The organism is Faecalibacterium sp. OF03-6AC (assembly GCF_003478175.1).
GTDB lineage: Bacteria > Bacillota > Clostridia > Oscillospirales > Ruminococcaceae > Faecalibacterium > Faecalibacterium taiwanense.
Map to the genome: position 1 here is coordinate 178,787 of NZ_QUEN01000004.1, position 56,150 is coordinate 234,936.

Below are 56,150 nucleotides of genomic sequence, written 5' to 3' on the forward strand. Positions count from 1 at the left end.
TGCTTACCACGCTGGGCTGGTACCAGAAGCTGGCCGCAAAGGCCGGGGCCGGGTCGCTGGTGCCCATCACAGGCTTTGCCAATGCGGTGGTCAGCGCGGCCATCGAGTTCAAGGCCGAGGGCCGGGTGCTGGGTACCGGGGCCAAGATGTTCACCATTGCCGGGCCGGTGATCGTGTACGGCACGCTGGCGGCGGTGGTGTACGGCGCGGTGCTGTGGGTGCTGGGCATGGCGGGTGTGCCTGTGCTGTCATAAACACGGGCAAGTGTGCCGTAAGATTGCAGCATGATGTTATTATACAATATTTTATGGAACGGTTTCCATCTATTTTCCACGAAGGAGAAATTTTGCCTATGACGGTCCGGTGCGGGGATACCCTGCTGTTCCAGACACTGCCGGTGATCGCTGCGGGTGCAGCGGTGGGCGGCAAAAAAGAGAGCGAAGGCCCGCTGGCGGCAGAGTTCGACGAGCTGAGCGCAGACAACCGCTTTGGCCAGTCCAGCTGGGAAGCTGCGGAAAAATACCTGCAGCTGCGCGCCGCGCGGCTGTGCCTGCAAAAAGCGGCGCTTCCGCAGGAAAAGGTGCAGCTGGCCCTTGCCGGGGATCTGCAGGCCCAGTGCACGGCATCCAGCTATGCCATGCGGGAGCTGGGCGTGCCCTTTGCCGGGCTGTTCGGGGCCTGCAGCACCATGGCCGAGGGCCTTGCGCTGGGCGCTGCTCTGTGCGAGGGCGGTGCTGCGCGCAATCTGCTGGCCATGGCTTCCAGCCACTTCTGCGCGGCAGAGCGGCAGTTCCGCACGCCGCTGAGCTACGGCGCGGTGCGCACGCCCACGGCCCAGTGGACTGCCACCGCTGCCGGATGCTGCCTTTTGCAGCCGCAGGGCGAAGGCGTTGGCATTGCCGCTGCCACCTTTGGCCGTGTGCAGGATTATCAGGTAAAGGACATCAACAATATGGGGGCTGCCATGGCCCCGGCAGCGGCTTCCACCCTGCTGCACTATTTTAAGGATACTGGCACCGAACCGCAGGAGTTCGACTGCATCTATACCGGCGACCTTGGGCAGGTGGGCAGTCAGCTGCTGCGGGAGCTGCTGGCCGCAGAAGGTTTGCTGATCAAAAACCATGTGGACTGCGGGTGCATCCTGTTCGATGCAAACGAGCAGAGCGTAAAGAGCGGCGGCTCAGGCCCGGGCTGCTGCGCGGCGGTGCTGTGCGGGCACATCCTGCCGCGCCTGCGCCGGGGCAGCCAGAAGCGGGTGCTGTTCACAGCCACCGGGGCCCTGATGAGCCAGACTACCTTTTTGCAGAAGGAGACCATCCCGGCGGTGGCGCATCTGGTGGAGCTGCGTGCGCCGGAAAAGGAGAAGTAAGATGAACTATTTCTGGGCTTTCTGTGTGGGCGGGGCCATCTGCGTGGCGGGACAGCTGCTCATCGACCTGACCGGCCTGACCCCGGCCCGCATCCTGACCGGATATGTGGTGGCGGGCGTGGTGCTTTCGGCCATTGGGTGGTATGCCCCGCTGGCCGAGTTTGCCGGGTGCGGGGCCACGGTTCCCCTGCTGGGCTTCGGCCATCTGCTGGCAAAGGGCGTGCGCACTGCGCTGCAGGAAGAAGGTGCTGTGGGCATCCTCACCGGCGGGCTGACCGCCGCTGCGGCCGGTGTTACCACCAGCCTTGTGTGCGGCGTGGTGTGCAGCTGGGTGGGCAAAAGTCACGACCAGAACTGAAGAAGAAATACACAAGAACATTGCTGCTTTGTCCGCCACCCTTCGCCCTGTTTTTCCACCGCACTGCGGTAAACTGTGCAAAACAGGAGGTGATGCGGATGAAGCACCGCTGGACGACCCTTTTGTGGGAGCTTTGGGCTGCACAGGCCTTGTGCGCGGTGGCAGCCCTGCCGCCGGGCAGTGCGTTCCATACATGCCCGGCACTGGCGCTGCCGGGGCTGGCCCTTGCGGCGGCGGTGCCCACGGCATGGGCTGCGTGGGCGCTGCTGGCCGAGCCGCCCGACGGCCTGCCGCCGGAGCAGCTTCTGGAGCAGGCACCGGGGTTCGATTTTGCCACCCTGTGTGATTTTGAGCGGCCTGCTGCCGTGCCCTGAAAAGCGGGCAAAACAAAAACCCCTGTGCCGGGAACCCGGTACAGAGGTTTTGTTCGTCAATCAGAAAGCGATCAAGCGTTCTTGTTAGCACGCTTTGCCATACGGCTGATCTTGCGGCTGGCGGTGTTCTTTTTGATGACACCCTTAGCGCGAGCCTTGTCGATCGCGGAAACAGCAGCCAGGACGGTTGCGTCCTTGTCAGCGGCATTCGCATCGATGGCAGCGTCTGCCTTCTTGACGACTGTTTTCAGGTTGGTCTTAATGGCCTTGTTGTGAGCCTGCTCTGCAGCAGCCTGCACGACGCGGTCCTTCTGAGATTTGATGTTAGGCATTCGTTCCACCTCCTTGGCTACCTATAACAGCGCACCCTATGATACCATATTTCGCGTACCAGCGCAAGCGTTTTTTTGATTTTTGTTTAGAAAAGTTTTATTTTTGCCATACTTTCTGCGTGCAGAGGGGGCATTTGGCCCCAAAACAGGCAGGAGGAGCAGAAAAATGCGTTTTACCGATATGGCAGACGAGATGTTTGGTGCAGCACAGGGGGCGCTGCCTGCCGGGGTAAGGCTTGCCACAGCAAAGCGCGGCGGGGTCACAATAACGCGGGTGGAGATCGCGCGCGAAGGGCTGGCGAAGCCCCGCGGACGGTATGTCACGCTGGAAATGCCCAGCGTCAGCGTGCTGGACGAGCGGGACGCTGCGGTGATCGAGACCTGTGCGGCAGAACTGCGCGCCCTGCTGCCGCCGGAAGGGCCGGTGCTGGTGCTGGGCATCGGGAACCGGCGGGTCACGGCGGATGCTCTCGGCCCGCGCACGGCGCAGAAGATTTTAGTCACCATGGGGCCGCAGCACACGCTGCCGGTAAAAGGCATCCGGCCGGTGGCCGCCATTGCGCCGGGGGTGTCGGCCTCCACCGGGCTGACTCTGCGCCAGCTGGCCGGGGCCATGGTGGAAGCGGTGCGGCCGGCGGCCCTGATCTGCGTGGACAGCCTTTGCAGTGCCGAGGGCGCGCGGCTGGGCCGCAGCGTGCAATTCTCCGACACCGGGCTGTACCCGGCGCAGGCGGATCATGCAAAGCATCTGGACGCGGCAGCGCTGGGCGTGCCGGTGATCGCGGCGGGCATCCCCACCTTGATGGATTCGGACGAAGGAGCAGATCTTGTGGTCACGCCCCGGGCGCTGGACAGCGTGATCGCCCACGGCTCGGCTCTGCTGGCCGGTGCCATCAACCGGGCCTTGCAGCCAAGGCTCAGCGTGGCGCAGCTGTTCTGGCTGGCGGGGTAACACCGGTGGGCCGGAAGGGAGGTTATTTTATGCGCAGCAAAGCACTGCCGCCCGCCCGGGCGCAGGGGCATATCGTGCCGTTTCTGGAAGCGGCTGCTCTGTTTGCCGCACTGTGCATCTTTGCCCGCACGGCGGCACTGATGCTGGCTGCGGCCATTACTGCACCGCTGCCAATGGCCGAAACTCTTTTCTGGCTGGGGCGGCAGGCCGCACAGGAGCAGCCCGCATCATCTGTGCAGGTGGAAGCCGCACCGGACAGCACACCGGAAGCGGCATCCTCTCTGCCGCAGGCCGTGCAGGCGCTGACTGGGAACATTGAGGACTACCTTGTGCCGTTGCTGGGCGAGGAAGCCCGCCCGGCGGATGCGGGTACTGTCATTGAAAAAAATTATCCGCAGGGCAGCGGCGAAAAGTACATTCCCTGCGGGGCGGGCAGCATCAAAAACAATACCCGGCAGACGGCGGCAGACATTGCGGCGGAGATTGAGAATCCGCTGCCCTTTGCCATTGAGCCGAACAGTCCCGACCCGCAGGTGCTGGTGATGCACACTCACGCAACCGAGGACTACCGCCTTTCGGCCGGGCTGTGGTTTGCCCCCGGCGATGGTGCCCGCAGCACCGACTGCAGCGTGAATATGTGCGCGGTGGGCCGTGTGGTGGCCGATACCCTCAATGCGGCAGGCATCAACACCCTGCACGACGAGACCCTGAACGACTACCCTAGCTACACCGGCAGCTATGCCAACAGCCGGGCCGTGGTGCAGCAGTATCTGGCCCGGTATCCCAGCATCAAGGTGGTGCTGGATGTCCACCGGGATGCCATCGAGACGGAAAGTGGCAGCCGCTATGCCCCGGTGTGCACGGTGGACGGGCGGCAGGCCGCACAGGTCATGATCATCTGCGGGTGCGACAACGGCACCACCGTTCAGCTGCCGGGCTGGCGGCAGAATCTGCGCTTTGCCGCTGCGTGGGAGCGCAGCATGGAAGGAATGTACCCCGGTTTTACCCGGCCGGTGCTGTTCAGCTACCGGTTCTACAATCAGGATCTGACCACCGGCAGCCTGCTCATTGAGATCGGCGGGCACGGCAATAACCTGAACGAGGCTCTTTATGCCGGGCAGCTGGCGGCAAAGGGCCTTGCTGCCGCATTGCTGGGCGGTGCTTGACAAAACGCCGCCAAAGTGCTATTTTTTAAAGGTCAAATGCAAAGATCGGGAAAAGTAGCGCGGGCCGTCCGGCCCAGAGAGTGCGGCACAGCTGAGAGCCGCGCCCGCACGCCGCGTGAACGAACACCCGGGAGCAGCAAACTGAACATGGCAGCTGCCATTAGTAGGTGCGCCGCAGGCCCTGCGTTACGGGGGCAGCGCTTTTATTGAGCGCGTGAGCGACCGGACACTTCCGGTAATTCAGGTGGCACCGCGGACATTACAAGACAGCTTGTTCGCCCTGAACTTTCAGGGAGAACAAAGCTGTCTTTTTTATGTTATAAAGGAGAACTATCATGGAACGTACCGAGATCGTTTCGCTGTTCAAAAACACCCCCGCCGACGGCACCGAGATCACCGTCTGCGGCTGGGCAAAGAACATCCGCGACTCCAAGAACATCGGCTTCATCGCCCTGTCGGACGGCGGCTGCTTCAAGACCCTGCAGGTCGTGCTGGAAGCAGGCAAGCTGGCAAACTACGATGAGGTGATCCACACCGGTCTGTACAGCAGCCTGCGCGTCAAGGGCAAGCTGGTGCTCACCCCGCAGGCAAAGCAGCCCTTTGAGCTGAATGCCGACAGTGTGGAGATCCTGGGCGACTGCCCGGCGGACGAGTATCCGCTGCAGAAAAAGAAGATGAGCATGGAATATCTGCGCACCATGCCCACCCTGCGCCCCCGCACCAACACCTTCAACGCCGCTTTCCGCGTGCGCAGCGCCGCGGCCTACGCCATCCACAAGTTCTTCCAGGAGAACGGCTTCGTTTACTCTCACTCCCCGCTGCTCACCTCTTCCGACTGTGAGGGCGCAGGCGAGATGTTCCGCGTGACCACCCTCGACCTTGAGAATGTGCCCAAGAACGAGGACGGCACCGTGGATTACACGCAGGACTTCTTCGAGAAGCCGGTCAACCTGACCGTTTCCGGCCAGCTGGAAGCCGAAGCCATGGCCATGGCATTCGGCAAGGTGTACACCTTCGGCCCCACCTTCCGCGCCGAGAAGAGCTTTACCACCCGTCACGCCGCCGAGTTCTGGATGATCGAGCCGGAGATGGCATTCTGCGACCTGTCCGGCTACATGGACACCGCCGAGGCCATGACCAAGTACGTCATCCGCTACGTGCTGGACAACTGCCCGGATGAAATGGCCTTCTTCAACCAGTTCATCGACAAGGGCCTCATCGAGCGTCTGGAGCTGGTGGCAAACTGCGAGTTTGGCCGCATCAGCTACACCGAGGCCATCGAGATCCTGAAGAAGAACAACAAGAAGTTCCAGTTCCCTGTGGAGTGGGGCGTGGACATCCAGACCGAGCACGAGCGCTACCTGACCGAGGTGGTGTTCAAAAAGCCTGTGTTCGTCACCGACTACCCGAAGGAGATCAAGAGCTTCTACATGAAGCAGAACCCGGACGGCAAGACCGTGGCAGCCGCAGATATGCTGGTGCCCGGCATCGGCGAGCTGATCGGCGGCAGCCAGCGTGAAGAGAACTACGACAAGCTGGTGGCCCGCATGGACGAGCTGGGCATGGACAAGACCAACTACGACTGGTACCTGAACCTGCGCAAGTTCGGCGGCGTGGAGCACGCCGGCTACGGCTTGGGCTTCGAGCGCATGATCATGTACCTCACGGGCATCCAGAACATCCGTGACGTGCTGCCCTTCCCCCGCACCGCATACGGATTCTGAGTATGACGATTTGAATGCCCTCCGCTTGCGCTTTGGGCATATTCAGCGGAATGAATTTTTAATATTCGTGTTTGTCGCGGCCTGCGGGCCGCTCCAAACACATTTTCACGCAAGGGGCCGTATCCGGAAACTGCTGCTTTAAAATGATACAGCTGTTGACCGCGGCGGCCTTACCTGTGAAAGTGCGATCCCGGAAAGTCCGCAGACTTTCCGGGATCGCTTTCTATAAAAATTTTACCGCTATGATTGCCAGAGCAAAGCGGAGGCAATTCTAAATCGGCAAGATGTCTGACTTTTCAACAAGGAGCACAAAACAAGTGGAAAACATCTCTCCTGCCCTGCTGGACTGGTTTTACAAAAACCACCGCATCCTGCCCTTCCGCACCGACCCCAGCCCCTACCATGTGTGGCTCAGCGAGATCATGCTGCAGCAGACCCGGGTCTCGGCGGCACTGCCCTACTACGAACGCTTTCTCGCCGCCCTGCCGGACATTCGGGCCCTTGCCGCCTGCGAAGAGGAAAAGCTGCACAAGCTCTGGGAGGGTCTTGGCTACTACAGCCGGGTGCGCAACCTGCAAAAGGCTGCACGCATCGTCTGTGAGCAGTACGGCGGACAGCTGCCCGCCGACTATGATGCCCTGCGGGCCCTGCCCGGCATCGGGGACTACACGGCGGGAGCCGTTGCGTCCATCAGCTTCGGCATCCCGGTGCCCGCCGTGGACGGCAATGTGCTGCGGGTGTTCTCCCGTTTGTACAACGACCCCGCTGCCGTCACAGAACCGGCCGTGAAAAAAGCGTTCACCGCCCGCGTGATGGAGCACCAGCCGCCGGATGCGCCCGGCGACTACAATCAGGCCCTTATGGAGCTGGGAGCGCTGGTCTGCGTGCCGAACGGTGCGCCCCTGTGCGAAAAATGCCCGCTTGCCCACCTGTGCGCCGCCCGTGCTGCGGGCACTGCATTGGAGCTGCCCCGCAAAGCAGCGCCCAAGCCCCGCAGACTGCAGCCTGTGACGCTGGCGCTGGTGGAAAGCCCGGCAGGTTTCCTTTTGCAGCAGCGGCCCCAAAAGGGCCTGCTTGCCGGGCTGTGGCAGCCGGTACTGTGGGAGGGTGAAGCCCTTGCCGCCGGAGAGGTCCTTGCCCGCCTGCAGGCCATGGGGATGGATACCGGCACCGCCGCGCCGGAAGCGCTGCCCGCTGCAAAGCACATCTTCAGCCACATCGAGTGGCATATGAACGGCATCCTGCTGCATGTGCCCGCCCAAGATGCTCCGGCAGGCTGCGTGTGGGCAAGCCGGAAAGCCCTGCAGGCCGAGTATACGCTGCCCGGTGCATTCAAGGCATACAGGAAGCTTATAGTATGAAATTTTGGCCTTTTTGACCTGAATGGTTGTAATTTTTGACAGGAACGGGTATAATAAAAGCCAACAAGCACTGGAATGAAAGCTGAAACATCGTTTCAACGAAAAAAGGAGTGTATTGAACCTATGAAGAAATCTTGTCTGGTCGCTGTGATCACTGTTCTGGCCGCTGTTGCCGGTGCCCTTGCTGCTGTTGCTGTTTACCTGCACCGCCGTGAGAAGGAGCTGGACGAGTACGAGCGTCTGCTGTTCGGCGAGGACGATGCTGCAACGGTAGAGCCGGAGGCTGCTGCCGAAGAGGCTGCCCCTGCAGAGGATGCTGCAGAATAAAAAACACGAACCGTAAACCTTCGGGCGCACCGGCAGTCTGCAAAAGGCTGTGCCGGTGCGCCCTTTTTGCTACATAGAAGGAGTGTATCATGAAGCGTTTTCTGCTCTGGCTCGTGGGTGTGGTGCTGGGCGTAGGCATCTTTCTGGGCGCGGTGATGGGCGTGAGCTATGCCTTTACCACCGAGGGCGGCTGCCCGGACAGCACCGCGCAGTTTGGCACCGAAGCGCTGGAACCCAACGGCTGGTGCTGGCAGGTGCCGCTCATCGGCGGAAAGCTCGATAAGGTGTTTGCCAGCCCCGCCACCCTCACGGTGCAGAAGCTGGGCACGCTGTACACGGCCCACCCGGCCATCACCCTGCCGGACTGGGCCAGCTACACCACCCTCACCATCCAGAACGCCTATGGCAGCATTGTATTTGTGGGCAGTGTGAGCGATTATCAAAGCTTTTTGTTCCCGGCCAACGGCGAATATAAGGCAGAGCTATCGGTCTGGCGGGTGCCGGAGGGCGGCATGGCCACCCAATTTGAGGGCGGCAGCACCGGCGCAGTGCGCAAAAATCTGGGGCTGGAAAAGCCCGCAAAGCCCACCGGCTGGTATCGTTATGCCTTCCGGTTCACCCTGCAGGCCAGCGCGGAGGTGGAGCTTTCCGCCGAGCGGGTGGAGCAGGGCGGCATTGTGGGCCTGCGCATCTCCGGCATGACCGGCGATGCAGCACCCACTGTGGAGACCGACCTTGGCAATGTGCAGTGCGTGCGTGCAGCCGATGGCTGGCGGGCCTACATCCCGGCGGCATACAACGCTTCCTCCGGCGGGCATGAGGTGAACATTACCGTGAACGGCGAGACCATCACCCGCAGCATCATCGTGCTGCCCAAGGATTTTGGCACGGTGGACGTGGAGCCGGAACTGGATGCATCGGATGCGGCAAACACCCAGTTCCGCAATGCAGTCTGGGGCCTGTACGAAGCGCCCGCGCGGGAAAAAATGTGGCAGGGCGGCTTTGTGAACCCGGTGGAAAGCTACACCACCCTTGTGGATTACGGTCAGGTCAGGGTGGTCAACGGCCAGCAGGGCAGCCGTTCCAACTCCACAAAACTTTATACCATCCCCGGTGAACCCTGCCGTGCCCCTGCAAACGGCGTGGTGGTGCTGGCCGCAGAGCTGGCCCTTACCGGCAACACGGTGGTCATCGACCATGGCTGCGGGATGCGCAGCTACCTGTACGGGCTGCAGACTCTTTCCGTCTCCGCCGGGCAGAGCGTGGAAAAGGGGCAGGCTGTGGGTGTGCTGGGCGAAGAACTGACCATGGACTTCAAGCTTGGCAGCAAAAGCGTGAACCCGTGGATGCTGTTCCAGACCTCCGGCGGGCTGTTCTGGAAGGAGAACGGGTAAAGATAAAGCAGAATTTTGAAGTCGCACTGCTACGTTGATTCATCAAATAACCGTTGTTCATTTTTTGCATAGGAGGTTTACCATGCTAGAGCAATTCTTCAAGTCACGGGTGGCAACTGTTTCGGATTCAACTTATTGCCATCGTATTACAGATGCTTTGACAGCAGCTGGAATCAAATGCTATTGCAAAACCAAAGATGCTAATCAGCGAAGTGTTTTTGACGCGACACGGATGCGGGCTCAAATTGGGACTTTTGGAATAAAGCCCCGGTATATTACAGAGATTTTTGTAGATAAAGAAAACGCAGAGCTCGCTTCTCATATCATTCATACTCTGTAAAATTCCAGTTTGCAAACCTGCTATCAATATCAAAAGCCGGAGCCGTCAGCATTACCTGTCGGCTCCGGCCTTTTTCGGAGCTTTTAAAACCTCAGGAGATGGCATCCACATCCCACTTCATGCGGACGGCATCGGCACCGTCCAGTTTGATGTTCAGCGCACCAGCGTTGTCCATCACCTGCTGCGGGGTGCGGGCACCGCACAGCACATGCAGGCCGGGGATCATGCGGGCGGTCAGGGCGATCACCAGCTGTGCCAGAGAGCAGTCGTATTTCTCGGTCAGGTCGCCCCACTTTGCCAGCATGTCCAGCGCCTGTGCCCGGCGGGCGGGCTGGAAGCTGGGGTTCGAGTTGCGGGTGCTGCCCTCAGGATAGGTGGTGTCCATGGTCACCTTGCCGGTCAGCAGGCCCTGCTCCAGCGGAGAGTATGCCTGCACCGAAACGCCCAGCTCCCTGCAGGTGGGCAGCAGCTGCTTTTCCACACGGCGGGTGAGCAGACTGTACTTTTCCTGAATGACATCCAGCTGGCCGTACTTGCAGTAGCCGCGGATGATGTCCGCAGTGACGTTGGATGCACCGATGGCACGGATCTTGCCCTGCTCCTTCAGCTTCATCATGGCTTCCACCGTCTCTTCCAGCGGGTAGATGCCGAAATCGGGGGTCTGCCAGTGGGTGTACAGCACATCCAGATGATCGGTGTGCAGGCGGCGCAGGCTGTCCTCCACATCCTCGATGATGCTCTTTGCAGAAAGGTCGCGGTAAACGGTGGTGCCGTCCACGACCTTGTGCAGCACCGGTGTTTCATGCCGCCACTCCAGACCGCACTTGGTGGAAAGCACCACCTTGTCGCGGTCGATGTGCTTCATGGCTTCGCCCACCACGGTCTCGCTGTGGTACAGGCCGTAGATGGGCGCGGTGTCGATCCACTGGATGCCCTGCTCCACAGCAGTCTGGATGGCCTTGACTGAAAGGCTGTCGTCGTTATCGCCCCACCATGCACCGCCGCCGATGGCCCAGGTGCCCATGCCGAGAAATGGCACCTGAATGCCGCTTTTGCCAATATTGATGTTTTGCATATATTTTCCCTCCATGCCAGCAGTGTTCCCCGCAATGGGAAGCAATCATACAAGCGCTGGCATTCTTTGTTGTATGCTTCAGACTTTATGAAAAAAGAGCCGCAGCTGCGGGACATTCCCGCACCGCAGCTCTCTTTCAACTCAGATATTACCGAACTCGCTCAGTTTCAGCGTTTCGTTGTGGGTCTCAGCCCAGCGCACCGCCCAGTCGGAGGTGAACAGCAGCAGGCGGTTGCCCTTCATATCCTCCACAGCCTTGGTGTCGCTGGTCAGGTCCAGATCCCGCAGGTTGTAGGTGTCGGGGTCGTTCTGCACCCAGCGCAGCTGTTCAAAGGGCAGCTGCTGCATCCGGATCTCCACGTTGTACTCGGTGTTCAGGCGGTACTCCAGCACTTCCAGCTGCAGCACGCCGACCACGCCGACCACCACTTCTTCCATGCCGCCGCCCACTTCGCGGAAGATCTGGATGGCACCCTCCTGCGCGATCTGCTCCATGCCCTTCACGAACTGCTTGCGCTTCATGGTGTCCTTCTGCTCAATGCGGGCAAAGTGCTCCGGCGAGAAGGTGGGGATGCCTGCGAACTGGACCTTCTTTTTGCCGGTGCACAAGGTGTCGCCGATGGAGAAGATGCCCGGGTCGAACAGGCCGATGATATCGCCGGCGTAGGCTTCGTCCACGATGGCGCGGTCCTGCGCCATCAGCTGGGTGCCGGTGGCCAGCTTGATGTTCTTACCCTCCTGCACATGGTAGGCCTCCATGCCGCGCTCGAACTTGCCGGAGCAGATGCGCATAAAGGCGATGCGGTCGCGGTGGGCCTTGTTCATGTTGGCCTGAATTTTAAAGATGAAGGCAGAGAACTCGTCGCGGCAGGGGTCCACGGTCTCGCCGGTCAGGCTGTCCACGCGGGCCAGCGGGGTGGGGGTGAGCCGCAGGAAGTTCTCCAGAAAAGGCTCCACGCCAAAGTTGGTCAGGGCAGAACCAAAGAACACGGGGCTCAGCTCGCCGCGCAGCACTTTGTCGAGGTCAAATTCCTCGGCGGCACCGTCCAACAGCTCGATCTCATCCACCAGCTGCTGGTGCAGATACGGGGTGAGCAGCTCGTCCAGTGCGGGATCGCCCAGCTCGGCCTCGGTCTCATCCACCTTCTTCACGCCGTTGGCGCGGCCGTCGCTGGAAAATGCCAGCACCTTGCGGGTGTTGCGGTCGAACACGCCCTTGAACTCCTTGCCGCAGCCGATGGGCCAGTTCATGGGGTAGGTCTTGATGCCCAAAATCTCCTCGATGTTCTCCATCAGCTCAAAGGGGTCGCGGGCTTCGCGGTCCATCTTGTTGATGAAGGTGAAGATGGGGATGTGGCGCAGGGTGCACACCTTGAACAGCTTGATGGTCTGGGCCTCAACGCCCTTTGCAGCGTCGATGACCATGACGGCAGAGTCTGCCGCCATCAGGGTGCGGTAGGTGTCCTCCGAGAAGTCCTGATGGCCCGGGGTGTCCAGAATGTTCACGCACTTGCCCGCGTAGTTGAACTGCAGGACAGAAGAGGTGACGGAAATACCGCGCTGCTTCTCAATGTCCATCCAGTCGGACACGGCGTGCTTTGCGCTCTGCTTGCCCTTGACGGAGCCTGCCTGATTGATGGCTCCGCCGTACAGCAGCAGCTTTTCGGTCAGAGTGGTCTTACCGGCATCGGGATGGCTGATGATCGCAAACGTCCGGCGGCGCTCGATTTCTTCACGATTTGTCATAAGTTGTAGATCTCCTGATAAACCTGCCGTGGAGCAGGAAGTGGATTTTTGCATTCAGTATGTCCGGTTGGACTTTGCCGGGCTCGCCCTCTCAGGCGCTAACGCGCCAGCTCCCCCAAAGTGGGAGCCCTTGGCAGTCCACGCAAAGTGCATCTTTTCGCCAAGGCCTCTCCCTCTGGGAGAGGTGGATTTGCGAAGCAAAGACGGAGAGGGCGAGGCCGTCTTTTTACACATACGTACCCTATTTTATCCGAAAACGCTCCATAATGCAAGTGTTTTCGTTATTTTTTCAGGATGATGCAGGGCAGAGGGGCGGTTTCGGCCCAGTTGGCAAAATCACACACCAGAACGGTAAAACTTTTGAGCGGAAGTGCCCGGAGATATTCCAGCACCGTCTGCTTTTCATCCGTGCCGATGACCTGCCCGCTGTAGAGGATGGCGCTCACCACGCCGCCGGGGCGAACGGCTTCCAAAGCCGCCTGCAGGGCTGGGATGCTGCTCTGCGCGGTGGAGAACACTGCGTGGTCGGCCCCGGGCAGCCAGCCAAAGTTGAACATCACCGCATCTGCCGTGCCGGGCTGCACAACCTGTAAAAGGTCTGCGTGGCTTTGGCAGTGCAGCTCATACCGGGCGGCAGGCACGCCCAGCTGCTCCAGATGCTTCCGGGTGGATGCAATGGCAGCTTCCTGCACGTCAAAGCCGACTACCTTTCCTTCCGGCGCGATGATGCCGCACAGAAAGGCCGTGTCGCCGCCGTTGCCGCAGGTAGCATCGATGCAAAGACGCGGCTGTGCCAGCCGGGCGGCCAGAAAGTCCTGCACGAACTTGACGGCGGTCAGGTCCGGCGTGCGGCGGCGCACCAGCTGCCTGCCTTCTGCTGCAAAGCCGAACTTTGCCCAGAACGCAAGCTCTGCGGCATCGGCGGGCAGCGGGGTGGTAAATACGGTAGCCTTTTCGCGGTCGTATCCGGCGTAGGCGCGCAAGACTTCTTTTAATAGATAGGAGCCGTAGCCTTTGCGCCGCCACTGCGGTTCGATGCCAAACGCGGTGATGGCAGCCCCCTTCGGGGCGGGCGTGAGCGCGCAGAAGCCGATCTGTGTTTTTTCCTTATAGAGGGCAAAGCCCTCGTCTGTGCGGTGCAGTTCCATGGTGTGTTCCTCCTGAATTTACACTTTTACAATAGCAAGCGCAAAGGCCGCTGTCAAGGGCGGAAAGCGCGTCTTTATTTCACAGTTTCTTCACGGCGCGCGCGATTGATTTTCACAATTGATGGTTACAATAGGAGCAGTTCAACGGAACAGGGCTCCTGTGGACGTATCCCTTACGGAAAGGAAGTATCAGCATGGACAATGAGAACAAATGGGAATATGATTATTCCTCTCAGGATAAAAACGAAAGCGGAGATACCGGTTATCCCAATGTGGGCAGCAGCGGCATGAACACCGCCAACCAGTACAACGACCCGCAGCCGGAACCGGAGACCGCTTACACCGCTCCGCAGACAGACAACGGCGCAGGTGGTGCAACGCCGCCGGTACATCCGGTACAGCCGCAGGACGCGCAGCCCCCTAAAAAGAAGAAAAAGTTCAATGGCAAGCGCGTTGCACGCAGCGCTGTGGCGCTGGTGCTGGCCGCAGCCATGGGCTTTGCGGGCGGCTTTGTGGGGGCAAAGTTTGGCGGCAGCGGCAAGGTGGTCATTCAGCAGGTGGCACCTTCCTCTACGGCCGACAGTGCACCCGGCTCGGATAGTTCCATCACCGCAGCATCCAGCAGCGGCAGCAGCCTGACCACGGAACAGGTGGCTGATCTGGTCAGCCCCAGCGTGGTGGTCATCACTACGGAGCAGGTGGTCTACTCTCAGTGGTCGTGGTACGGCCAGAATCAGGTGGAGAGCGGTGCCGGCAGCGGCGTGATCATCAGCTCGGACGGCTACATCCTCACCTGTGCACATGTGGTGGACGGCGCTTCCACCATCACCGTTACCATTGGTGACAAGGACTACACCGCCACCCTTGTGGGCGAAGATACCACCAGCGATATCGCGGTCATCAAGATCGATGCTGACGGCCTGACCCCCGCCACCGTGGGCAACAGCGACAGCCTGAAGGTGGGCCAGAGCGTGATGGCTGTGGGCAACCCGCTGGGTGAGCTGGGCGGCACCGTGACCGGCGGCATGATCAGCGCTTTGAACCGCAGCGTCACCATTCAGGGCAGCAGCTCTGTGAACACCATGTCCCTGATCCAGATGGATGCTTCGGTCAGCCCCGGCAACTCCGGCGGCGGCCTGTTCAATATGAACGGTGAGCTGGTCGGCATTGTGAATGCAAAATCCTCTTCCAGCGATGCAGAGGGTCTGGGCTTTGCCATCCCCATCAACGATGCCATCAAGGTGGCACAGGAACTGCTGGAGAACGGCTATGTGACCGGACGGCCTTATTTGGGCATCACCTATCTGGCCGTGACCGACGCACAGACTGCTTCTCAACTGGGCGTGAATGCCTACGGCGTTTACGTTGTGGAGGTGGTCAAGGGCGGCCCTGCCGAAAAGGCAGGCCTGCAGGCCGGTGACCGCATCGTGAGCGTGGACGGCACCGAGATCGCCTCCAAGGACGACCTTGGCACTCTGATGCAGAAGCACGCAGCAGGCGATACGCTTTCCATCACCATTGCACGCGACGGCCAGATGCAGACGGTCAATGTGACACTGGGCGAAAAGACGGCTTCCAACAGCTGAGCAAAATAGAAAACAGGAGCGGATGAGAGTTTTCCATCCGCTCCTGTTTTTATATCTGTCCAAAGATGGCGGCACTGTAAGGCATCAGCACGGCCTCGTGCTCATACACTCTTGCCGGGCCGCGCCACAGGCTGGACGAGATGCCGTCGCTCAGCATCTGCCAGCGTCCAACCGGCAGCGGCACGGCCTTGCTGGTCTCGGTGGGGTTATAGAACACGCACAGCGCCTGCCATGCTGCGCCGTCGCCCCACTGGGCGGGCAGCTGCCAGCCCACCAGCGGCTGCTCCAGTGAGAAAAAGTACAGGGCATCCGGCGCGTGGGGGTCGGTGCTGGAAAGCCGCGGAAACCTTGCCCGCAGAGCCAGCAGGCCGCGGTAGTAGTCCACCAGTGCATGATATTTTTCGGCCCGCTCCCAGTCCAGCCGGTTCAGCGCAGGCGAAGAGCGGTAGCTGTTGCCCTTCCCTTTTTTGGTGCGGGCAAACTCCTCGCCCGCCTGCAGGAAAGGCAGGCCGAAGCTGGTCAGGTAAATGCCCGCCGCCAGCCGGTTCTGGGCAAGGGCTGTGCTGTCTGCCGCCGTGAACTCCGGCTTTTCGTACCGCACCAGCAGCAGCTTGTCCCACAGGGTGAAGTTGTCGTGGGCGGAAACATAGCTCACGATCTGGCTGGGCGCGTGGGGCGGCAGACGGTCGCTGCGGCACCATGCCGCCACCGCGCCGCCGATATCCCAGAAGCTGCTGGGCCTGCCCTCCACATAGCCCGGCTCCCGGGCGTTGAAGCAGCCGCCCTTGATGGTGTCGCGGGTGTCGTCGCAGAAGATGCCGATGCGCTCGTTCAGCATGGCAAGATTCGCCTTGTTGGCCTCGTACCGGTGCAGCTGGCTGCCGCCGCCCTGCCACGGCTCGCCGTACATCAGGATATCCCGCCCGCCGGGCAGCGTATCCAGCGCGGCGCGCACCGCGTTGATGGTCTCCACGTCGTACAGACCCATCAGGTCGAACCGGAAGCCGTCGATGTGGTATTCCTGCGCCCAGTAGAGGATGGAATCGATCATATACCGCCGGGCCATGGGCCGCTCGCTGGCAAATTCATTGCCGCAGCCGCTGCCGTTGGAAAAGCTGCCGTCCTCGTTCTGGCGAAAAAAGTAGCAGGGCACGGTGTCGTTCAGCGGGTTCGCATTGCGGTACATGTGGTTATACACCACATCCATCACCACGCCGATGCCCGCCGCGTGCAGGGCTGCGATCATTTCCCTGCACTCCCGGATGCGCACCTCGCCGCGGGTGGGGTCGGTGGAATAGCTGCCTTCGGGCACATTGTAGTTGGTGGGGTCATAGCCCCAGTTGTACTGCCGCAGCAGCGGCTTTGCCTCGTCCACGCTGCCAAAGTCGAAAATGGGCAGCAGCTGCACATACTTCACGCCCAGACGCCGGAGATAGTTCAGGCAGGTGGGGTGGATGCCGTCCCCGTGCAGGGTGGTGCCCTGCTGGGTAAAGGCCATGAACTTGCCCCGCCATGCCGGGCGCACGCCGCTGGCAGCGTCCTGCGAGAAGTCGCGCACGCTCACCTCCCACACCGCGCGCTGCTCCGGCGGGATGACCGGACGCACATCCCGCTCCCACCCGGAGGGGGCGGTGCGGGCAAGATCTACGATCATGCTGCGGGTGCCGTTCACACCGGCAGCGCGGGCGTAAGGGTCGCCGGTCTCGCGGCTCACGCCGTCCACCGTCACCGTAAAGGTGTAATAACGGCCGTGCTGGTCGCCGGGCAGATAGATGCTCCACACGCCCTGCGGCCCGCGTTCCAGCGGCAGGGTGCCCATGCACACGCCGCCATTGCCCTTGCGGTAAAGGTTCACACACACGCTCTGAGCTGTAGGTGTCCACAGACGCAGCCGCGTGCCGGAAAGGGTATACTCCGGCCCCAGCGGCCCGGTGCAGGTGGTGTCCCGGGCAAAGGTGTCGCTCTCGAACAGTTCTTTCAGTTCAGCAGGGGTTCTGGCACTCATGGTTTCCTTCATTCCTTCTTCTTATTTTCCATACAGTAAGTGTAAACAACCGGTGTGGATTTTTCAAGGGGGAATTGCAAAACCTGTCCGGGTACACTATACTGGAAGAAAACGACAAAAACGGAGGGCAAACCATGGCATATACCGACGATTGGGAAAACCTTATGAACGGTGTGTTCGGCGCAGGGGGAAAACCGCGCTTTGGCGGCACGGCTCAGCCGGAAAGCAAAACGCCAAAGGCCAAAGCGCCCGCAGTGCCGGACCTGAACGCTGCTCTGCTGGAAAACCAGAAGCAGTTGGATGCCCTGCTCAAAAAACAGAACGCCCAGCTGAAAACGCAGGACACTGCGGTGCAGTCTGCTCTGAAGGACAGCCGCCAGATGCTGCGGGATATGGAAGCGGACGGCCTGCTTGCCAAGGGCACTGCCGATGTGACCGCAGAGCACCTTGGCAGCTTTGAGGGCCTTGCCGCCGAGGTGAAAAAGACCGTTCTCGGGCAGGATGCCTTTGTGGACAGCGTGGTGCGCGCCATGCGCCGGCCCTTTGTGCTGGGCACTGAGCGCCCGGCGGCACGCAATGTGATCCTGATCTGCGGAGGTGCAGGCACCGGACGGCACTTTGCGCTGGAAGAGACCGCCCGCATCATGGCGGCGCGGGGCCTTTTGCAGAGCGACAAAACCGCGGTGGTGGACCTTGCCCTCTACCCCAATTCCGGTGCGGAAAAGCTGTTTTTGCAGGATCTGTACGCGGCCCTGCACGCACCCGGGGAGATCGTGATCTTTGAGCACTACGAAAGCTGCCATGCGGCTTTCCTCAAGACTCTTGCAGACCTTGCTGTGAAGGGCAGCGCACCGCTTTCCAGCCGGTATCTGGTGAACAAGGAGGGCATCCTTGTGGATGCAGGCACGGCGCTGGCACCGGGAGCGGTGAGCAGTATCACGCCCTGCGGCAAGTACCTCATCTTCTTTTCCCGCAAGGGCCGGGACGCGCTGGCAGATAAGTTCGGTGCGCCCTTTGTGGCGGCGGTGGGCGATGTGTGCGCCACCAGCGCCTTTGCCCGCGAGGACCTTGCAGCGCTGGCGGCGCAGCAGCTGAATGCGCTGGCCCAGAAGGTGAGCGCACGCCTTGGGCTGACCCTCTCTGCCGGGGCCGATGTGCGGGACTATGTTGCAGCCCGGTGCACCAAAGAAAAGGGTGCGGCGGGCCTTGCGGAATGCTGCGATAAAATGTTCCGCGCCCTGAGCGAATACTGCCTGCAGACGGATGCAAAGCTTACCGGCACTGTCACCCTGACCGCAAAGCCGGAGGGCGTATGGTTTTGCCTGAACGACCAGCCCGAGCAGGAGCTGTCTGCCCTGCTGCCTGCCGAGTACACGGGCGCTGTAGATGAAATCCGCGCAGAGCTTGACGGTCTTGTGGGCCTTGGGGCGGTCAAGGAGTATGTGTTCGGTCTGGCGGATAACCTGCAGGTGCAGCAGCGCCGCGCGGCGGCAGGCTTCAAGACCGCCAGCCTTTCCATGCACATGATCTTCACCGGCAACCCGGGCACCGGCAAGACCACCATTGCCCGGCTGGTGGCAAAGTACCTCAAGGCCATCGGCGCGCTGAAGGGCGGTCAGCTGGTGGAAGTGACCCGCGCCGACCTTGTGGGCCGCTACACCGGCCACACCGCCCCGCTGACAAACAGCGTCATCGAGAGTGCCCTCGGCGGTGTGCTGTTTATCGATGAAGCCTACAGCCTCTACCGCGGTGAGCAGGACAGCTTTGGTCTCGAAGCCATCGACACCCTTGTGAAGGGCATGGAGGATCACCGGGACGAGCTGGTGGTCGTTCTGGCGGGCTACACCCGGGAGATGGAGGTGTTCCTTACCGCCAACAGCGGTCTTGCCAGCCGCTTCCCCAACAAGATCGAGTTCCCGGACTACACGGCAGACGAGCTGCTGGACATCACCAACGTGCTGGCAAAGGGCAAGGGCTACCGCCTTGCCGAGGGCTGTACCTTCCCGCTTTTGGGCTACTACAAGCGCCGTCAGGCGCTGGACAGCCGCACCGCCGGCAACGGCCGTCTTGCCCGCAACACGCTGGAAAAGGCCATCTTCCACCAGAGCCGCCGCCTTGTGGCAGAACCTGCCGCGGAACTGGACCTGATCCTGCCCGGCGATCTGGAATTTGAGGAATAACTTCCATATATGAGAACGGCTCCTACCCAATGGGCAGGAGCCGTTCTTTTCGGTTATTGATGCATCTCCGCTAATTTTTTGGCTATTTCCCGCAGGCCCTGCCGCACCTCGGCGGGAGCCGTTACTTCCACCTTGCCGCCAAAGCCGCACACCCAGCCGTAGAACTGGGGGCTGACGCATACCGGCACATCAAAGTGAAAATATGCACCGTCTTCCTCCGGCACGAACAGCGGCGTTTTGCCAAAGCGGTCGCGCATGGCGCTTTCCAGGTCGGCGGTGCAGCGCAGGGTGACCCGGTACTCCGGCCCGCCGAACATGTTGAAGTGCTTGCGCAGATAGGCGGGCAGGTCGAACTGGCGGAACTCGGCTTTGCCCCGGCGGGCATCGCTCAGCACCGTCACGGCAGACATGCGGTCCACGCGGTAGTTGCGGATGTCCGCAGGCTCTTTCTCGTCCTGATAAGCGATAAGGTAGTAGCAGCCGTTTTCCCATGCCAGCTGCCATGGGCTGACGGTGCGGGTGCCGCCGTCCTTGTAGCGGAACCGCACCATTCTGCCTGCATTGATGGCGCTGTGCAGCGCATCGATGCTGTAAAGCAGGGTGTGGCTGTCGCTTTTGGGGCGGCCGTCCACATACACCTGACGCTGCAGCTGGGTGCCCTCGTAGTCGGAGCAGAGGGCTTCCAGTTTATGGATGAGTTTACTGCTGGTGCGTGCCGACACAACCTTGCTGGCCTGTACGGCATCCACCAGCAGCTTCAGCTCAGAAAGCTCAAAGGTGCGGCTGGCCAGCCAGTAGCCGCCGCCGCGCCCGCGCCGCAGCTGGATGTCGTACCCCAGACTGCGCAGGGTGTCGATATCGCTGTAGATGCTTTTGCGCTCGGCAAGAATGTCCTGCTGTTCCAGCAGCTCTACCAGCTGCGGTACATTGAGCAGGTGTTCTTCGTCGGTCTTTTGTTCCAGAATGCGCAAAAGGGTCAAAAGCTTGGATTTCTGGCCTTCCTGCTTGGGCATGGGAGCACCTCCGGTTTATTCGGGCAGTTTTTTGTCGAACGCCGCGCGGCGCTGGGTGGAAAGACGGAACATCTCTTCCAGCTTATCCCGGTCGTCGGCCACAAGGGCAGCGCGCATTTCCTGCAGAGCGGCATCGAACTGGTCGATCTCGCTGATGAGGTTTTCCTTATTCCACAAAAACAGCTCTGCCCACATTTTATCGTTGATGCGTGCAATGCGGGTCAGGTCACGGAAGGAGTCGCCGGTGTACTCGCACAGCGAAGAGTTATCGTTGGCGCACATCAGGCTCACGGCGATGGCGTGGCACAGCTGGCTCACATAGCCGATCATCTTGTCGTGTTCCTGCACCGTCAGGGTGCAGATGTGGTGGAAGCCCAGCACTTCGGCCAGCTCTCGCAGCCACTGGATGGCTTCGGGCGTGTTCTTTTCCGTGGGGGTGATGATGAAGTTGGCTGGGGCAAAGTTCACCTCGGCGGCGTGCTCCACGCTGGAAGTCTCACGGCCTGCCATCGGGTGGCTGGCAATGAACTCCACGCCCGCCGGGCACATGGCCTGCACCGGCTCCACAAGGCCGGTCTTTACGCCGGAAACATCGGTAAAGATGCAGCCGGGCTTGAGCAGATGGCCGTAGGTGCGGAACCACTCGATGAGGGCCGTGGGGTACAGACCAAAGATGATGTGGTCGGCGCTGCTCACAAGGTCCTCAAAATCGTGGGTCTTGCCGCTGGCGATATAGCCGTGCTCTAGCGCGTACTGCAAATGCCCTTCGCTGCGGTTGATGCCGTCCACATGGAAACCGGCTTTCGTCAGTTCCAGCGCGTATTTGCCGCCCAGCAGGCCAAGGCCCACCACGAGATAACGTTTTGTTTTATCAAGCATATTCCACCTCCGCGCCCAAGGGCTTGATGGCTTCAAAGAAATTCGGCCAGCTTTTTGTAATGGCTTCGGCATCGTCCACGGTCAGAGGGATGCCCGTACTCAGGGCCAGCACCGCAAGGCTCATGACCACACGGTGGTCATTGTGCCCATGCAGAACACCCGCCGGAGCGTGCAGCCTGTCCGCGCAGCCGTGCACCGTAATGGTGCCGCCCTCGCTTTCCAGCACGCCGCCGCAGGCACGCAGCTCGGCCTCCATGGCAGCGATGCGGTCACTCTCCTTCAGGTGTAAACGCTCTGCGTTGCGGATGACTGTAGTGCCCTCGCACAGCAGGCCCAGCACCATGAGCACAGGGCCAAGGTCCGGGCAGTCCGCAAGGTCGATGTCCACACCGTGCAGCGGTGACTTTGTAAAGGGGATGCCCGCTTCTGTTTGGGTGAACTTTGCGCCGCACCGGCGCAGGATATCCAGAATGGCGGCATCGCCCTGCAGCGTTTCCGGGGCAAGGCCGGTGATGGTCACGTCGCCGCACACTGCACCCAGCACCGCCGGGAACGCGGCCTGACTGTAATCGCCCTCCACGGTGTAATCGCAGGGGTGATAGTGCTGCCCGCCCGGGATGGCAAGAGTGTTTTCGTCCAGCCAATGGCTCTGCACACCGAAGGCTGCCTGCACAGAGCGGGTCATATCGATGTAGCTGCGGCTCTCCACCGGCGGGATGAGGTGCAGTGTGCTGTTGCCGGAAAGCAGCGGCAGAGCAAACAGCAGCCCACTGATGAACTGGCTGGATACATTGCCTGCAAGGCGGTATTCGCCGGGGGTCAGTGCCCCTTCCACGGTCAGCCCGGCAGCGTTCTGCTCAAACCGCAGGTCCTGCTCCCGGTACAGAGCGTCATACACCGACTGAGGCCGCTCCATCAGCCGCCCGCGGCCGGTGAAGGAAACTGCCTGTCCGGTCAGGCTGGCGATGGGGATGAGAAAGCGCAGGGTGCTGCCGCTCTCGCAGCAGTCCACCGGCGCAGCAAGAGGCACAAAATGCCCCAGCCCTTCCACCACAGCATCGTCTGCGCCGGTACGCACACGGGCGCACAGCTGTGCCGCTGCGCCCAGCGTGGCAGAGATGTCCTTGCTGAATTCGAGGTTCGTGATATGGCTGCGGCCCTCGGCCAGTGCCGCACAGAGCACAGCACGGTGAGCCATGCTCTTGCTGGGAGGTGCGGTGATGGTGCCGGAAATTTTACTGGGGGATCGTGTTATTGTTACAAGCATAGATAAACCCTTTAGGCGGCTCGCCCTCTCCGTCATCGCTTACGCGATGCCACACTCCCCCTTTTGCCACCTGCGGTGACATCTTCCCCCGGAGCGGGGGAAGTCTTTCCTCAAAGTGAGAGGCTTTGGCAGTACGGCAAAGTTTCCGGTTTTGCCAAGGGCTCCCCCTTTGGGGGAGCTGTCGAACGAATGTGAGACTGAGAGGGCGAGGACGCTTGCCTTTTACATATCCCGGCCAATGGCCCATGCCACCTGACGGCACTTTGCCATGGCCTGTGCGAAGGAATCCGGGGTCAGGCACTGTGCGCCGTCGCTCCATGCGTGCTGGGGGTCGTAGTGGACCTCCACTTCCAGACCGTCGGCACCAGCGGCCACGGCGGCGATCATCATGGGCTCCACAAGGTTTGCCTTGCCGGTGGCGTGGCTGGGGTCCACGATGATGGGCAGGTGGGTCTTTTCGTGGATGATGGGTACTGCAGAGAGATCGAGGGTGTTGCGGGTGTACTTCTCGAAGGTACGGATGCCGCGCTCGCACAGGATGACCTGCTCGTTGCCGCCGGCCATGATATACTCGGCGCTCATGATCCACTCCTCGATGGTGTTGCACAGGCCGCGCTTGAGCAGCACCGGCTTGTGCATCTTGCCAACGGCCTTGAGCAGCTGGAAGTTCTGCATGTTGCGGGCACCGATCTGCACCACGTCCACGTACTCCTCAAACTCGGGGATGCGGTCCTCGCTCATCAGCTCGGAGACGATGGGCATGCCGGTGGCCTCGCGGGCCTTTACCATGTCCAGAATGCCCTCGGTCTCAAGGCCCTGGAAGGAGTAGGGAGAGGTGCGGGGCTTGTAGGCACCGCCGCGGAACAGGGTGGCACCGCCAGCCTTCACGCCCTGTGCAATGCGCAGAGCCTGCTCTGCACCCTCGATGCTGCAGGGGCCTGCCATGACGGCGATCTTTTCCTTGCCGCCGATCTTCACGCCGCCGCAGTCGATCACGGAATCTGCCGGGTGGAACAGGCGGTTTGCACGCTTATAGGGCGCGGACACGCGGGTGACGTTGTCAATCCACGGGTTTGCCAGCACATCCCGCTCGTCGATCTTGGTGGTGTCGCCCACAAGGCCGAACACGTTGTAGTCCTTGCCGGTGATCAGGGTCACGTCCAGACCCTGCTTCTCGAATTTGTCAACGATCTTTTCCAGTTCGCCCTTCGGAGTCCCTTTTTTGGTGGAGATGATCATGGGAGTTTGTTCCTTTCCTGTTTGTTTTAAGATGGAAGCCTGTGCTGAATGGTGCTGTGAATCTGCGCACAGACGGCATCAAAATGATTGTCTACATCATTGTTTGCAAAACGGAGAACCAGCAGTCCATACTGTTCAAGGACCGTACTTCGTTCTGCATCGTAAGCCCTGCCCTGCTCGGTATAGTGCTGGGAACCGTCCAGCTCGATCACAAGCCGTGCCTGTGCACAGTAAAAGTCAACGACAAAGGATTCAATGATCCGCTGCTTGTAGATTTTTACAGGATAATCACGCAGAAACACATACCAGAGCTTGTGCTCCTGTGGGGTCAGATTACGGCGTAATGTGCGCGCTGTGCCAAGCATTTTATTGTTTTTATTTACAGTTGCATGTTTCATGGACAGCTTCCTCTACGGCAGCGGCCTCGCCCTCTCAGGCGCATTCGCGCCAGCTCCCCCAAAGGGGGAGCCCTTGGCAAAACCGGAAACTTTGCCGTACTGCCAAGGCCTCTCCCTTTGGGAGAGGTGGCATCGCGTAGCGATGACGGAGAGGGCTAGCCCGCTGCCCATGTTCATCCTTTTACATCACGATATGCGCCTTGCTGGAGCCGTCGGTGCGCAGCAACTGGGCCAGATAGATGCAGGCGTGCAGGTAGCCCTGCGGGCCTTCGCCGATGAAATGACCCTGACAGCCGAAGGATACCACATCCATCTTGCGGAAGGGCTCCCGCTCGTCCGGGGCGTGCAGTATCACTTCCACGGCGGGTACGCCGCACAGGCGCAGCGCATCCAGAATGGCCACGCTGTAGTGGGCGTAGGCACCAGGGTTCAGCACGATGCCGTCCACCCGGCCCGCTGCGGCCTGAATTTCGTCCACGAGGTCGCCCTCGTGGTTGGACTGGCAGCAGTCGGTCTCAATGCCCAGCTGTTCGCAGCCTGCCTGCACATAGTCCATGATGGCGTTATAATCCAGCTCACCGGGTACGCCCGGCTCCGACCAGCGCATGATGTTGAGGTTCGGGCCGTTAAGAATCAAAAATTTCATCCAATGCCTCCATAGCGGCACGCAGGGCTTCGTCCAGTGTGCCGTTGTTGGGGATCACGGCATCTGCCGCTGCCAGATACAGCGGATGGCGCTGTGCTTCCATCTGGCGCAGTGCGTCCATGCTGGAAGAAAGCGGCCTGCCGCCGCCCACGGCCAGCGCATCCACCGGCCGGTCGATGAACAGAATGATGCCGTTCTGGTGCAGCGCCCGCAGGTTTTCGGGCCGTTTCACGATACCGCCGCCGCAGGAGATGAGCTGCCGCCCCTCCCTGCCGAAACGGCGGGTCTCGGCGGTCTCCCGGGCGCGGAAGCCGTCCTCGCCCTCGGCTGCGAAGATATCCGGGATGCTGCGGCCGTCGGTCTTTACGATCTCCTCATCCAGATCCACAAAGGTACGGCCAAGGCTCTTTGCCAGCATCCTGCCGAGGGTGGTCTTGCCGGAAGAGGGCATCCCGATCAGGGCAATGTTCAGCATATCTCGGCGCAGTGCGGCGGTGATGCGCCGAATTTCAACCGGCGCATCCTCAAACTTGCGGTCCAGAAAATATTCTGCGGCATACACTGCCTGCGCCACCAGCATTTCAAGGCCGCCCACAGCCACCGGCACGCCCGCTTCCTCGGCGCGGAGGATGAGCTCGGTCTTGTCGGGGTTGTACACCACATCCACTACAGCCTCGAGGTCCGGCATGGCGGCAACGTCCAGATTGCACACGCCTACATTGGGGTACATGCCCGCCGGGGTGGTGTTTACCACGATCTGCGCCCCGCTGGAAACGGCCTCGGCATAGCTCAGCTCGCCCTTTTCCGGGTCCGGATGGCGGCTGACGGTGAGCACCTTTGCCGCGCCCTTGTCCCGGGCCACAGCGCTGGTGGTATTGTGGGTGCCGCCGGTGCCCAGAATGAGCACGGTTCTGCCTGCAAAGCTCACGCCGTGGGCATCGCACAGGTGGGCAAAGCCCATATAATCGGTGTTATAGCCGTAGAGCAGGCCGTTTTTGTTCACCACCGTGTTCACCGCCCCGATGGCCTTGGCCCGCGGGTCGATGTAGGAGCAGTATTCCATCACCAGCTTTTTATAGGGGATGGTCACATTGATGGCCTTGAACTGCCGCTTTGCCAGAAAGGCCCGGGCCTCTTCCTCGGTGGGCAGAGGGCACAGGTCGTAGTGGTAGCCGCAGAGCATCTCGTGGATGATCTTGGAGTAGGAGTGGCCGAGTTTTGCGCCGATGAGTCCGTATTCCATTTTACTCGTCCTCCTTCCGGAAGCTGGTGGGGTGGGTCATCCATGCCACGCCGTAGCGTGCCGTGAGCAGGTCGCCCACAGCCAGTGCGGCGGCGCAGGTCTGCACGATGGCGGCTCTGGGCACGATGCAGGGGTCGTGACGGCCCTGAATGGACAGCTGTGCGTCCTTTTTGGCAAGATAGTCTACTGTATCCTGCTGCTTGTAGATGCTGGGTGTGGGTTTGACCACGGTGCGGAACACCACCGGCATCCCGTTGGCTATGCCGCCGTTGATGCCCGCATTGTGGTTGGTGGCGGTCACCACCGCACCCTCCGGTGTCATGCGGAAAGCATCGTTTGCTTCGGAGCCGTGCATCCCGGCAAAGCCGAAGCCGGTGCCGAACTCGATGCCCTTGACGGCAGGGACGGAGAACGCCAGATGTGCGATCTCGCTTTCCACGCTGTCAAAATAGGGCTCACCGATGCCTGCCGGCAGGCCGAGGATGGCGGTTTCCAGCATCCCGCCCACGCTGTCGCCCTCGGCTCCGGCGGCACGGATGGCGGCTTTCATGGGTTCTTCTACGGGTTCATCCAGCACCGCAAAGCCCTCGGGCTTGCTGGCAAGGGCTTCCACCTGCGCGGCCAGCTGTGCGGCATCATCCTGTGCAAAGCGGGTGTCCGCAATGCCGGCGCACTCTGCGATATGGGTGGTGATGTCGATGCCCGCACGGTGCAGTGCGCTCAGCACAATGGCACCGCCCGCCACAAAGGCGGCCGTCACCCGGCCGGAGAAGTGCCCGCCGCCGCGCGCATCCTGAAAGCCGTGGTACTTGGCGTAGGCGGTGTAGTCTGCATGGCCGGGGCGCAGAAGGTCTGCGGTCTTGGCGTAATCGCCGCTGCGGGTGTTGGTATTTTCGATCATCAGGGCAATGGCGGTGCCGGTGGTGCGGCCGTTCACCACGCCGGACAGCAGCTGCACGGCATCTGCCTCCACCCGGGGAGTGGACAGGCCGTCGCCCCGGGCACGGCGCTTGTCCATGCAGGCGGCGAGAAAAGTCTCGTCCACCGGCAGGCCTGCGGCCATGCCGTCCAACACCGCGCCGATGGCGCGGCCATGGCTCTCGCCGAAAATGGTCAGCGAAAGGTCGCTGCCGAATGTATTTTTCATGGCTTACTCCTCAATGCCCAGCAGGGGACGCAGGCCCTCCACCGGGATGGTCTCGGCGCGCCAGCAGCCCAGACCCGGCACCTTGATAATGGTGATCTGGCCGCTCTGTGCCTTTTTGTCGTGCAGCATCTCTGCCAGCACCTTTTCCTTATCGTAAGTAGTGCGGGTGGGCAGGCCGAGGCGGCGGTACACCGCGCGCACCCGCTTCTGCAGTGCCTTGGATTCGATCATGGGCAGCATGCCCAGCGCCACGCACTCGCCGTGGTAAAGGCCCACGGTGCGGCGGCCCTTGATGCCCTTGACGGCCTCGATGCCGTGGCCGATGGTGTGGCCGAAGTTGAGGGCCTTGCGCATGCCCTGCTCCGTCTCGTCCTGCTCCACGATGTTCTTCTTGAACCGCAGGCTGCGGCAGATGATCTCGCCGATCTGGGCATCCACGTCGCCATTTTCAAAGATCGCGAACAGCTCGGGGTCTGCCAGCAGGCTTGCCTTGACGGCTTCTGCCAGACCGTTGATGAAGTGGCGGCGGGGCAGGGGGGCAAGGGTGTCCGGATCCACGATGACCAGCTTGGGCTGCCAGAAGGCACCCACGATGTTTTTGGTATCGCCCAGATCCACGGCGGTCTTGCCGCCGATGGAGGAATCGATCATGGAAAGGGTGGTGGTGGGGCAGTTGATGAAGTCGATGCCCCGCATGTAGATGGAAGCGGCAAAACCGGCCAGATCGCCCACCACGCCGCCGCCCACGGCGATTACCAGATCGCCGCGGCCCATGCCGAATTCCAGCATCTGCTTGAGGACGGATTCCAGAATTTTAAAGCTCTTGCTGGCTTCGCCCTGCGGCACCGTGATGATGTGGGCATCCTTGCACTGGTCGGCCACCATCTGGGCGTACTGTGCGGGCACACCACTGTCGGTCACAACGGCCACCCGGCGGTCCAGCCGGGCGAACTGGTACAGGTTTTCCAGCGAGCCGCTCTTGACGATGATGTCATAGCTGCGCTCGCCCAGATTCATGGTCAGCTTGGTTCCGATAAATTCACTCATTTGGTATACACTCCTAACAGCCGCACGGTACGGCAGGTGCGGTCAAGCTCACGCAGCAGCGCGGCGGTCTCGTCGGCGGTGGGGTCGCCCACCAGCTCCACGTAAAAATAATATTCAAACGGCACATGAGGCATGGGCCGGCTCTTGATGGACTCCATATTGAAGCCGCTGGCACCGATGATCTGGATCACCTCGCCCAGCTTGCCGGGTTTGTTGTCCACCGTGAACAGCAGCGAGAACCGGTTGCCGCCGGTAGGCTTTTCGCGGCTGAGCACGATAAAGCGGGTGGTGTTGTCGCCGTCGGTGTTGATGCTGGGCACCAGCACCTCCAGCCCGTACAGTGCCGCTGTCTCCACGCTTGCAATGGCCGCTTTGGAGGAGTCACCGCTTTCGGCCACGAACTTTGCGGCCATGGCGGTGTTGGCCATGGCGGTGGCGGGCAGGCCGAACTGCCTTAAAAAGGTCTCGCTCTGGGCGATGGCCTGCTGGTGGCTGTAGACGCTTTTGATTTGGTCGAGTTTTGTGCCCGGCAGCACCAGAAGATTCTGGGAGATGGGCAGATCGTACACATCCACCACCCACAGCGCCGGATGGTTATAGCACAGATCCAGCACGGCGGAAACATCGCCCGCATGGCTGTTCTCAAAGGGAACGACGCCCCGGGCAGCATTGCCGCGTTCCACCGCGTCAAACACCTCGTCCCAGGTGGGATAGCTCACAGCCTCGGCGTGGGGGAACAGCGCCCGGAGGGCAATGTGGGCAAAGGCACCCTCTACGCCCTGATAGGCAGCGCGGTTTTGGCTCAGCACCACGGCTTCGTACTGCTTTGCCACGTCCATCAGGTTCTGCACGTGGTCTTTATAGTAGGGCCGCAGGGCCGGGTCCTGAATGCGGGCCGCAGCCTTTTCCAGCACTGCCGTCTCGCGGGCGGCATCGTAAACGGGCAGGCCATGGGCTCTTTTGTATTCGGCCACCTGCAGCACGGCGGCCATCCGCCGCTCAAACAGCGCAGCCAGCTGGGCATCCACCGTGTCGATCTCGGCGCGCGCCTGTTCCAGTGCGTCCATGGGTTCACATCCTTTTGTATGTATGATAAATACCATCAAGATAATAGATACCCAGTAAGTATACCATAACTGGGACGGAGAAACAACAAAACCTCCGGCGTTTCAAAGGGGAGAATATTTCAAATCAGATATGTGTAAAAAGAACAAAATAGAAAACGAACTCCCTCAGTCAAACCCTTGCGGGTTTGCCAGCTCCCTCAAAGAGGGAGCCTTTGACAAAGCGGAAAAGTTTCCGGTTCTGCCAAGGGCCCCATCCCCGAGGGGGCTGTCGCCGAAGGCGACTGGGGGAGTTCTATTTGCATATTATCTGTTTTTCAGCAGTTCTTCCCTGCTGCGGGCTTTGCCGTAATATCTCCCATAGGGATTATCCAGCGCCTGTGCAAGGGAGACCGGCTTTTCCGGCTCTGGCCTTTGCACCGGCTTTGCTGTGCGGTCAAATGTGAACCCGGCGGCAGGCCCGCCGCGCTTTACCCGGAACCGCATGGCTCAGCCCTCTGCACTGGCGGTAGAAACAGCCCCGGCGGTCAGCTTGTTCCACAGTTCTTCGCCGCCCTCAAGCAGGCCGGCGGAGTCCTTGTTCCATGCACCGCGGATGCCGATGTAGTATTGGCTGAGCAGCTCCTGACTGGAGCCGCTTTCGCTCTGCACGGCATCGGAGGCGTAATCGCCCAGATCAAGGCCGGTCAGCACCGGGCAGTCGGTCCAGCGGTAGACCATGTTCCACCAGTCACTGTCTGCGTCGGACTGCGGCAGGCTGCCGTCGAGGTAGCGCAGGGTGCCGGTGGTCTGCTGGAACCCGGCTGGGTCGTACAGGATGAAGATGGAACTCAGCGCGCCCTGAATGTCGGTGGAAAGCTTGGTGGTGCCTGCCATGTCGAGGTAGGCATCCGAGTCCTCGTTGCCAAAGTCCATGGTGTAGAGGTTCAGCTTTACCACCACCTTGCCGTCACCGTTCCGATCCTCGCCGTAGGCGGCAAGCGCATCCTGCAGGGCGGTCTGGGTGGCTTCCGGCAGGTAGTGGGGTGCCACCACGGCCACGTTATAGTCTGCATGGACGGTAAAGAAATACTGCCCGATGAAGTTGTAGCCGAAGAACACCACGATGATGCCGATGATGATGACCCACTTGAGATTGTAGTCCCACCAGTTGGCCCAGCGTTCCTTGCGGGTGTACTGGCGCTGTTTGCGGGGCTGGAGGTCTTTGGGGTCGATATCGCGTTCGTAACGGTAGCTTGCCATGGGGCAGTTTCCTCCAAGTTCTGATTTACAGTTGTGCCAGAATGGCCTGACGCACAGCGTCGGGCAGCTGCTTCTGCTCGGCCTTGCTCATGCCTTCGGTCCGGATGGGCGGCAGCACCTTGATATGCACGCTGCCCGGATGGCACAGGTTGCCATTGTTCTCAAACAGGGCACGTGCACCGGTAATGGCCACCGGAACCACCGGTGCGCCGGTCTTGACGGCAATGCGGAATGCACCGGCCTTGAACTCACCGGCACCGCCCTCTTCTCCCTTGTAGCGAGTGCCCTCCGGGAAAATGACGAAGCTCTTGCCGCTCTCCACAATGGCAGTGGCATCGTTCAGGGCGCGCACGGATGCCCGCAGGTCGTCGCGCTGCACGAACACACAGCCCAGCAGCTTCATCCAGCGGTTCAGCAGCGGGATCTTTTCCAGCTCTTCCTTGGCAAGGATGCCGTGGGGCTTATCCAGACTGGCCAGCAAAAGCGGGATGTCGTAGTAGCTGCGGTGGTTGCCCACGAACACGCAGGCCGTATCTTTGGGGATATTCTCAAGGCCCTCCACGCTCAAGGAAACGCCGGTCACCTTTAAAATGCCCCGGCTCCAGTGCGGGATATGCTTGTTGACGAGCTCTTCCACCAGCTGCATGTCGCCTGCAGCCAGAGCGCGTTCCGCCCGGCGCAGCACGCCATAATGGACGATCATATAACCAAATAAGTAGATAAACATCGCAATCGTGCGAAAAATACTCATTGTGTTTTCCTCCCTTCGGCAAAATATGCCATTGTCATTGTATCACACTTTTTGTAAAAAGGGGAGAAATAACACTTTTTTTACAAATCGGAGGATCTGCGGTCTTGCAAAATTGACAAAATGCGGGTATATTTATAGTTGTAAAGCCAGCACAATGGCACTTTCTGCACGAAATGCTTTCTGCCGGCCCAATGGATGAAGAGAGAGGTACCATACGAACATGGGTTTATTTCCTTCCGCAAATGACTTCAAGGCCGGTAAGGGCGTTGAAAAGGATGCTCCCCGCAAGACCGGCATAGGCCGCTTTTTTGAGCTTGTGGGCCGTGATATGAACGGCATGTTCCTTGCAAACCTGCTGGCCTGCATCGGCTTTCTGCCGGTGATCTGTCTGGTGTACATCGGCTTTCTGGCAAACAGCCTGCCGGTCATGCTTATCAGCGCTGCGGTGGGCGGCATTCTGGCCGGGCCTGCGCTGGCCGGCATGTACGATACCGTGCTGCGTGCCCTGCGTGACGAAGCCGGTTACTGGTGGGTGACCTATCGCCGTGCCTTCAAGCGCAACTTCAAGGCCAGCATTGCGCCGGGCATCTTCTACTGTGTGGTGGTCACGGCGCAGATCTTCCTTGTGTATTTCTGCTTCAATATGCTGAGCAAGGGCACCAATGTGGGCGTGCCGCTGTGGGTGGCCACGGTGCTGAACCTGCTCATCTTCCAGATGCTGTTCGCCTACATGTGGCCGCAGGTGGTGCTGCTGGATCAGCCCTTCAGCCTGACCGTGAAAAACAGCATCAACTGCATGATCGCGTTCCTGCCCCACGCACTGGCGGCGGCCATCGTGCAGATCCTGTTCTGGGGCGTGGTGATCCTGTGCATGCCGCTGGGCCTGCTGCTCATGCTGATCTTCGGTTTCTGGTTCGTGACCGAAGTATCCTGCCAGATCATCTACGGCGATATTGAAAAGGTGTTCCACATTGAGGAGAGCATCCGCAAAATGAAGGATGCCGAGCTGGAAGCCGCCCTCAAAGAGGACTACGGCGAAAGCACCGACGACACCGAAGAGTAAATTTGAACTTCCGCAAAGGAGAGGTGCTCCATGGAACAACGGAATAATCTGGTTTTGCAGGGCACCGAGACCTTCTCCCGCGGGCAGCTGGACAATGTGGCGCTGGACGGCGGCGCGCTGGTGCTGGACAGCGTGGCGGGCCGCTGCCTGCAATACGGCAGCTACACCACGCCGGAATTTGCCATGCCGGCCTTCTGCAACCTGAATGTCAGCTGGAACGCCTTTGCGCCCCACAACACCATGGTGGAGGTGCGCTGCCGGGTATATGCCGGAGGAAACTGGACCGGCTGGATGAGCTTTGGCAAGTGGGCACCGGGCTACCCCCGCTGCAGCTGCAATTCCCAGAGTGACGACGGCATGATCTTCCTCATGGGCGATACCGTGACCGTGGCAACGCCCGGCGGCGGCACGGGCGTGCAGCTGCAGGTGAACCTTTCCACCAACGATGACAAGGTCTCGCCCGCAGTGCGCCTGCTGGCCGCGGCAGTGCGGCCGCTGGCGTGGGAGAAGCACAACGGCCACCCGCTGAACCGGCAGCTCTATCTGCCGGAATACTGCCTTGCGGCCCACGATCCCAGCTTTGGGCGCACCATGGATCTGCCGCTGGTCATGGCGGCACTGATGAACTGCTGGGGCGAGGATGTCCTGCCCGAAGAAGTGGCTTATGTGATGGAGGACATGGCCCACAGCACCACCGCCAATGCGGCCTTTGCGGCTGCTGCCGCCGGCTGCTGCGGCTACCCCTGCTGGCAGGCATGGATGGACCTTGCCGACCTGCGTGCCCAGATCCACGATGACTGCTGTGTGGCAGTGCAGGTGGAGCGGCGCATCCGCGGCCAGCGGGACCCGGTGCGGGTCTGGATGGGCCTGCGCGGCTTTGGCCACGACGATGCCGTAATGGCAGATTATGTGCTGCTGAACGACCCCACCGCAGATTCCAACGGCGCAGTGAACTGCACCATGGCATTGGTGGACTTTATGCGGTACTTTACCGGGCGCGCCATCGCACTGCGGGCAAAACCCCGCGATATTGCAGCCAACCGTCCGCTGCGGATGCGCTGCGAGCTGGTGCCCGGCGAGACGGCAGACGTTTACTATTTTGAGCAGCGCGGTGTGAAGGACCCGCTGCCGGAAGGCTTTTCCGGCTGGGTGGCCTGTGCGTGCCACGACGGTGTGGCCCACGCCACCACCGCCCACCGCAGCTTCTGCCGGATGGAGCGCACGCCGGAGGGCGGCATCCGCTTCCCGGAAAAGATCATGGCCGCAGGCTGCCGCTGCAGCGTGTATGCAGTGGACCAGACCGGTGCCATGCGCGTGGCGGAGGTGCGGCTGCCAAAGCCGCGCCCCATGCCGGAGCAACCTGTTTCCCAGGCACAGGAAAAGCCGGCGGAATGACCGGCCAGACCCAAAGCCTTTGGGCTATAGATCAAGACATAGGAGGAACACATTATGGCAAAGACGATCATCACTTTGGGACGTGAATACTGCACGGGCGGCCGCTACATCGCTGAAGATGTGGCAAATGCGCTGGGCATCAAGCTTTACGACAAAGAGCTGATCACCATGGCAGCAAAGCACTCCGGTCTTTCGGAAGAAGCTGTTGCCGCCAGTGAAAAACGGCATACTCACAGCCTGCTGTACAGTCTGTACACCATGGGCAATGAGCTGCCGCTGGGCGATCAGGTGTTCATTCTTCAGAGCCGCATCATCAAGCAGCTGGCCGAGGAAGGCCCCTGCGTGATCCTGGGCCGCTGCGGCGACTATGTGCTGCGTGAGCGCAAGGATGTGCTGCGCGTGTTCGTGTACGCCCCCAAGGAGTGGCGGCTGGAATACGCAAAGATCAATCCTCTGGTCAAGGCCAAGGACGAAAAGGGCATCAAGGACGAGGTGGAAAAGACCGACCGCAACCGTTCTGCCTACTACAACTACTACACCCAGAACCGCTGGGGTGATGCCCACAACTATGATCTGGCCATCAACGCTGCTCTGGGCCGCGAGACCTGCGTGAAGATGATCCTGGACGCAGCCGCCGCCAAGGAGAAGAACCTTGGCTGACCGCCCGGGCACTTCAAAATAAAACAGCGATGATTCGTGGGTAGGGTGCTCCGGCACCCTGCCCACGTTTCGGGCAACGGCGACTGTTTTACTCCTTCAGTCACGGCTCCCGCCGTGCCAGCTCCCTCGGAGAGGGAGCCTTTGGCAGTATAATGAAGTTTCTGATTTTGCCAATGCCTCCCTCATTGAGGGAGGTGGCATCGCGCAGCGCTGACGGAAGGAGTTATTCGGCAGCGGCCTTGCCATATCACCTGAATCCCAATGTCAAAAGGAGCAAACGTGGAAACAAAGCAACCCCAAACCTCTCCCGCCCAAACGCGGGAAAACATTATGGGCACCATGGAGATCAACCCTCTGCTGGTCAAGCTGAGCGTGCCCATGATGATCTCCATGCTGGTGCAGGCGCTTTACAACGTGGTGGACTCGGTGTTCGTGTCCCATGTGAGTGAAAGCGCCCTCACCGCTGTGTCCCTCGCCTTCTCGCTGCAGAATGTGATGATCGCTGTGGGCGTGGGCACCGGCGTAGGCGTGAACGCCATGCTGTCCAAAAGTCTGGGCGAAAAGAACCAGAGCCGCGCCAATGCCACGGCGAAAAACGGCATCTTTCTTTCGCTGTGCAGCTTCGTGGTGTTCCTCGTCATTGGCCTTACCTGCATGAAGCCCTATTTCTATGCACAGACCAGTGATGCGGCGATTGCGCAGCAGGGCATCCAGTATCTTTCGGTGTGCTGCATCTTCAGTCTGGGCCTTTTCACCCAGACCATGGGCGAAAAGCTGCTGGCCGCTACCGGCCGCACCTACCTGAGCATGATCAGCCAGCTGGTGGGTGCAGTGGTGAACATCATTCTGGACCCCATTTTCATCTTTGGCTACTGCGGTGAGGCCCTCAGTGGTACCACCGGCGCAGCTGTGGCAACGGTCATCGGCCAGTTCTGCGGCGCAGGCATGACCCTGTTCTTCAACCTGAACAGGAACCCAGATATCCAGATCAGCTTCAAGGGCTTCCGCCCCAGTGCCAAGGCCATTGGCCGCATCTACACGGTGGGCCTGCCCAGCATTGCCATGCAGTGCGTGGGCAGCCTGATGACCTTTGGCATGAACCTGATCCTCATGAGCTTCTCGGCCACGGCGGTGGCGGTGTTCGGTGTGTACTTCAAGCTGCAGAGCTTCGTGTTCATGCCCATCTTTGGCTTGAACAACGGCATGGTGCCCATCATCAGCTACAACTACGGTGCCCGCAGACCGAACCGCGTGAAAAAAACCATCAAGCTGGCAGTCTGCTATGCCGAGTGCATCATGCTCATTGGTTTCTGCATCTTCCAGTTCGCGCCGGATAAGGTGCTGGGCATCTTTGCGGCCAGTGATGCCATGCTGGCCATTGGCATCCCGGCCATGCGCATCATCTGCCTGCATTTCCTGCTGGCGGGTGCCAGCATCGTGCTCAGCTCGGTGTTTCAGGCACTGGGCAACGGTGTGTTCAGCCTGATCGTTTCGGTCTGCCGTCAGCTGTTCGTGCTGCTGCCGGCCGCATGGCTGCTGGCACAGACCGGCAATGTCAACAATGTCTGGTGGGCCTTCCTCATCGCTGAGATCATCAGTGTCCTGCTGAGCCTTGGCTTCTACGCCCGCATCAACAAAAACATCATTGCCCCCATGTATTCCCCTGCCGAATGAGGGCGTGAAAAACTGTCCCTGCAAAGGAAAGGAACGTGATCTCTATGGTAAAAAAGCTCAAATGGAATCTGGTGCTCATGAGTGCGCTGTATCTGGGTCTGGGCGTTTTTCTGCTCATGAAGCCCACCACGGCCCTGAACATCGTGTGCTATGCGCTGGGCGCTGTGGTGCTGGCCTGCGCGGCGGTGCAGCTCATCCGCTATTTTGTGGTGGAACGCGGTGTGTTCCAGAGCCAGCTCACCCTGATCTCCGGCATCATCTGTCTGGCATTGGGTGCGTTCCTGATCCTGCGCAGCGACATCGTGGTGAGTATCCTGCCCATCGTGTTCGGCCTGTTCGTGATCTTTGACAGCATCAGTCGTGTGCAGAACGCACTGGACCTGCGCCGCTGCGGCTATTCCAGCTGGAAGAGCTTTCTGCTGCTGCCGGTGCTCAGCGTGGTGCTGGGCGTTATCATGATCCTGAACCCCTTCGGCACCATGGAAACGCTGGTCATGGCCATTGGCATCATCCTGATCGTGGAGGGTTCCATCAACCTGCTCAGCGCCCTGTACACGGTGCTGGCCGTGCGCCGTTTTGCCAAACTGCACCCGGAGACCCAGTCCATGCTGGAGTCCCTGACCGGTGAAGACCTGAACGGTGACGGCGTAGTCGCCCCGGATGTGACCCGCACCGATGCCGAGGCCAGCGCCGTGGAACTGGATGAGGTGGACGAGAGCGCCACTGTGGAACAGGAGAACGAGAAAGATTAACGGGCTTGCCCTCTCAGTCTCGCTCTGCTCGCCAGCTCCCCCAAAGTGGGAGCCCTTGGCAGTCCACGCAAGGTTCATCTCTTTGCCAAGGCCTCTCCCTTTGAGGAAAGACTTCCCCCGCGCCGGGGGAAGATGTCGCGTAGCGACAAAAGGGGGAGTGTGGAACGGCGTAAGCCGTGACGGAGAGGGCGAGGCCGTCAGTCTTATCATGCAAGCTTGAGCCAAGCTTGAGCAAATAAAAATCATATAAAGGATAAAAGAGAAAATGGAAAAGTATGATCTGATCATTGTCGGTGCCGGTCCGGCTGGCATTTTTACCGCTGTAGAGCTGCTGCGCCACGGCAGCAAAAAGAAGATGCTGCTGGTGGAAAAGGGCAAGCCCGTGGAAAAGCGCCACTGCCCCAAAGCCGAAGTGGGCCACTGCGTCAACTGCCGCCCCACCTGCGCCATCACCACCGGCTTTTCCGGTGCAGGTGCCTTCTCGGATGGCAAGCTGAGCCTCTCCTATGAGGTGGGCGGCGACCTGCCCACCCTGATCGGAGAGGAGTTTGCACAGGAGCTTATCGACTACACCGACAAGATCTATCTTGAGTTCGGCGCAGACCCCCATGTGGAGGGCATCTACACCGGCGAGGAGATCAAGGAGATCCGAAAGAACGCCATCCATGCCGGCCTGAAGCTGGTGGACTGCCCGATCCGCCATCTAGGCACAGAGAAGGCGCAGCAGCTGTATCTGGCCATCCAGAACTATCTGGCCGACAACGGCGTGGAGATGCTGTTCAATACCGAGTGCGAGAACATCATTCTTGAGAACGAGGAGTGCAAGGGCGTGCTGCTGAAGGACGGCGATCAGGTCCGGCCTGTGTATGCGGATACCGTGGTCATTGGCACCGGCCGCCGCGGTGCAGACTGGCTGGAAAAGATCTGCGCCGAGCACCACATTGCCCACAAGCCCGGCACCGTGGACATCGGTGTGCGCGTGGAGTGCCGCAACGAGGTCATGGAAAAGGTGAACAAGGTGCTGTATGAGTCCAAGCTCATCGGCTACCCCAAGCCCTGGAAGAACAAGGTGCGCACCTTCTGCCAGAACCCCGGCGGCTTTGTGGCACAGGAGAACTACGACAACGACCTTGCCGTGGTCAACGGCCACAGCTTCAAGGAGAAAAAGAGCGAGAACACCAACCTTGCGATTCTGGTCTCCCATAACTTTACCGAGCCCTTCAACCAGCCCATCGCCTACGCCCAGAAGGTGGGCGAGCTGACCAACATGCTGGGCGCAGGCCACATCATGGTGCAGCGCTACGGCGACATCCTGGACGGCAAGCGCACCTGGCAGAAGGAGCTGGCCCAGTCCAACGTGAAGCCCACCCTGAAGGATGCCGTGGCAGGCGACATTACCGCTGCCATGCCCTACCGCGCCATGACCAACATCATTGAGTTCATCAAGATGCTGGATATGGTGGTGCCCGGCTTTGCCGCCAACGAGACCCTGCTGTACAGCCCGGAGCTGAAGTTCTACTCCAACAAGGTGAAGATGGACGAGAACCTTGACACCAACATCAAGGGCCTGCACTGTCTGGGCGACTCCTCCGGCTGGACCCGCGGCCTGATGATGGCTTCGGTCATGGGCGTGCTCATGGGCCGCAAGCTGGCCGAAAAAGAAGGCTGCTAAAAAACGGCAGCATCGTAAATATAAATAAAAGAAAAGCGACAGTGTGTCAAAATTGCACGCTGTCGCTTTTTGTGCTATACTGTCTCTGCGGCCCTTCTCCATGTCCCCCAAGCGCGGAAAGGAGGTGGCACCCATGAATGGATTCGTCACATTCATTCAGACTGTCGGAGCACAAGTAGTAGCCTACTATCTGTGCAAGTGGCTTGACAGTTTGATCGGCAAGGGCAGTAAGCACTAAAAAGAGCCCCTCGGTAGTGCTAGTACCGGGGGGCTTTGTTTTTTGCGTGGCATCCACGTTCAGGCTTCGTCACATTGCCTAGCTCTATTATATGCAGCTACGCGCAAAAGTCAAGAGAAGCAAGGTGGATTTTTGAGGAGGATCAGCCCTCAATGAGCTCCACAGTCTTCATCTTGACCGGGGTGGTGGGCTTATCGTTCCAGTCGGTGCGGACAGCTGCGATCTTATCCACAACATCCATGCCTGCAACCACCTTGCCAAAGGCAGCGTACTGGCCGTCCAGATGAGGTGCATCCTGATGCATGATGAAGAACTGGCTGCCTGCGCTGTTGGGGTTCATGGCGCGTGCCATGCTGATCACGCCGCGGGTGTGCTTGAGCGGATTGTTCACGCCGTTTGCAGCAAACTCGCCCTTGATGTTCCAGCCGGGGCCGCCGGTGCCGTTGCCCAGCGGGCAGCCGCCCTGGATCATAAAGCCGGGGATCACGCGGTGGAAGGTCAGGCCGTTGTAAAAGCCCTCGCTGACCAGCTTCTTGAAATTCTCACAGGTGATAGGAGCGGCTTCTTCGTTCAGCTCGATATCGATGATGCCGCCGTCTTCCATAGTAATGCGAACCATAACGCTACAATACTCCTTTTGTGTTGCCCCGCAGCAGTGCGGGAGTGTTCGGCAGAAGGCCTGCCGGATATCTCTTATAGTATACCATAGGTTTTGGGGGTTGCAACGCCGCAGATGCAACGTTTTTGTTAAAATTCATCTTTCATCTCCACCATATCGGCCCAAAAGCGCTTGGGGCAGTGGGTCATGCGGCATTTTTCGTTGTGACGGGCCTTGATCTCCAGCGTCTGGTAGAACTGCTTCCACAATGCCTGAAACTGCTGCTCCCGCTCGCTGGGCGGTGGCAGCTTCAGCGGCGCGGCCAGCTCCAGCAGCCGGGCCTTGTGGTCCTCCTGCAGCAGCACAGCCTGATGCACCGCATCGTAGATCATAAAGTTCTCTTCCGGGAAGCGCCCGCAAAAGTGGGGCCGCAGCAGCGGCAGGATGTAGTTTTTGGGGTGGATGACGGCGCCCAGCATCCCGTCGTGCTCCTCGAAGCGGACGAAGCCCTGAAACTTGTCCACTTCCCAGTCAAGGCTTTTCTTCATCTCATACAGCGGGGCCACGTCCGGGTGGCCGGTGTGCTTCACGGTGCCGGGGCCGAGGGCGAAGGCCAGATGCAGAAAGCGGATGAGCAGCAGCTCTTTGTCCTCCCGCCCGGAGAGGAAATCCCGGCTGACGAGATACTCTGTCTCGGGGCCAAGCTTTCTGCCAAAGCTGGCAAACACCCGCTGAGCCTTGGCGTGGTCGGTGGGGATGTCCTTGACCGGGTACAGGGTGGAAGTTTCCCGCTGGGGCGTCCACACCGCAAAGGGAATCTCGTGCTGGGCAAAGCTCTCGAACACGCAGCACAGAAAGCCTTCAAAGCTGCTGTCGTAGAGGTACACCACATCCGCATCGTGGAGCCTGCGGGCTTTCTGAACTTGAACATTTACAGCGCCTTCGCCAGACATTGCACCGCCTCCTCCCGCACCATGCGCATGGCTGCGCGCGGTGCCACGCCCTGCGTGATCAGATCGTCCACCGCAGGCGGCGTGAACAGACTGAGCTGTTCGCAGCTGCCGCCGAACACGTTGGGGTCGATGAGCGCCTGCGTGATGCGCTCCCGCCCGGCGGTGCCGCGGCCCGGGTGCGCACCCGCAAAACCCTTGCAGGTGATGAAATACTGTGCCCGCTTGAGCACCACGCCCATGCGCTTCAGCTCGTCCAGCCCAAGGCTGGAAAGCTTGCGCGCGTGCCAGATGCGCCGGGCGCTTTTGGGGCCGATGCCCGGCACACGCAGCAGCATTTCAAAGGGCGCGCGGTTCACATCTACCGGAAAAAGCCCGTAGTGCTGCACGGCCCAGTTGCATTTTGGGTCGAGGTAGGGATTGAAGCTCTGGTTGGCTTCATCCAGAATTTCGTCTGCCTTGAACTGGTAAAACCGCAGCAGCCAGTCAGCCTGATACAGCCGGTGCTCCCGCAAAAGCGGGGGTTTGGTGTCCAGCGCAGGCAGGCGGGTGTCCTCGGCTACCGGGATGTAGGCGGAGTAGAACACCCGTTTCAGACTGTACTTCTGGTACATGCCCTCAGTGAGCTTTAAAATGTGGTAGTCCGTCTCCGGCGAAGCGCCCACGATCATCTGGGTGCTCTGCCCGGCGGGTGCAAACTTTGGCGCATGGCGGTAGACGGTCAGCTCCTGTTTGCTCTGCGCGCCGGAAACTGCGATCTGCTTCATGGGCCGGAAAATGGAGTGCCGCCCTTTGTCCGGGGCCAGCAGGTTCAGGCTCTGCTCACTGGGCAGCTCCACATTCACGCTCAGGCGGTCGGCCAGATATCCCAGCTGCTGCAGCAGTTCCGGGCTTGTGCCGGGGATGGCCTTGGCGTGGATGTAGCCCCCAAAGCGGTATTCGTCCCGCAGCAGCCGCAGGGCGGCCAGCATCCGTTCGGTGGTGTAGTCCGGCGTGCCCAGCACCGCGCTGGAAAGGAACAACCCTTCAATGTAGTTGCGGCGGTAAAACTCCACCGTCAGCTCGGCCAGCTCCCGGGGCGTGAAGGTGGCGCGGGGGATATCGTTGGACTTGCGGTTGACGCAATAGCTGCAGTCGAAGGCACAGCAGTTGGTCATGAGCACCTTTAAAAGGCTTACACAGCGGCCGTCGGCGGTAAAGGCGTGGCAGCAGCCCGGCGCATAGCAGCTGCCAAGAATGCCTGCCCGCGCGGTGCGGGATGCGCCGCTGGAGGTGCAGGCAACATCATATTTGGCGCTGTCGGCCAGAATGGTAAGCTTGTCCATCAGGGTCTGTTCCATGCAGAATACACCTCCAAAGTGGGAAAAAGGGTCAAAAAATAAAGCCATGCGCAAAATGCAGATGGCTTTTATGGCTTCACGGTTAGCGTCCTCGCCCTCTCAGTCTCACTTTGTTCGACAGCTCTCCCAAAGGGAGAGCCCTTGGCAAAACCAGAAACTTTGCTGTACTGCCAAAGCCTCTCCCTTTGGGAGAGGTGGCACTGCATCAGCAGTGACGGAGAGGGCGAGCCCGCTTCCCTTATAAAATTACCATTTTGCCTTAGTCTCCACCACGCGGCCGGCGATGTGCAGATGGTTCAGGTCCTCGCCCTTGATGACCATTTCGCTGTAGGCCGGGTTGAAGGGCTGCAGCACCACGCAGTTGCCGCGCTGGATATAGCGTTTCAAGGTGCCCTCGCCCTCATCGCCGTAGATCAGCACGCCAAGGTCGCCGTTTTCCAGTGTGTCCTGCTTGTGCACAAGGGCAAGGTCGCCGTCCTGAATGCGGGGCTCCATGCTGTCGCCGCGCACCACCAGATAAAAATAGTTGGAGGGGTCCTTCACACGGGCATACTCCTGACCGTAGTCCTCCTCAAAGGCGAGGGCGCCGTAACCGGCCTTTACCGTGCCGATCACCGGGATCAGGCTTTCAGAATAGCTGCCAAAGAACCGCTCTTCCGGGGCGGAAACATTGCTTACCGGGCGGTACAGGCCCAGCAGATAATCTGCTGTGGTGTTCAAAAGCTCGGCAATGCGGGCCACGGTAGACGGATCGGGAGAGGACTTGCCGCTTTCCCATTTGCCGACAGCCTGCTGTGTCACGCCCAGTTTGGAAGCCAGCTCAGCCTGGCTGATGCCCTGCTTTTTGCGGCACTGCTTCAAAAGTTCTGAAAACGACATGGTATATTTCTCCTTTACACCGCGAGGAAATTTTCTTGTGTTTATTATACAACAAAAAGGTGTACTTGTAAAGACCTGAAACAGGCCGAGACCCAAAAAGGTTGTGGTAAATTTTGTTTTTAAGGGCTGAAAGAAAAAAATTGCGCCAAAGGCTTGACACCGGCGTGCAAATCTGGTAAATTAAATAGGCATTCGACACGGCGTAAGGCGGATGTCCACAAGGAGAGATGTCCGAGTGGTTTAAGGAAGCAGTCTTGAAAACTGCCGTACGGCAACGTACCGTGGGTTCGAATCCCACTCTCTCCGCCATTTTTTATTGAATAAGTGTAACACACTTTGCTCTGGAGTAGTACTCAAGAGGTCGAAGAGGCGCCCCTGCTAAGGGCGTAGGTCGTCTAAACAACGGCGCGAGGGTTCAAATCCCTCCTACTCCGCCAAGAAAAAGCTCGTTGATTCGTTGAAATCAATGGGCTTTTTCCTTTGTAAAGGAAAAATGCGGCTTGCGGAACAAAAAGGAGGAACCAATGGCGTTTGGCGTTTTGGCGGGTCAGATTACGGTGATCTTTCTGGAAGTGCTGCTGGGCTATGTAGGTGCACGCAGCGGCATTATCAAGGATCGTGACAGCAAGTTTTTGTCGGATTTTATCATGAAGCTTCTGCTGCCCTGTACCATGCTGGCTGGTGCAGCCGTGGACGGTGAGCCGGAGCTGCTCACTCAGGCAGGGGTGCTGTTCGTGCTGCTGCTGGCACTGTTTGTGGTGACCACCGGCCTGTGCCGGTTGAGCAGTTGGCTGCACCACGACACGCCGGGCAAGTATGCGGTGCTGGTGGGCACGGCGGCTATGCCCAACTGCGGCTTCATCGGCCTGCCGCTGTGCAGCGCCCTGCTGGGCACCGCGCGCGGCACTGTGTTTGCAGGCATGGCCATGGCCTCTTATAATGTATGGTTCTTTACCTATGTGGTGTGCCTGTTCCGCCCCGGCGAGAAGATCCGGCTCAAGACCTTCATCACCCCCACCAACATTGCCACAGTGGCTATGCTGGTGCTGCTGGCCACCGGCTGGCGGCTGCCCGCACCGGTGCAGCAGTTCTGCAGTGCGGTGGGCGGCTGCACCACCCCGCTGGCCCTTATGATCGTAGGTGTGCTGCTGGCAGACAGCGACATCCGTGCGCTGCTGCACACCGGTTTCCTGTACCGGGTCACCCTGCTGCGCGGCATCCTGTTCCCGCTGCTGTTCATGCTGCTGCTGTGGCTGCTGCCGCTGGACAATGTGCTGCGCACCGGCCTTTCCATCATTGCATGCTGCCCGGCCGGCAGCCTTGCCGCTGTGCTGGCCAAGCAGACCGGCACCGAGGCGACCCTTGCCAGTCAGGCGGTGGCCCACTCCACCGTGTGTATGCTGGTCACAGTGCCTGCCATGCTGCTGCTGACGGGCGTTATGTTCCCGATGTGAGAAGCTGTAAAAAAGCCCGCTGTCTTTGGACGGCGGGCTTTCTGCTGTTATAGCATAAGGTTCGTGATACCTGCTAGCACCAGCAGGTGCACCGGGTAGAACCAGTAAAAGGCTTTTTTCTGCAGCGGACTGCACGCGCCGCGCTGCCCGTTGTAGAACCAGACCAGCACAAAGGCCAGCGGCGCGGTCAGCTCGAACAAAAATAGCAGCGCACCTGCAAGGCACTGCCGCTTGCGGTCTGCGCGGGTCAGGTACAGGGTGCAGATGATGAGCACGCCGATGGCGTGGTAGTCGGTGTTGGCAGCCAGCGCCAGCGCGGCGCAGCCGCCCGCCCACACAAGCCCCTGCCAGCCGGGCAGGCCGATTTCCTTTTCAAAGCGCTTGAGCCCTGCCATAGCCAGCACGCCCAGCGCCAGCGTCCAGTAAACATTCTGGTGCTGCGGGGCGAACGGTGTGCGGAAAAAGGCAAGGTCAAAAGGCACCTCGCTGACAAGCCCGAACAGCAGAAGCCGCCGGACGTATTTTTTTACATCGTGGGTGTGCAGAAAGCCCTCCACGGCCAGAAAGCAGAAGATGGGAAAGGCCAGCCGCCCGATATACCGCAGCACACGGTCTGCAGCCAGCAGGGTGCTGACCGGGATGCCGCCGCAGCTGGCAGCACCGGCGGCGAGGGCCGGCAGCAGGATACCGGTTTCGATGCAGGAAGCGCCGATGTGATCAATGAGCATGGTGATGCAGGCGATGTATTTGAGCGCTGTGCCGCTGAGTCCACAGCGGACAGGGGCTTTGGCAGTCTTGGTCATAAGGAATCCCTCACTTGATAAAAAATCTACTTTTTGTGCTTTTTTAATGATACGGCGCAGGCTGGCAGGCTCCTGCGTCATCTTTGACAAAATACGCTGGAAAGGCGCATAAATCGGGCAAAAATGCTTGACAGAGAAGGCGCGGGATAGTACAATCAAGAAGATAATTGAACTATCTCAAATGAAAGATGAAAAAGATTCACAGAGAATCGGGCGTCTCCGAACCAGTAAAAACGGAAGGAGGCTTTGGGCATGACGCTTTTTTCCTACGAGATCTTTGATGCCGTGGCCCGGCAGGGCAGCTTCAACAAGGCGGCACAGCAGCTGCACCTGACCCCATCGGCCATCAGTCACGCCATTGCCGTAATGGAGGAGGAGCTGGGATTTGCTCTGTTCAACCGCGGCAAGAACGGCGTATCCATGACCAGCTACGGCGCATCCCTGTACCCCTCTATTCGCGATGTGCTCAACAGCGACGAGGCCCTCAAGCAGAGCATCGCCCGCCTGAACGGCCTGGAAAAGGGCAAGGTGAAGCTGGGCGTATTCAACTCGGTGTGTGCTTCGCTGCTGCCGGGCCTGCTCAAAAGCTTTATGACCCACTACCCGCAGATCGAGATCGAGGTGTATCAGGGCACCTACGACGATGTGAAGGAATGGCTGCGAACCGGTCAGGTGGATATCGCGTTCCTTTCCTCTACCTGCCGTGAAGAGTTCAACCTCACCGAGCTGTTCCGCGAGCCGCTGCTGTGCATCGTGCCGCAGGACTGGCCCGAACCGGAAAACGGCGTGATGACTCCCGCCCTGATGAACGGCCAAAGCTTCGTTGTGCAGTGCGATGCCACCGATGCTGAAATGCGCCAGTTCCTGAAAAAATATAAGATCGGCACCGAGCGCCGCTGCCATGTCATCGACGACCAGTCCAACATCGCCATGGTGGAAGCAGGTCTGGGCATTTCCATCATGCCGCAGATGCTGCTGCGCGACTGCAAGGCTGCGATCAAGATCTATCCCATCGAGCCAGAGGAAGACCGTGTGGTGGGCCTGGCTGTGCAGCGCCCCGCCGCAATGGCCCCGGCAGTGGAACAGATGTTCCACCACATCGTGGACTACTGCAGACAGATCGAGCTGAGGTGAGCCAGACCCCTTTATACTATACCATAAAACAGTCTGTGTGTGGAGCATGGGCTGTTTTTTATTAAAAAAGAGCGATTGTATCAGCGTGCAAAATCCGCTATACTTAGAAAAACAGACTGGTTTTATGCAGAAGCCTTGATTGGAGCAGAAAGATGAAGACCATAAAACGACGTGCCTTTTGCAAGGCGGCAGCAGCTGCCGTGGCAGGCGTGCTGGCCCCGCACGCGGCGGCAGAGGCTTTGCTGCCGCAGGCCGCACAGGCTGTGGTGGGCAGCGCGGTGCCGGAGGATTACTACTCCTTTGCCTTCCGCAGCGACCACAGCGAAACAGATCTCTCCCACGATTTTTATTATACAGATGCCTTTTTTGAGAACACGGCGCTGCAGTACAGCCACAGGCTGGCACTGGCAACGCTGGGCCTTGTGGCGGCAAGCGGCAGCACCTACCAGAGCGATGCGCTTTACTGGGTGGAGGGGGAAGCGGGCCGTGAGGACAGCATTGCGGATGCCTACCAGAAGCTTGGCTTTGCCAATGCGGTCTATGTGGGCTACCAGTGCAGTCTGAACACCCCGGTGGATACTGCGGGCTGTGCTTTTGCGCAGAAAACACTGGTACAGGATGGCCAGCGCACCACCATTATTGCTGCCATGCTGCGCGGTGTCGGCTATGGTGCCGAGTGGGCCAGCAACCTGCATGTGGGCGAAGGCGGCGGGCACTATGGCTTTGTGACAGCAGCAGAGCATTTTTTTGAGGATCTGCAGGACTACCTGAAAAAAGCCGAGGCTGCAGCGGGAACGCTGGGCACCATCAAGCTCTGGCTGGGCGGCTACAGCCGCGGCGCGGCTGTGGCAAACCTGACGGCGGCGCGCATCCGGCAGCAGCTGCCGCAGATCGCGCAGGAAAATACCTTTGTTTACACCTTTGCCGCACCGGCGGCACTGACGGCAGCGGACCGCCCGGATCTGCAGGCGGACTACGACAACGACCACACTGCAGACGGCGGACTGAAAACGGATTGGGATGTAAGCAATATCTTCAACATCATTTCCAGCGGCGACATCGTGGCCCGCGTGATGCCGGAAGAGTGGGGCTACCACCGCAACGGAAACGACCGCTTTCTGCCCTCCACGGCGTACCAGAACGAGCTGGATGATCTGAGCATCATCGAGAGCCGGATGGGCGGCGTGCCGCTGCGGTTCGACCAGCTGGCCACAAAGGAAGATGTGGATTCGGTGGTCGCGGCGGCTCTGGCGTTCTGCAAAAGCGCTGCAAATTACCACGAAAAATATGAAGCTGCCTTTATGGATATGCTGCAGTGTGCCTTTACCCTCTCGGAGAAAGAGGCAGCCGAGGGCGTGATCCTGGACGATGAAGCTGTGACGGAACGGCTGCGCAGCATGGAGAACATCCGCAAAATGTCGTGGACGAAGGTGCTGCGCTGCGTGATGACGGCTTCGGCCATGAGCAGACCCATTCTGGAGCAGGTGGGGGCCATCGTGCCGCTGCGGGCGCAGCAGGTGGTGGTGCCGGTGCTGGCGGTGGGTCTGTGCTACGAGGTGGAGAGCGATGTGCTGAAGCTGCTGGTGTACTACATCCTCAGCCTGATGAGCGTGAACAGCCCGGCAGACAGCGTTCTGCGTGCGGCATTCTGCCACTACCCGGAAAACTACATCACCCTGATGGAATATTACGACCCCGCCGAGCATGGCATGGAAGCCTATACCCGAAAATAAAATCTCCGGAAATAAAAAAGAGGGACTGTTGCAAAATAAAAATGCGATAGCAATTTGCACAAAGAGATAGCGCAAAAATCAGAAACCCGGAACCCTTTTTGAGCCATTTTGGCCCTGAGAAGGTTCCGGGTTTTTATAATTTTCCGGCGCAAGACCGGGCTGCCACTCAAACGCCCCGCTGGGGCGTTCGTTGCTTCGCAAACGCGGTCTTGTTGGGGCGTGCGGAGCCACAAACCCTGCTTCTTACTATTTGGAAATTACATGATTATGCACCACTGGGTCCACGAGAACTGACGCTCATCGGAGGCATAGAACTATAAAAAGATTGGCCGTTCACAGTGTTTTGAGTCAACCCAATCAAATCGATCAACTGGCTCTCGTTATAGCGCTCTTGACAGTTATCCAGCACAGCGCATTGGCAGCTATATACACCACTATCGTTAGAGACAACTCCCCACCATTCAAGGTCTGCCAAAAGTTTTCCAATCTTCTTGCGGTCAAAGCGTATTTCTTTTTCCAAAAGGGACGAGCAAATTTGTGGAGCAGACATCGGTTTTTGCTTTAATAGGAGAGCTAATGCTAATTCCTGTCCATGCAAACGGTGAAGCAAAAGACCTCTGCGAACCCAAATGTTCGATGCTTTTTTCATAGCAAATGCCTCCTTTTTTAGATAGCTCGTTCACTTAAAATACGATTGATGTCCATTTGAAATTGCGCTCATTCACAATTGTTATGTTGACGTGAGTATATCATATTACACAATAAAAGACTACTGTTATATATCAGAACTTGCCCTTTTTCCTGCGTACGTGCGTACCGACCATGTACGGACGTACGCAGCGATTGACCCGAAACGCACAATATAGGGGGATGCAAAACAAAAGGCAGGGCACAGCGCCACGGTGATACCCTGCCTTTGTTTATTGCTGTTCGAGTTCTGTACCGCTCACCACATTCTCAGACCGAATGGTCGGGCGACATCTTTCTTGGTAGACATTCCTAGCCGTTGGGAACCGAGGGCTAAGCAAAGCCGCACTGTGGCTTTGCTTACGGCGCTATGCGCCGCCGCCCTGTTCGAGTCCTGTACCGTCCACCACGAAAAAAGTCCCCAGACCTTTTGGTCTGGGGACTCGTGGTGGACGGTACAGGACTCGAACCTGTGACCTCCTGCACGTCAAGCAGATGCTCTACCAGCTGAGCTAACCGTCCATATTCTGTTTTGCCGAAATCAGCTTGATTATATTACCATACCTTCTGCCAAAAAGCAAGTGCTTTTTCAAAAATTGTAAAACTTTTTTAAAGGCAGGGGCGCTGACTGCCCTTTTTACGCGCCAGCGCACATTTGGCGGCGGCATGCGAAAGGTTTTCTGTTGCTCACACTGTTTTGTTGTGATATAATAATAAAGTTATAATAGGAATAGTATCGGAAGGTATTTGCAGCATGAGAGTTTTGGGCATCGACCCCGGCTACGCCATCGTGGGCTGGGGCGTGGTGGATTACGCAGGCAACCGGTTTGCGCCGGTGGATTTCGGTGCGGTGTGCACCGACGCGGGCGTGCCGTTCGAGCGCCGTCTGGACGAGGTGTATGCAGGCATCAAAGAGGTGATCGAGCGCACCCGGCCCGAGGTGCTTGCCATCGAAAAGCTGTTCTACCAGCACAATCAGACCACGGTCATCGGCGTGGCAGAAGCCCGCGGCGTGATCCTGCTGGCGGCAGCGCAGGCAGGCCTGCCCATCTACGAGTACACCCCCATGCAGGTAAAGCAGGCTGTTACCGGTTACGGCAAGGCCGTGAAAAAGCAGGTGCAGGAGATGACCCGCGTGCTGCTGCATCTGCCCGCCGTGCCAAAGCCGGACGATACCGCCGATGCGCTGGCAATGGCCATCACCTTCTGCCACACCAACGGCAACCAGCTCAACCGCTTTGTCCGCCGTGTGGCCGGGCCGATCTGACCCTCTCACCGGTTCCGTCCGCCTGCAGCGGCGCGGCACCGGAGTTCTCCCGAAGGGCGAGCTGAACAGAGGAAAATTGGCCGACACAGAAACGGAGAGGGTTTTAAATGATCTACTGTCTGACAGGAAAAATCGTCAAAAAAAACATGAACGCAGTGGTGCTCAGCTGCGGCGGTGTAGGCTACTATGCCCAGTGCCCGGCCAGCGTGGCCGGGGCCTTGCCCGGCGTGGGCAAGGAAGCCACCATTTATACCGTGATGAGCGTCACCGAGAACGATGTGAGCCTCTACGGGTTTGCCACTGAGGAGCAGCAGGCCTGCTTTGAGATGCTGACCGCCGTGTCCGGCGTGGGGCCTAAGGTGGGCCTTGCCATCCTGAGCGTGATGGAGCCGGACCGCGTGGCACTGGCGATCTCGGCGGGGGACCACAAGGCGTTCAAGGCGGCTTCCGGCGTGGGGCCGAAGCTTGCACAGCGCATCGTGCTGGAGCTGAAGGATAAGGTCGCCAAGGGCTTTGTGGACGGCATCTCGCTGGAGGATGTGGCAGGTGCTTTTGCCGACACACAGGCTTCTCAGGGCAGCAGTCAGGCCATTGCGGCGCTGGTGTCGCTGGGGTACAGCCAGAGCGAAGCAGCGCTTGCCGTTTCCAAGATCGACGCGGCATTGCCCGTGGAAGAGATCATCAAACTGGCCTTGCGCAGCATGGCAGGCAGGAGGTAAAGAATGCAGGACGAAACTGCGCTGTACGGCGCAAAAATGATGCAGCCCGGCATGACGGCGGCGGACAGCGAGGAAAACAACCTCCGCCCGCAGCATCTGGAAGACTACATCGGGCAGGAAAAGGTCAAGCAGAACCTGAAGATCTATCTGGAAGCCGCCAAGCGGCGCGGGGAGCCCATGGATCACATCCTGCTCTACGGCCCGCCGGGTCTGGGCAAGACCACGCTGGCAGGCATCATCGCCAACGAGATGGGGGTGCAGATCCGCATCACCAGCGGCCCGGCCATTGAAAAGCCCGGCGACCTTGCCGCCCTGCTCACCAATCTGCAGGAGGGCGATGTACTGTTCATCGACGAGATCCACCGCCTGTCCCGTCAGGTGGAAGAGGTGCTGTATCCGGCGCTGGAAGACTATGCGCTGGATATCATGATCGGCAAAGGCCCCAGCGCCCAGAGCATCCGCATCAACCTGCCGCGGTTCACGCTGGTGGGTGCCACCACCCGTGCAGGCCAGATCACCGGCCCCCTGCGCGACCGCTTTGGCGTGCTGCTCAAGCTGGAGCTGTACAGCCCGGATGAACTGAGCAAGATCATCCAGCGCTCGGCAGGCATCCTCGACCAGCCCATCACGCCGGAAGGCGCTTACGAGCTGGCCAAGCGCAGCCGCGGCACGCCCCGCGTGGCAAACCGCTTTTTGAAGCGCATCCGCGACTTTGCCACTGTGCTGGGCGACGGCATCATTGACCGGGATGTGGCCCTGATGGGCCTCAAGCGGATGGACGTGGACGCACTGGGTCTGGACGAACTGGACCGCAGTATGCTGCGTGCGATCATTGAAATGTACAACGGCGGCCCGGTGGGTCTGGAAACGCTGGCGGCGGCCCTCGGCGAGGAATCCGTCACGCTGGAAGACCTGTGTGAGCCGTATCTGATGCAGATGGGCTTTCTGACCCGGACGCCCCGGGGCCGCTGCGCAACGCGGCTGGCCTATGAACATCTGGGCCTGAAAGCGCCGGAGGCCGCTGCGCCCGAGGACAACGGGCAGCAGAGTTTGTTCTGAGAGAAACGGGCTTGCCCTCTCAGTCTCACTTCGTTCGACAGCTTATTCCCCCTTTTGGCTTCGCCATTTTCCCCCGGCCGGGGGAGGTGGCACGAAGTGCCAGAAGGGGAACAAGGTGGCATCGCGCAGCGATGACGGAGAGGGCGAGGATGCTTACAATATTAAAACTTGCTTCTTTCTATAGAAAGTGGGGTATTATTATGGGAAAATATTTTGGAACCGATGGTGTGCGCGGTGTTGCAGGCGCAGACCTGACCTGTGAGCTGGCAATGAAGATCGGCCGCGGCGCTGCTGCGGTGCTGACCGGCAGCACCGGCCACCGTCCGCGCATCCTGATCGGCAAGGACACCCGCCAGTCCGGCGACATGCTGGAAGCAGCCCTGACCGCCGGTCTGTGCAGTGTGGGTGCGGATGTGGAAAGTCTGGGTGTTTTGCCCACGCCCGCTGTGGCCTATCTGGTGGGCAAGTACAATGCCGATGCCGGCATCGTGATCTCTGCCTCCCACAATCCGATGGAGTTTAACGGCATCAAGATCTTTGCCGGTACCGGCTATAAGCTGCCGGACGAGGTGGAGAACCAGATCGAAGCCTACATCGACAACGATTGCGCGGGCATTGAGCTGAAGACCGGTGCCGAGGTGGGCCGTGTGTACCGCCGCGATGACGGCCTGCAGGACTATGTGAATCACCTGTATGAGTCCATCCACGGCGACCTGACCGGCCTGAACGTCTGCATCGACTGTGCAAATGGTGCTTCTGCCGCTGTGGCGCAGAAGCTGTTCCCCCGTCTGGGCGCAAAGTGCACCTTCCTCGGCATTGCACCGGACGGCCAGAACATTAACAAGGGCGTGGGCAGCACCCATCTGGAAAATCTGGAAAAGGCCGTGGTGGAAGGTGGCTTTGACTGCGGCATTGCATTTGACGGCGATGCCGACCGCTGCCTTGGCTGCGACGAAAAGGGTCAGGAGATGGACGGCGACAAGATCATTGCCCTGCTGGCCATGACCATGAAGGAAAAAGGCCGTCTGGACGGCGACACCGCTGTGGTTACGGTCATGTCCAATCTGGGCTTCATCAAATATATGGAGAGTCAGGGCATCAACACCGAAAAGACCGCCGTGGGCGACCGCTACGTGTTGGAAAACATGCGCGAGAACGGCTTTGCCATCGGCGGCGAGCAGAGCGGCCATGTCATCCTGCTGCACCATGCCACCACCGGCGACGGTGAGCTGACCGCCGGCAAGCTGCTCAAGCTGCTGGCGGAGAGCGGCAAGAAGATGAGCGAGCTGAACGGCATCTACGCCCAGTATCCGCAGGTGCTGGTGAATGTGACCGCCAACGCCGCCCAGAAAAAAGCCTACAAAGAGGACGAAGTGCTGGCCGGTTTCATTGAGAACGAGCAGCAGAAGCTTATGGGCATGGGCCGCGTGCTGGTGCGGGTGTCCGGCACCGAGCCGAAGATCCGCGTGATGGTGGAGGGCCAGGATCTGGATGCCATCCACCGCTGCGCCGACCGCATCGTGGATAAGATCAACAAGCGCATTCTGGGCCAGTAAGAAACGGATAAAAGAGAAGGGAGGACGCTATGCGCCCTGCAGATACCTGGAAAGACTATGAACTGCTGGATGCCACCGACGGCAACCGTCTGGAGCGCTGGGGTGAGACCATCCTCATCCGACCGGACCCGCAGGTGGTGTGGAAAACGCCCAAGCAAAGCTCGCTGTGGGCAAAGGCAGATGCTGTTTATCACCGCTCCAATCAGGGCGGCGGCGAGTGGGAGTACAAGCGCCGTCTGCCCGAAAAGTGGAAGATCAGCTGCGGCGAGGGCGAGGATAAGCTCACCCTCATCGTCAGCCCCACCGGCTTCAAGCACACCGGCGTGTTCCCGGAGCAGGCTGTCAACTGGGCATGGTACGCCAAAAAGATCCGTGCCGCAGGCCGCCCGGTAAAGGTGCTGAACCTGTTCGGCTACACCGGCGGTGCCACGCTGGCCTGTGCGGCGGCAGGTGCCACCGTCTGCCATGTGGATGCCTCCAAGGGCATCGTGGCGTGGGGTAAGGACAATGCTGCGGCAAGCGGCCTTGCCGACCGGCCCATCCGCTGGCTGGTGGACGACTGTGCCAAGTTCGTTGCGCGGGAAAAACGCCGCGGCAACACCTACGACGGCATCATCATGGACCCGCCCAGCTACGGGCGCGGCCCCGGCGGTGAGATCTGGAAGCTGGAGGACTGCATCTACGACCTCATCAGCCAGTGCGAAGAGGTGCTGAGCGATACACCGCTGTTTTTTGCAGTGAACAGCTACACCACCGGCCTGTCCCCGGCGGTCATGGAGTATATGCTCAAAACAACGCTGGTGCCCCGCTTTGGCGGCGAGACCTCCTGCGACGAGATCGGCCTGCCGGTGTCCGCCACCGGCGGCGTGGTGCCCTGCGGCGCAACTGCCATCTGGGAAGAATAAAAGAGGTAAACGGGCTCGCCCTCTCAGCTTCGCGTTGCTCAGCAGCTCCCCCAAAGGGGGAGCCCTTGGCAAAACCGGAAACTTTGCCGTACTGCCAAGGCCTCTCCCTTTGAGGAAAGACTTCCCCCGCGCCGGGGGAAGATGTCACCGCAGGTGACAAAAGGGGGAGTGTGGCATCGCGCAGCAATGACGGAGAGAGCGAGGCCGCTAAAAATAAACAAGCAATCAATTTCAATAGAATGGGGTACAGCCCCTTTCAGAGGGGCGCACCACCAGAAAGAGAAACACAAATGGAAGAGACGATTTTAACAGCACAAAATCTGAAATTCCGCTACGACAGCGACCAGCCGGTTTACGCACTGGACGGTGTCTCAACGGAAGTAAAGCGCGGCGAATTTGTGGCCGTGCTGGGTGCCAACGGCTGCGGCAAGTCCACGCTGGCAAAGCACTTCAACGCGATCCTGCTGCCGGAGAGGGGCAAGGTCTACGTGGAGGGCATGGACACCGCAGACGACGACAAGCTCTATGATATCCGCCAGACCGTGGGCATGGTGTTCCAGAACCCGGACAACCAGATCGTTGCCACCGTGGTGGAGGAAGACGTTGCCTTTGCACTGGAAAACCTCGGTGTGCCGCCCGAAGAGATGCGCCGCCGCGTGGACGACTCCATGAAGATGGCCGGCATCTATGAGTACCGCGAGCGCGCACCCCACAACCTTTCCGGCGGCCAGAAGCAGCGCGTTGCCATTGCAGGCGTTGTTGCCATGCGGCCGGACTGCCTGATTTTAGACGAAGCCACCGCCATGCTGGACCCCCGGGGTCGTGAGCAGGTGATGCAGACCATCCACTATCTGAACAGGAACATGGGCATCACCGTGGTGTCCATCACCCACTACATGGAGGAAGCTGCGCAGGCAGACCGTGTGCTGGTGATGAGCAAGGGCCATGTGGTGATGGAGGGCACCCCCAAAGAGGTGTTCAGCCAGACCGAGAAGGTGCGCTCCCTGCATCTGGATGTGCCGCAGGCCGCCGAGCTGAGGGATGAGCTGGTGAAGGCCGGCATCCCGATGCCGGAAGGCATCATCGACACCGGCGAATGCGCACAGGCTCTGTACGAGCTTTTGCAGTAAGGGGGGCAGACGCAAATGGCAGATATCATCAAAGTAGAACATCTGAGCTACGTCTACAACCCCGGCATGCCCAATGCGGTCACTGCGCTGGACGATGTGAGCTTTACGGTGGAAGAGGGCGACTTTGTGGGCATCATCGGGGCCACCGGTTCCGGCAAGAGCACCCTCATTACCCACATGAACGGCCTGAACAAGCCTACCAGCGGCAAAATTTATATCGATGGCCGCGACCTGTGGGAAGATCCGGAGAAGATCCGGGACTTCCGCTTCCTCACCGGTCTGGTGTTCCAGTACCCGGAGTACCAGCTGTTCGAGGAGACCTGTTATAAAGATATCGCGTTCGGCCCCAAGAACATGGGTCTGGACGAAGCCGAGATCGACCGCCGCGTGCATGAAGCCGCCGATTTCGTGGGCCTTGACCCGGCCCTGCTGGAGCGCAGTCCCTTTGAGCTTTCCGGCGGCCAGAAGCGCCGGGTGGCCGTGGCGGGCGTTATGGCCATGAAGCCCCGCATTCTGGTGCTGGACGAGCCTGCTGCGGGCCTTGACCCGGAGGGACGGGACGACATCCTCAGCGAAGTAAAGGAATACCACAAAAAGACCGGAACCACCGTGCTGCTGGTGTCCCACAGCATGGAGGACATTGCCAAGTACGCCAACCGTGTTCTGGTGATGAGCAATAAGAAAATTGCCATGTACGACACCGTGGAAAAAGTCTTTGCCCGCGCTCCGGAGCTGCTGGAGCTGGGGCTTTCCGTGCCGCAGGTGACGAAGATCTTCCTCAAGCTGCGGGAGATGGGCGTGGATGTGCCCGCTGATGTGTACACCATCCCCTATGCGGTCAAGATGATCCTGGAGGCCAAGCGCCGCCGGGAGGCAGGCGAGAGCCTTGTGCTCCCGCGGGAAGCAAAGAAGGAAGGAGGCGCTGCCGGATGCTGAGAGATATCACCATTGGCCAGCACTTCCCGGGCGACAGTCTGGTGCACCGGTTCGACCCGCGCCTGAAGCTGGTGCTGACCATCGCCTATATCGTGCTGCTGTTTGCAGCTTCCAATCCGCTGGGCCTTACCCTTTCCATCCTGTTTTTGGCAGTGATGTACAAGGTGGCAAAA

The 56,150-nt window shown here is 59.8% G+C and carries 54 protein-coding genes and 3 tRNA genes (2 of these 57 running past the window's edge); 32 read left to right on the forward strand and 25 right to left on the reverse strand.

Annotation, left to right across the window (positions count from 1 at the left end; genetic code table 11):
• From DXA66_RS06465 to DXA66_RS06480, 4 genes are all read left to right on the forward strand, one after another.
• Positions 1–254 carry the 3' portion of a SpoVA/SpoVAEb family sporulation membrane protein gene (locus DXA66_RS06465; protein ID WP_097774624.1) on the forward strand. It extends 208 nt beyond the left edge of the window, so 254 of the gene's 462 nt are visible here — the last part of the coding sequence; the start codon falls outside the window, past its left edge; the stop codon is at positions 252–254.
• Positions 255–352: 98 nt separating this feature from the next.
• Positions 353–1,369, forward strand: coding sequence for a stage V sporulation protein AD (locus tag DXA66_RS06470; protein ID WP_044953883.1), 1,017 nt, complete (start codon positions 353–355; stop codon positions 1,367–1,369).
• Position 1,370: 1 nt separating this feature from the next.
• Complete coding sequence (locus DXA66_RS06475) at positions 1,371–1,727, forward strand: SpoVA/SpoVAEb family sporulation membrane protein (protein ID WP_005943559.1); 357 nt, start codon at positions 1,371–1,373, stop codon at positions 1,725–1,727.
• A gap of 98 nt (positions 1,728–1,825) precedes the next feature.
• Positions 1,826–2,101, forward strand: coding sequence for a peptidoglycan synthetase (locus tag DXA66_RS06480; protein ID WP_118527663.1), 276 nt, complete (start codon positions 1,826–1,828; stop codon positions 2,099–2,101).
• 71 nt (positions 2,102–2,172) lie between these two features.
• On the opposite strand, the gene rpsT is transcribed toward DXA66_RS06480, so the two are convergent.
• Positions 2,173–2,433, reverse strand: coding sequence for a 30S ribosomal protein S20 (gene rpsT / locus DXA66_RS06485; protein ID WP_005943554.1), 261 nt, complete (start codon positions 2,431–2,433; stop codon positions 2,173–2,175).
• A 166-nt stretch (positions 2,434–2,599) separates the two neighbouring features.
• Here rpsT and gpr point away from each other — a divergent pair, with 166 nt between their 5' ends.
• The 7 genes from gpr to DXA66_RS06520 all read left to right on the forward strand — a co-directional run bounded on the left by gpr (position 2,600) and on the right by DXA66_RS06520 (position 9,697).
• Complete coding sequence (gene gpr, locus DXA66_RS06490) at positions 2,600–3,385, forward strand: GPR endopeptidase (protein ID WP_005943552.1); 786 nt, start codon at positions 2,600–2,602, stop codon at positions 3,383–3,385.
• 29 nt (positions 3,386–3,414) lie between these two features.
• On the forward strand, positions 3,415–4,551 hold the full coding sequence (spoIIP, locus tag DXA66_RS06495) for a stage II sporulation protein P (RefSeq protein WP_118527665.1): 1,137 nt from the start codon (positions 3,415–3,417) through the stop codon (positions 4,549–4,551).
• Positions 4,552–4,886: 335 nt separating this feature from the next.
• Complete coding sequence (gene asnS / locus DXA66_RS06500) at positions 4,887–6,275, forward strand: asparagine--tRNA ligase (protein WP_005943546.1); 1,389 nt, start codon at positions 4,887–4,889, stop codon at positions 6,273–6,275.
• A 317-nt stretch (positions 6,276–6,592) separates the two neighbouring features.
• Complete coding sequence (locus DXA66_RS06505) at positions 6,593–7,636, forward strand: A/G-specific adenine glycosylase (RefSeq protein ID WP_118527667.1); 1,044 nt, start codon at positions 6,593–6,595, stop codon at positions 7,634–7,636.
• A 123-nt stretch (positions 7,637–7,759) separates the two neighbouring features.
• On the forward strand, positions 7,760–7,963 hold the full coding sequence (locus tag DXA66_RS06510) for a hypothetical protein (protein ID WP_044953882.1): 204 nt from the start codon (positions 7,760–7,762) through the stop codon (positions 7,961–7,963).
• 89 nt (positions 7,964–8,052) lie between these two features.
• Positions 8,053–9,357, forward strand: a complete 1,305-nt coding sequence (locus tag DXA66_RS06515) for a murein hydrolase activator EnvC (RefSeq protein WP_118527669.1) — start codon at positions 8,053–8,055, stop codon at positions 9,355–9,357.
• Positions 9,358–9,439: 82 nt separating this feature from the next.
• Positions 9,440–9,697, forward strand: a complete 258-nt coding sequence (locus tag DXA66_RS06520) for a hypothetical protein (RefSeq protein WP_118527671.1) — start codon at positions 9,440–9,442, stop codon at positions 9,695–9,697.
• A 91-nt stretch (positions 9,698–9,788) separates the two neighbouring features.
• Here the strand turns inward: DXA66_RS06520 and DXA66_RS06525 are convergent, their stop codons facing one another.
• From DXA66_RS06525 to DXA66_RS06535, 3 genes are all read right to left on the reverse strand, one after another.
• Positions 9,789–10,772 (reverse strand): aldo/keto reductase, encoded by a 984-nt coding sequence (locus tag DXA66_RS06525; protein WP_118527673.1) that lies wholly within the window; start codon positions 10,770–10,772, stop codon positions 9,789–9,791.
• 141 nt (positions 10,773–10,913) lie between these two features.
• Positions 10,914–12,518, reverse strand: coding sequence for a peptide chain release factor 3 (locus DXA66_RS06530; protein ID WP_118527675.1), 1,605 nt, complete (start codon positions 12,516–12,518; stop codon positions 10,914–10,916).
• A gap of 281 nt (positions 12,519–12,799) precedes the next feature.
• Positions 12,800–13,666 (reverse strand): GNAT family N-acetyltransferase, encoded by an 867-nt coding sequence (locus DXA66_RS06535; RefSeq protein WP_118527677.1) that lies wholly within the window; start codon positions 13,664–13,666, stop codon positions 12,800–12,802.
• 194 nt (positions 13,667–13,860) lie between these two features.
• Here DXA66_RS06535 and DXA66_RS06540 point away from each other — a divergent pair, with 194 nt between their 5' ends.
• Complete coding sequence (locus DXA66_RS06540; protein ID WP_118527679.1) at positions 13,861–15,252, forward strand: S1C family serine protease; 1,392 nt, start codon at positions 13,861–13,863, stop codon at positions 15,250–15,252.
• A 49-nt stretch (positions 15,253–15,301) separates the two neighbouring features.
• On the opposite strand, the gene pulA is transcribed toward DXA66_RS06540, so the two are convergent.
• On the reverse strand, positions 15,302–17,257 hold the full coding sequence (pulA, locus tag DXA66_RS06545; RefSeq protein ID WP_243089045.1) for a type I pullulanase: 1,956 nt from the start codon (positions 17,255–17,257) through the stop codon (positions 15,302–15,304).
• 134 nt (positions 17,258–17,391) lie between these two features.
• Here pulA and DXA66_RS06550 point away from each other — a divergent pair, with 134 nt between their 5' ends.
• Positions 17,392–19,437: an AAA family ATPase gene (locus DXA66_RS06550; RefSeq protein WP_118527683.1), complete on the forward strand. Its 2,046-nt coding sequence runs from the start codon at positions 17,392–17,394 to the stop codon at positions 19,435–19,437.
• 53 nt (positions 19,438–19,490) lie between these two features.
• Here the strand turns inward: DXA66_RS06550 and DXA66_RS06555 are convergent, their stop codons facing one another.
• From DXA66_RS06555 to DXA66_RS06615, 13 genes are all read right to left on the reverse strand, one after another.
• On the reverse strand, positions 19,491–20,450 hold the full coding sequence (locus tag DXA66_RS06555) for a YafY family protein (RefSeq protein ID WP_118527685.1): 960 nt from the start codon (positions 20,448–20,450) through the stop codon (positions 19,491–19,493).
• A gap of 15 nt (positions 20,451–20,465) precedes the next feature.
• The gene (locus DXA66_RS06560) at positions 20,466–21,329 is read right to left on the reverse strand and encodes a prephenate dehydrogenase (protein WP_097776941.1); all 864 of its coding nucleotides are present in this window, start codon (positions 21,327–21,329) and stop codon (positions 20,466–20,468) included.
• On the reverse strand, positions 21,322–22,596 hold the full coding sequence (aroA, locus tag DXA66_RS06565) for a 3-phosphoshikimate 1-carboxyvinyltransferase (protein WP_118527687.1): 1,275 nt from the start codon (positions 22,594–22,596) through the stop codon (positions 21,322–21,324). The genes DXA66_RS06560 and aroA overlap by 8 nt, the downstream gene beginning before the upstream one ends.
• A gap of 222 nt (positions 22,597–22,818) precedes the next feature.
• Complete coding sequence (aroF, locus tag DXA66_RS06570; RefSeq protein WP_118527689.1) at positions 22,819–23,835, reverse strand: 3-deoxy-7-phosphoheptulonate synthase; 1,017 nt, start codon at positions 23,833–23,835, stop codon at positions 22,819–22,821.
• 26 nt (positions 23,836–23,861) lie between these two features.
• Positions 23,862–24,233 (reverse strand): endonuclease domain-containing protein, encoded by a 372-nt coding sequence (locus tag DXA66_RS06575; protein ID WP_118527691.1) that lies wholly within the window; start codon positions 24,231–24,233, stop codon positions 23,862–23,864.
• A 181-nt stretch (positions 24,234–24,414) separates the two neighbouring features.
• Positions 24,415–24,879 (reverse strand): type II 3-dehydroquinate dehydratase, encoded by a 465-nt coding sequence (locus DXA66_RS06580; RefSeq protein ID WP_118527693.1) that lies wholly within the window; start codon positions 24,877–24,879, stop codon positions 24,415–24,417.
• Positions 24,860–26,122, reverse strand: coding sequence for a shikimate kinase (locus tag DXA66_RS06585; protein ID WP_118527695.1), 1,263 nt, complete (start codon positions 26,120–26,122; stop codon positions 24,860–24,862). Before DXA66_RS06585 ends, DXA66_RS06580 begins: the two co-directional genes overlap by 20 nt.
• Before the next feature lies 1 nt (position 26,123).
• Complete coding sequence (aroC, locus tag DXA66_RS06590) at positions 26,124–27,269, reverse strand: chorismate synthase (protein ID WP_118527697.1); 1,146 nt, start codon at positions 27,267–27,269, stop codon at positions 26,124–26,126.
• Positions 27,270–27,272: 3 nt separating this feature from the next.
• Positions 27,273–28,316, reverse strand: coding sequence for a 3-dehydroquinate synthase (aroB, locus tag DXA66_RS06595; protein WP_118527699.1), 1,044 nt, complete (start codon positions 28,314–28,316; stop codon positions 27,273–27,275).
• A complete protein-coding gene (locus DXA66_RS06600; RefSeq protein ID WP_118527701.1) occupies positions 28,313–29,383 on the reverse strand; it encodes a bifunctional chorismate mutase/prephenate dehydratase in 1,071 nt (356 codons plus the stop codon). The genes aroB and DXA66_RS06600 overlap by 4 nt, the downstream gene beginning before the upstream one ends.
• 303 nt (positions 29,384–29,686) lie before the next feature.
• Entirely contained in the window at positions 29,687–29,866 is a 180-nt protein-coding gene (locus tag DXA66_RS06605) for a hypothetical protein (RefSeq protein WP_005943509.1), read from the reverse strand.
• 3 nt (positions 29,867–29,869) lie between these two features.
• A complete protein-coding gene (locus DXA66_RS06610) occupies positions 29,870–30,622 on the reverse strand; it encodes a hypothetical protein (RefSeq protein WP_118527703.1) in 753 nt (250 codons plus the stop codon).
• A gap of 25 nt (positions 30,623–30,647) precedes the next feature.
• Positions 30,648–31,373 carry a 1-acyl-sn-glycerol-3-phosphate acyltransferase gene (locus DXA66_RS06615; RefSeq protein WP_118527705.1) on the reverse strand — a complete coding sequence of 242 codons (726 nt, stop codon included), beginning with the start codon at positions 31,371–31,373 and terminating at the stop codon, positions 30,648–30,650.
• A 220-nt stretch (positions 31,374–31,593) separates the two neighbouring features.
• Between DXA66_RS06615 and DXA66_RS06620 the strand changes: the two genes are divergently transcribed.
• From DXA66_RS06620 to DXA66_RS06645, 6 genes are all read left to right on the forward strand, one after another.
• Positions 31,594–32,436, forward strand: a complete 843-nt coding sequence (locus tag DXA66_RS06620) for a DUF624 domain-containing protein (RefSeq protein ID WP_118527707.1) — start codon at positions 31,594–31,596, stop codon at positions 32,434–32,436.
• A gap of 30 nt (positions 32,437–32,466) precedes the next feature.
• Positions 32,467–33,831: a hypothetical protein gene (locus DXA66_RS06625; protein ID WP_118527709.1), complete on the forward strand. Its 1,365-nt coding sequence runs from the start codon at positions 32,467–32,469 to the stop codon at positions 33,829–33,831.
• 54 nt (positions 33,832–33,885) lie between these two features.
• Positions 33,886–34,491, forward strand: a complete 606-nt coding sequence (locus DXA66_RS06630; protein WP_005943500.1) for an AAA family ATPase — start codon at positions 33,886–33,888, stop codon at positions 34,489–34,491.
• A gap of 279 nt (positions 34,492–34,770) precedes the next feature.
• Positions 34,771–36,165 carry an MATE family efflux transporter gene (locus DXA66_RS06635; protein WP_118527711.1) on the forward strand — a complete coding sequence of 465 codons (1,395 nt, stop codon included), beginning with the start codon at positions 34,771–34,773 and terminating at the stop codon, positions 36,163–36,165.
• Between the two features lie 44 nt (positions 36,166–36,209).
• Complete coding sequence (locus DXA66_RS06640; protein ID WP_005943498.1) at positions 36,210–36,917, forward strand: HdeD family acid-resistance protein; 708 nt, start codon at positions 36,210–36,212, stop codon at positions 36,915–36,917.
• A 265-nt stretch (positions 36,918–37,182) separates the two neighbouring features.
• Entirely contained in the window at positions 37,183–38,589 is a 1,407-nt protein-coding gene (locus DXA66_RS06645; RefSeq protein WP_118527713.1) for an NAD(P)/FAD-dependent oxidoreductase, read from the forward strand.
• A 380-nt stretch (positions 38,590–38,969) separates the two neighbouring features.
• Here DXA66_RS06645 and DXA66_RS06650 read toward each other — a convergent pair whose 3' ends face one another.
• The 4 genes from DXA66_RS06650 to DXA66_RS06665 all read right to left on the reverse strand — a co-directional run bounded on the left by DXA66_RS06650 (position 38,970) and on the right by DXA66_RS06665 (position 42,594).
• Positions 38,970–39,446 (reverse strand): peptidylprolyl isomerase, encoded by a 477-nt coding sequence (locus tag DXA66_RS06650; protein ID WP_005943496.1) that lies wholly within the window; start codon positions 39,444–39,446, stop codon positions 38,970–38,972.
• Between the two features lie 128 nt (positions 39,447–39,574).
• Positions 39,575–40,378: a TIGR03915 family putative DNA repair protein gene (locus DXA66_RS06655; RefSeq protein WP_118527715.1), complete on the reverse strand. Its 804-nt coding sequence runs from the start codon at positions 40,376–40,378 to the stop codon at positions 39,575–39,577.
• Complete coding sequence (locus DXA66_RS06660) at positions 40,357–41,715, reverse strand: putative DNA modification/repair radical SAM protein (protein ID WP_118527717.1); 1,359 nt, start codon at positions 41,713–41,715, stop codon at positions 40,357–40,359. The genes DXA66_RS06655 and DXA66_RS06660 overlap by 22 nt, the downstream gene beginning before the upstream one ends.
• Positions 41,716–41,961: 246 nt before the next feature.
• Positions 41,962–42,594 carry a LexA family transcriptional regulator gene (locus DXA66_RS06665; RefSeq protein ID WP_005943491.1) on the reverse strand — a complete coding sequence of 211 codons (633 nt, stop codon included), beginning with the start codon at positions 42,592–42,594 and terminating at the stop codon, positions 41,962–41,964.
• A 221-nt stretch (positions 42,595–42,815) separates the two neighbouring features.
• On the opposite strand from DXA66_RS06665, the gene DXA66_RS06670 reads away from it, so the two are divergent.
• The 3 genes from DXA66_RS06670 (at position 42,816) to DXA66_RS06680 (ending at position 44,048) form a co-directional block, all read left to right on the forward strand.
• Positions 42,816–42,903, forward strand: a tRNA-Ser gene (locus tag DXA66_RS06670).
• Between the two features lie 34 nt (positions 42,904–42,937).
• Positions 42,938–43,031: transfer RNA gene (locus DXA66_RS06675), tRNA-Ser, on the forward strand.
• Positions 43,032–43,118: 87 nt separating this feature from the next.
• Positions 43,119–44,048, forward strand: coding sequence for an AEC family transporter (locus DXA66_RS06680; protein WP_097774648.1), 930 nt, complete (start codon positions 43,119–43,121; stop codon positions 44,046–44,048).
• Positions 44,049–44,095: 47 nt separating this feature from the next.
• On the opposite strand, the gene DXA66_RS06685 is transcribed toward DXA66_RS06680, so the two are convergent.
• Positions 44,096–44,851, reverse strand: a complete 756-nt coding sequence (locus tag DXA66_RS06685; RefSeq protein ID WP_118527719.1) for a TraX family protein — start codon at positions 44,849–44,851, stop codon at positions 44,096–44,098.
• A gap of 252 nt (positions 44,852–45,103) precedes the next feature.
• Between DXA66_RS06685 and DXA66_RS06690 the strand changes: the two genes are divergently transcribed.
• A complete protein-coding gene (locus tag DXA66_RS06690) occupies positions 45,104–45,985 on the forward strand; it encodes a LysR family transcriptional regulator (protein ID WP_005943485.1) in 882 nt (293 codons plus the stop codon).
• 152 nt (positions 45,986–46,137) lie between these two features.
• On the forward strand, positions 46,138–47,718 hold the full coding sequence (locus DXA66_RS06695) for a lipase (RefSeq protein ID WP_118527721.1): 1,581 nt from the start codon (positions 46,138–46,140) through the stop codon (positions 47,716–47,718).
• Positions 47,719–47,983: 265 nt separating this feature from the next.
• Here DXA66_RS06695 and DXA66_RS06700 read toward each other — a convergent pair whose 3' ends face one another.
• Entirely contained in the window at positions 47,984–48,367 is a 384-nt protein-coding gene (locus tag DXA66_RS06700) for a hypothetical protein (protein WP_097776957.1), read from the reverse strand.
• Positions 48,368–48,851: 484 nt separating this feature from the next.
• Positions 48,852–48,927 (reverse strand) — tRNA-Val (locus tag DXA66_RS06705).
• 232 nt (positions 48,928–49,159) lie between these two features.
• On the opposite strand from DXA66_RS06705, the gene ruvC reads away from it, so the two are divergent.
• The 8 genes from ruvC to DXA66_RS06745 all read left to right on the forward strand — a co-directional run.
• On the forward strand, positions 49,160–49,672 hold the full coding sequence (ruvC, locus tag DXA66_RS06710; RefSeq protein WP_005943476.1) for a crossover junction endodeoxyribonuclease RuvC: 513 nt from the start codon (positions 49,160–49,162) through the stop codon (positions 49,670–49,672).
• A 107-nt stretch (positions 49,673–49,779) separates the two neighbouring features.
• Complete coding sequence (ruvA, locus tag DXA66_RS06715) at positions 49,780–50,391, forward strand: Holliday junction branch migration protein RuvA (protein ID WP_097776958.1); 612 nt, start codon at positions 49,780–49,782, stop codon at positions 50,389–50,391.
• Positions 50,392–50,394: 3 nt separating this feature from the next.
• Positions 50,395–51,450, forward strand: coding sequence for a Holliday junction branch migration DNA helicase RuvB (gene ruvB, locus DXA66_RS06720; protein WP_005943473.1), 1,056 nt, complete (start codon positions 50,395–50,397; stop codon positions 51,448–51,450).
• A gap of 200 nt (positions 51,451–51,650) precedes the next feature.
• Positions 51,651–53,006: a phosphoglucosamine mutase gene (glmM, locus tag DXA66_RS06725; RefSeq protein WP_118527723.1), complete on the forward strand. Its 1,356-nt coding sequence runs from the start codon at positions 51,651–51,653 to the stop codon at positions 53,004–53,006.
• A 29-nt stretch (positions 53,007–53,035) separates the two neighbouring features.
• On the forward strand, positions 53,036–53,911 hold the full coding sequence (locus DXA66_RS06730; RefSeq protein ID WP_118527725.1) for a class I SAM-dependent methyltransferase: 876 nt from the start codon (positions 53,036–53,038) through the stop codon (positions 53,909–53,911).
• Positions 53,912–54,201: 290 nt separating this feature from the next.
• Complete coding sequence (locus DXA66_RS06735) at positions 54,202–55,041, forward strand: energy-coupling factor transporter ATPase (RefSeq protein ID WP_118527727.1); 840 nt, start codon at positions 54,202–54,204, stop codon at positions 55,039–55,041.
• A gap of 15 nt (positions 55,042–55,056) precedes the next feature.
• Positions 55,057–55,977 (forward strand): energy-coupling factor transporter ATPase, encoded by a 921-nt coding sequence (locus DXA66_RS06740; RefSeq protein ID WP_005943466.1) that lies wholly within the window; start codon positions 55,057–55,059, stop codon positions 55,975–55,977.
• Positions 55,971–56,150 carry the beginning of an energy-coupling factor transporter transmembrane protein EcfT gene (locus DXA66_RS06745; RefSeq protein ID WP_097776963.1) on the forward strand. Its footprint extends 636 nt past the window's final position, so the window shows 180 of its 816 coding nt (coding positions 1–180); the start codon lies at positions 55,971–55,973; its stop codon lies beyond the right edge, outside the window. Before DXA66_RS06740 ends, DXA66_RS06745 begins: the two co-directional genes overlap by 7 nt.

Bases quoted from the DNA above. Each gene is read 5' to 3' on its own strand.
- DXA66_RS06470 (WP_044953883.1), top strand. From the start codon at position 353: ATGACGGTCCGGTGCGGGGATACCCTGCTGTTCCAGACACTGCCGGTG.
- DXA66_RS06475 (WP_005943559.1), top strand. From the start codon at position 1,371: ATGAACTATTTCTGGGCTTTCTGTGTGGGCGGGGCCATCTGCGTGGCG.
- DXA66_RS06480 (WP_118527663.1), top strand. From the start codon at position 1,826: ATGAAGCACCGCTGGACGACCCTTTTGTGGGAGCTTTGGGCTGCACAG.
- rpsT (WP_005943554.1), bottom strand. From the start codon at position 2,433: ATGCCTAACATCAAATCTCAGAAGGACCGCGTCGTGCAGGCTGCTGCA.
- gpr (WP_005943552.1), top strand. From the start codon at position 2,600: ATGCGTTTTACCGATATGGCAGACGAGATGTTTGGTGCAGCACAGGGG.
- spoIIP (WP_118527665.1), top strand. From the start codon at position 3,415: ATGCGCAGCAAAGCACTGCCGCCCGCCCGGGCGCAGGGGCATATCGTG.
- asnS (WP_005943546.1), top strand. From the start codon at position 4,887: ATGGAACGTACCGAGATCGTTTCGCTGTTCAAAAACACCCCCGCCGAC.
- DXA66_RS06510 (WP_044953882.1), top strand. From the start codon at position 7,760: ATGAAGAAATCTTGTCTGGTCGCTGTGATCACTGTTCTGGCCGCTGTT.
- DXA66_RS06515 (WP_118527669.1), top strand. From the start codon at position 8,053: ATGAAGCGTTTTCTGCTCTGGCTCGTGGGTGTGGTGCTGGGCGTAGGC.
- DXA66_RS06520 (WP_118527671.1), top strand. From the start codon at position 9,440: ATGCTAGAGCAATTCTTCAAGTCACGGGTGGCAACTGTTTCGGATTCA.
- DXA66_RS06525 (WP_118527673.1), bottom strand. From the start codon at position 10,772: ATGCAAAACATCAATATTGGCAAAAGCGGCATTCAGGTGCCATTTCTC.
- DXA66_RS06530 (WP_118527675.1), bottom strand. From the start codon at position 12,518: ATGACAAATCGTGAAGAAATCGAGCGCCGCCGGACGTTTGCGATCATC.
- DXA66_RS06535 (WP_118527677.1), bottom strand. From the start codon at position 13,666: ATGGAACTGCACCGCACAGACGAGGGCTTTGCCCTCTATAAGGAAAAA.
- DXA66_RS06540 (WP_118527679.1), top strand. From the start codon at position 13,861: ATGGACAATGAGAACAAATGGGAATATGATTATTCCTCTCAGGATAAA.
- pulA (WP_243089045.1), bottom strand. From the start codon at position 17,257: ATGAGTGCCAGAACCCCTGCTGAACTGAAAGAACTGTTCGAGAGCGAC.
- DXA66_RS06550 (WP_118527683.1), top strand. From the start codon at position 17,392: ATGGCATATACCGACGATTGGGAAAACCTTATGAACGGTGTGTTCGGC.
- DXA66_RS06555 (WP_118527685.1), bottom strand. From the start codon at position 20,450: ATGCCCAAGCAGGAAGGCCAGAAATCCAAGCTTTTGACCCTTTTGCGC.
- DXA66_RS06560 (WP_097776941.1), bottom strand. From the start codon at position 21,329: ATGCTTGATAAAACAAAACGTTATCTCGTGGTGGGCCTTGGCCTGCTG.
- aroA (WP_118527687.1), bottom strand. From the start codon at position 22,596: ATGCTTGTAACAATAACACGATCCCCCAGTAAAATTTCCGGCACCATC.
- aroF (WP_118527689.1), bottom strand. From the start codon at position 23,835: ATGATCATCTCCACCAAAAAAGGGACTCCGAAGGGCGAACTGGAAAAG.
- DXA66_RS06575 (WP_118527691.1), bottom strand. From the start codon at position 24,233: ATGAAACATGCAACTGTAAATAAAAACAATAAAATGCTTGGCACAGCG.
- DXA66_RS06580 (WP_118527693.1), bottom strand. From the start codon at position 24,879: ATGAAATTTTTGATTCTTAACGGCCCGAACCTCAACATCATGCGCTGG.
- DXA66_RS06585 (WP_118527695.1), bottom strand. From the start codon at position 26,122: ATGGAATACGGACTCATCGGCGCAAAACTCGGCCACTCCTACTCCAAG.
- aroC (WP_118527697.1), bottom strand. From the start codon at position 27,269: ATGAAAAATACATTCGGCAGCGACCTTTCGCTGACCATTTTCGGCGAG.
- aroB (WP_118527699.1), bottom strand. From the start codon at position 28,316: ATGAGTGAATTTATCGGAACCAAGCTGACCATGAATCTGGGCGAGCGC.
- DXA66_RS06600 (WP_118527701.1), bottom strand. From the start codon at position 29,383: ATGGACGCACTGGAACAGGCGCGCGCCGAGATCGACACGGTGGATGCC.
- DXA66_RS06605 (WP_005943509.1), bottom strand. From the start codon at position 29,866: ATGCGGTTCCGGGTAAAGCGCGGCGGGCCTGCCGCCGGGTTCACATTT.
- DXA66_RS06610 (WP_118527703.1), bottom strand. From the start codon at position 30,622: ATGGCAAGCTACCGTTACGAACGCGATATCGACCCCAAAGACCTCCAG.
- DXA66_RS06615 (WP_118527705.1), bottom strand. From the start codon at position 31,373: ATGAGTATTTTTCGCACGATTGCGATGTTTATCTACTTATTTGGTTAT.
- DXA66_RS06620 (WP_118527707.1), top strand. From the start codon at position 31,594: ATGGGTTTATTTCCTTCCGCAAATGACTTCAAGGCCGGTAAGGGCGTT.
- DXA66_RS06625 (WP_118527709.1), top strand. From the start codon at position 32,467: ATGGAACAACGGAATAATCTGGTTTTGCAGGGCACCGAGACCTTCTCC.
- DXA66_RS06630 (WP_005943500.1), top strand. From the start codon at position 33,886: ATGGCAAAGACGATCATCACTTTGGGACGTGAATACTGCACGGGCGGC.
- DXA66_RS06640 (WP_005943498.1), top strand. From the start codon at position 36,210: ATGGTAAAAAAGCTCAAATGGAATCTGGTGCTCATGAGTGCGCTGTAT.
- DXA66_RS06645 (WP_118527713.1), top strand. From the start codon at position 37,183: ATGGAAAAGTATGATCTGATCATTGTCGGTGCCGGTCCGGCTGGCATT.
- DXA66_RS06650 (WP_005943496.1), bottom strand. From the start codon at position 39,446: ATGGTTCGCATTACTATGGAAGACGGCGGCATCATCGATATCGAGCTG.
- DXA66_RS06655 (WP_118527715.1), bottom strand. From the start codon at position 40,378: ATGTCTGGCGAAGGCGCTGTAAATGTTCAAGTTCAGAAAGCCCGCAGG.
- DXA66_RS06660 (WP_118527717.1), bottom strand. From the start codon at position 41,715: ATGGAACAGACCCTGATGGACAAGCTTACCATTCTGGCCGACAGCGCC.
- DXA66_RS06665 (WP_005943491.1), bottom strand. From the start codon at position 42,594: ATGTCGTTTTCAGAACTTTTGAAGCAGTGCCGCAAAAAGCAGGGCATC.
- DXA66_RS06680 (WP_097774648.1), top strand. From the start codon at position 43,119: ATGGCGTTTGGCGTTTTGGCGGGTCAGATTACGGTGATCTTTCTGGAA.
- DXA66_RS06685 (WP_118527719.1), bottom strand. From the start codon at position 44,851: ATGACCAAGACTGCCAAAGCCCCTGTCCGCTGTGGACTCAGCGGCACA.
- DXA66_RS06690 (WP_005943485.1), top strand. From the start codon at position 45,104: ATGACGCTTTTTTCCTACGAGATCTTTGATGCCGTGGCCCGGCAGGGC.
- DXA66_RS06695 (WP_118527721.1), top strand. From the start codon at position 46,138: ATGAAGACCATAAAACGACGTGCCTTTTGCAAGGCGGCAGCAGCTGCC.
- DXA66_RS06700 (WP_097776957.1), bottom strand. From the start codon at position 48,367: ATGAAAAAAGCATCGAACATTTGGGTTCGCAGAGGTCTTTTGCTTCAC.
- ruvC (WP_005943476.1), top strand. From the start codon at position 49,160: ATGAGAGTTTTGGGCATCGACCCCGGCTACGCCATCGTGGGCTGGGGC.
- ruvA (WP_097776958.1), top strand. From the start codon at position 49,780: ATGATCTACTGTCTGACAGGAAAAATCGTCAAAAAAAACATGAACGCA.
- ruvB (WP_005943473.1), top strand. From the start codon at position 50,395: ATGCAGGACGAAACTGCGCTGTACGGCGCAAAAATGATGCAGCCCGGC.
- glmM (WP_118527723.1), top strand. From the start codon at position 51,651: ATGGGAAAATATTTTGGAACCGATGGTGTGCGCGGTGTTGCAGGCGCA.
- DXA66_RS06730 (WP_118527725.1), top strand. From the start codon at position 53,036: ATGCGCCCTGCAGATACCTGGAAAGACTATGAACTGCTGGATGCCACC.
- DXA66_RS06735 (WP_118527727.1), top strand. From the start codon at position 54,202: ATGGAAGAGACGATTTTAACAGCACAAAATCTGAAATTCCGCTACGAC.
- DXA66_RS06740 (WP_005943466.1), top strand. From the start codon at position 55,057: ATGGCAGATATCATCAAAGTAGAACATCTGAGCTACGTCTACAACCCC.